The 57,671-nt window shown below is 63.8% G+C and carries 52 protein-coding genes, 2 pseudogenes, 6 riboswitches and 1 other annotated feature (1 of these 61 running past the window's edge); of the genes and pseudogenes, 45 read left to right on the top strand and 9 right to left on the bottom strand.

Annotation, left to right across the window (positions count from 1 at the left end; translation table 11 throughout):
• The 13 genes from PX554_RS20660 to PX554_RS20600 form a co-directional block, all read left to right on the top strand.
• Positions 1–964, top strand: the 3' portion of a protein-coding gene (locus PX554_RS20660) for a proton-conducting transporter transmembrane domain-containing protein (RefSeq protein ID WP_275504373.1). Its footprint begins 512 nt before the window's first position; only the last 964 of its 1,476 coding nucleotides appear in the window; its start codon lies beyond the left edge, outside the window; it ends in the stop codon at positions 962–964.
• Positions 961–2,478 carry a hydrogenase large subunit gene (locus tag PX554_RS20655; protein ID WP_275504372.1) on the top strand — a complete coding sequence of 506 codons (1,518 nt, stop codon included), beginning with the start codon at positions 961–963 and terminating at the stop codon, positions 2,476–2,478. Before PX554_RS20660 ends, PX554_RS20655 begins: the two co-directional genes overlap by 4 nt.
• A 9-nt stretch (positions 2,479–2,487) precedes the next feature.
• Entirely contained in the window at positions 2,488–3,273 is a 786-nt protein-coding gene (locus tag PX554_RS20650) for an NADH-quinone oxidoreductase subunit B family protein (protein ID WP_275504371.1), read from the top strand.
• Entirely contained in the window at positions 3,263–5,260 is a 1,998-nt protein-coding gene (locus tag PX554_RS20645) for a proton-conducting transporter transmembrane domain-containing protein (protein ID WP_275504370.1), read from the top strand. Before PX554_RS20650 ends, PX554_RS20645 begins: the two co-directional genes overlap by 11 nt.
• Before the next feature lie 155 nt (positions 5,261–5,415).
• Positions 5,416–5,475: riboswitch (Fluoride riboswitch) on the top strand.
• 156 nt (positions 5,476–5,631) lie between these two features.
• Entirely contained in the window at positions 5,632–5,934 is a 303-nt protein-coding gene (locus tag PX554_RS20640; protein WP_275504369.1) for a DUF211 domain-containing protein, read from the top strand.
• Positions 5,931–6,476, top strand: coding sequence for a hypothetical protein (locus tag PX554_RS20635; RefSeq protein WP_275504368.1), 546 nt, complete (start codon positions 5,931–5,933; stop codon positions 6,474–6,476). The genes PX554_RS20640 and PX554_RS20635 overlap by 4 nt, the downstream gene beginning before the upstream one ends.
• 26 nt (positions 6,477–6,502) lie before the next feature.
• Complete coding sequence (locus PX554_RS20630) at positions 6,503–6,943, top strand: universal stress protein (RefSeq protein ID WP_275504367.1); 441 nt, start codon at positions 6,503–6,505, stop codon at positions 6,941–6,943.
• On the top strand, positions 6,933–8,228 hold the full coding sequence (locus tag PX554_RS20625) for an SAM-dependent methyltransferase (protein WP_275504366.1): 1,296 nt from the start codon (positions 6,933–6,935) through the stop codon (positions 8,226–8,228). The genes PX554_RS20630 and PX554_RS20625 overlap by 11 nt, the downstream gene beginning before the upstream one ends.
• Complete coding sequence (crcB, locus tag PX554_RS20620) at positions 8,228–8,626, top strand: fluoride efflux transporter CrcB (RefSeq protein ID WP_275504365.1); 399 nt, start codon at positions 8,228–8,230, stop codon at positions 8,624–8,626. Before PX554_RS20625 ends, crcB begins: the two co-directional genes overlap by 1 nt.
• Before the next feature lie 4 nt (positions 8,627–8,630).
• Positions 8,631–9,440, top strand: coding sequence for a universal stress protein (locus tag PX554_RS20615; protein ID WP_275504364.1), 810 nt, complete (start codon positions 8,631–8,633; stop codon positions 9,438–9,440).
• Between the two features lie 3 nt (positions 9,441–9,443).
• Positions 9,444–10,088: a 2,3-bisphosphoglycerate-dependent phosphoglycerate mutase gene (locus PX554_RS20610; protein WP_275504363.1), complete on the top strand. Its 645-nt coding sequence runs from the start codon at positions 9,444–9,446 to the stop codon at positions 10,086–10,088.
• On the top strand, positions 10,085–11,392 hold the full coding sequence (gene eno / locus PX554_RS20605; protein ID WP_275504362.1) for a phosphopyruvate hydratase: 1,308 nt from the start codon (positions 10,085–10,087) through the stop codon (positions 11,390–11,392). Before PX554_RS20610 ends, eno begins: the two co-directional genes overlap by 4 nt.
• Positions 11,389–12,018 (top strand): histidine phosphatase family protein, encoded by a 630-nt coding sequence (locus tag PX554_RS20600; protein ID WP_275504361.1) that lies wholly within the window; start codon positions 11,389–11,391, stop codon positions 12,016–12,018. The genes eno and PX554_RS20600 overlap by 4 nt, the downstream gene beginning before the upstream one ends.
• 107 nt (positions 12,019–12,125) lie before the next feature.
• Here the strand turns inward: PX554_RS20600 and PX554_RS20595 are convergent, their stop codons facing one another.
• Both PX554_RS20595 and PX554_RS20590 read right to left on the bottom strand, forming a co-directional pair.
• Positions 12,126–13,502 (bottom strand): sensor histidine kinase, encoded by a 1,377-nt coding sequence (locus PX554_RS20595; protein ID WP_275504360.1) that lies wholly within the window; start codon positions 13,500–13,502, stop codon positions 12,126–12,128.
• Entirely contained in the window at positions 13,499–14,179 is a 681-nt protein-coding gene (locus PX554_RS20590; RefSeq protein WP_275504359.1) for a winged helix-turn-helix domain-containing protein, read from the bottom strand. Before PX554_RS20590 ends, PX554_RS20595 begins: the two co-directional genes overlap by 4 nt.
• A gap of 153 nt (positions 14,180–14,332) precedes the next feature.
• Here PX554_RS20590 and PX554_RS20585 point away from each other — a divergent pair, with 153 nt between their 5' ends.
• The 5 genes from PX554_RS20585 (at position 14,333) to PX554_RS20565 (ending at position 21,223) form a co-directional block, all read left to right on the top strand.
• Positions 14,333–14,647: a PepSY domain-containing protein gene (locus tag PX554_RS20585; RefSeq protein WP_275504358.1), complete on the top strand. Its 315-nt coding sequence runs from the start codon at positions 14,333–14,335 to the stop codon at positions 14,645–14,647.
• Between the two features lie 88 nt (positions 14,648–14,735).
• Complete coding sequence (locus tag PX554_RS20580) at positions 14,736–16,103, top strand: TolC family protein (RefSeq protein WP_275504357.1); 1,368 nt, start codon at positions 14,736–14,738, stop codon at positions 16,101–16,103.
• Positions 16,100–17,125 carry an efflux RND transporter periplasmic adaptor subunit gene (locus PX554_RS20575; RefSeq protein WP_275504356.1) on the top strand — a complete coding sequence of 342 codons (1,026 nt, stop codon included), beginning with the start codon at positions 16,100–16,102 and terminating at the stop codon, positions 17,123–17,125. Before PX554_RS20580 ends, PX554_RS20575 begins: the two co-directional genes overlap by 4 nt.
• The gene (locus PX554_RS20570; protein ID WP_275504355.1) at positions 17,125–20,190 is read left to right on the top strand and encodes an efflux RND transporter permease subunit; all 3,066 of its coding nucleotides are present in this window, start codon (positions 17,125–17,127) and stop codon (positions 20,188–20,190) included. The genes PX554_RS20575 and PX554_RS20570 overlap by 1 nt, the downstream gene beginning before the upstream one ends.
• 181 nt (positions 20,191–20,371) lie before the next feature.
• A riboswitch (Fluoride riboswitch) is annotated at positions 20,372–20,438 on the top strand.
• 365 nt (positions 20,439–20,803) lie between these two features.
• Positions 20,804–21,223, top strand: a complete 420-nt coding sequence (locus tag PX554_RS20565) for an inorganic diphosphatase (RefSeq protein ID WP_275504354.1) — start codon at positions 20,804–20,806, stop codon at positions 21,221–21,223.
• On the opposite strand, the gene PX554_RS20560 is transcribed toward PX554_RS20565, so the two are convergent.
• Positions 21,216–22,387, bottom strand: a protein-coding gene (locus PX554_RS20560) for an IS3 family transposase (RefSeq protein ID WP_275504353.1) whose coding sequence is annotated in 2 segments (ribosomal slippage) — positions 21,216–22,120 and positions 22,120–22,387 — 1,173 coding nt in all. Because the reading frame shifts where the segments join, the coding sequence is not laid out codon by codon here. The genes PX554_RS20565 and PX554_RS20560 overlap by 8 nt on opposite strands.
• Between PX554_RS20560 and PX554_RS26715 the strand changes: the two genes are divergently transcribed.
• The 3 genes from PX554_RS26715 to PX554_RS20550 all read left to right on the top strand — a co-directional run bounded on the left by PX554_RS26715 (position 22,268) and on the right by PX554_RS20550 (position 25,644).
• Entirely contained in the window at positions 22,268–22,630 is a 363-nt protein-coding gene (locus PX554_RS26715; protein WP_420833477.1) for an inorganic diphosphatase, read from the top strand. The two genes, PX554_RS20560 and PX554_RS26715, sit on opposite strands and share 120 nt — an antisense overlap.
• A gap of 277 nt (positions 22,631–22,907) precedes the next feature.
• Positions 22,908–24,139, top strand: a protein-coding gene (locus tag PX554_RS20555) for an IS3 family transposase (protein ID WP_420833474.1) whose coding sequence is annotated in 2 segments (ribosomal slippage) — positions 22,908–23,205 and positions 23,205–24,139 — 1,233 coding nt in all. Because the reading frame shifts where the segments join, the coding sequence is not laid out codon by codon here.
• Positions 23,192–23,308 (top strand) — a sequence feature (AL1L pseudoknot). It overlaps the preceding gene by 117 nt.
• An 806-nt stretch (positions 24,140–24,945) precedes the next feature.
• Positions 24,946–25,644, top strand: coding sequence for a phosphatase PAP2 family protein (locus tag PX554_RS20550; RefSeq protein ID WP_275504351.1), 699 nt, complete (start codon positions 24,946–24,948; stop codon positions 25,642–25,644).
• A 252-nt stretch (positions 25,645–25,896) separates the two neighbouring features.
• Here the strand turns inward: PX554_RS20550 and PX554_RS20545 are convergent, their stop codons facing one another.
• From PX554_RS20545 to PX554_RS20535, 3 genes are all read right to left on the bottom strand, one after another.
• Positions 25,897–26,223, bottom strand: a complete 327-nt coding sequence (locus PX554_RS20545) for a hypothetical protein (protein ID WP_275504350.1) — start codon at positions 26,221–26,223, stop codon at positions 25,897–25,899.
• A 5-nt stretch (positions 26,224–26,228) separates the two neighbouring features.
• Positions 26,229–26,999, bottom strand: coding sequence for a hypothetical protein (locus PX554_RS20540; protein ID WP_275504349.1), 771 nt, complete (start codon positions 26,997–26,999; stop codon positions 26,229–26,231).
• A 142-nt stretch (positions 27,000–27,141) separates the two neighbouring features.
• Positions 27,142–27,205: riboswitch (Fluoride riboswitch) on the bottom strand.
• 86 nt (positions 27,206–27,291) lie between these two features.
• Positions 27,292–27,356, top strand: a riboswitch (Fluoride riboswitch).
• A 91-nt stretch (positions 27,357–27,447) separates the two neighbouring features.
• Positions 27,448–27,657, bottom strand: a complete 210-nt coding sequence (locus PX554_RS20535) for a hypothetical protein (protein ID WP_275504348.1) — start codon at positions 27,655–27,657, stop codon at positions 27,448–27,450.
• Between the two features lie 21 nt (positions 27,658–27,678).
• Between PX554_RS20535 and PX554_RS20530 the strand changes: the two genes are divergently transcribed.
• Both PX554_RS20530 and PX554_RS20525 read left to right on the top strand, forming a co-directional pair.
• Positions 27,679–28,977, top strand: a complete 1,299-nt coding sequence (locus PX554_RS20530) for a MutS-related protein (protein WP_275504347.1) — start codon at positions 27,679–27,681, stop codon at positions 28,975–28,977.
• Positions 28,974–30,599 carry a MutS-related protein gene (locus PX554_RS20525; protein WP_275504346.1) on the top strand — a complete coding sequence of 542 codons (1,626 nt, stop codon included), beginning with the start codon at positions 28,974–28,976 and terminating at the stop codon, positions 30,597–30,599. The genes PX554_RS20530 and PX554_RS20525 overlap by 4 nt, the downstream gene beginning before the upstream one ends.
• Positions 30,600–30,749: 150 nt before the next feature.
• Here PX554_RS20525 and PX554_RS20520 read toward each other — a convergent pair whose 3' ends face one another.
• Both PX554_RS20520 and PX554_RS20515 read right to left on the bottom strand, forming a co-directional pair.
• Positions 30,750–32,456: a dynamin family protein gene (locus PX554_RS20520; RefSeq protein WP_275504345.1), complete on the bottom strand. Its 1,707-nt coding sequence runs from the start codon at positions 32,454–32,456 to the stop codon at positions 30,750–30,752.
• A 70-nt stretch (positions 32,457–32,526) separates the two neighbouring features.
• Positions 32,527–33,273: an ABC transporter ATP-binding protein gene (locus PX554_RS20515; RefSeq protein WP_275504344.1), complete on the bottom strand. Its 747-nt coding sequence runs from the start codon at positions 33,271–33,273 to the stop codon at positions 32,527–32,529.
• A gap of 150 nt (positions 33,274–33,423) precedes the next feature.
• Positions 33,424–33,497: riboswitch (Fluoride riboswitch) on the bottom strand.
• A 135-nt stretch (positions 33,498–33,632) separates the two neighbouring features.
• Positions 33,633–33,692: riboswitch (Fluoride riboswitch) on the top strand.
• Between the two features lie 223 nt (positions 33,693–33,915).
• Here PX554_RS20515 and PX554_RS20510 point away from each other — a divergent pair.
• The 21 genes and pseudogenes from PX554_RS20510 (at position 33,916) to PX554_RS20410 (ending at position 57,094) form a co-directional block, all read left to right on the top strand.
• On the top strand, positions 33,916–34,650 hold the full coding sequence (locus tag PX554_RS20510) for a hypothetical protein (protein ID WP_275504343.1): 735 nt from the start codon (positions 33,916–33,918) through the stop codon (positions 34,648–34,650).
• A gap of 176 nt (positions 34,651–34,826) precedes the next feature.
• The gene (locus PX554_RS20505; protein WP_275504342.1) at positions 34,827–35,000 is read left to right on the top strand and encodes a hypothetical protein; all 174 of its coding nucleotides are present in this window, start codon (positions 34,827–34,829) and stop codon (positions 34,998–35,000) included.
• Between the two features lie 22 nt (positions 35,001–35,022).
• Positions 35,023–37,374, top strand: coding sequence for a heavy metal translocating P-type ATPase (locus tag PX554_RS20500; protein ID WP_420833473.1), 2,352 nt, complete (start codon positions 35,023–35,025; stop codon positions 37,372–37,374).
• Positions 37,371–37,750, top strand: a pseudogene (locus tag PX554_RS20495) (MerR family transcriptional regulator). Before PX554_RS20500 ends, PX554_RS20495 begins: the two are co-directional and overlap by 4 nt.
• A gap of 72 nt (positions 37,751–37,822) precedes the next feature.
• Positions 37,823–38,191, top strand: a complete 369-nt coding sequence (locus PX554_RS20490; RefSeq protein WP_275504341.1) for a hypothetical protein — start codon at positions 37,823–37,825, stop codon at positions 38,189–38,191.
• A gap of 98 nt (positions 38,192–38,289) precedes the next feature.
• Positions 38,290–38,595 (top strand): hypothetical protein, encoded by a 306-nt coding sequence (locus PX554_RS20485; protein WP_275504340.1) that lies wholly within the window; start codon positions 38,290–38,292, stop codon positions 38,593–38,595.
• 135 nt (positions 38,596–38,730) lie between these two features.
• Entirely contained in the window at positions 38,731–39,960 is a 1,230-nt protein-coding gene (locus PX554_RS20480; RefSeq protein ID WP_275504339.1) for a TolC family protein, read from the top strand.
• Complete coding sequence (locus PX554_RS20475; RefSeq protein ID WP_275504338.1) at positions 39,957–41,459, top strand: efflux RND transporter periplasmic adaptor subunit; 1,503 nt, start codon at positions 39,957–39,959, stop codon at positions 41,457–41,459. Before PX554_RS20480 ends, PX554_RS20475 begins: the two co-directional genes overlap by 4 nt.
• On the top strand, positions 41,456–44,593 hold the full coding sequence (locus PX554_RS20470; RefSeq protein ID WP_275504337.1) for an efflux RND transporter permease subunit: 3,138 nt from the start codon (positions 41,456–41,458) through the stop codon (positions 44,591–44,593). Before PX554_RS20475 ends, PX554_RS20470 begins: the two co-directional genes overlap by 4 nt.
• 17 nt (positions 44,594–44,610) lie before the next feature.
• Positions 44,611–45,003 (top strand): copper-binding protein, encoded by a 393-nt coding sequence (locus PX554_RS20465; protein ID WP_275504336.1) that lies wholly within the window; start codon positions 44,611–44,613, stop codon positions 45,001–45,003.
• Between the two features lie 98 nt (positions 45,004–45,101).
• Positions 45,102–45,521, top strand: a complete 420-nt coding sequence (locus tag PX554_RS20460; protein ID WP_275504335.1) for a MerR family transcriptional regulator — start codon at positions 45,102–45,104, stop codon at positions 45,519–45,521.
• 163 nt (positions 45,522–45,684) lie between these two features.
• The gene (locus tag PX554_RS20455; RefSeq protein ID WP_420833472.1) at positions 45,685–47,595 is read left to right on the top strand and encodes an FTR1 family protein; all 1,911 of its coding nucleotides are present in this window, start codon (positions 45,685–45,687) and stop codon (positions 47,593–47,595) included.
• A gap of 86 nt (positions 47,596–47,681) precedes the next feature.
• The gene (locus PX554_RS20450; protein ID WP_420833476.1) at positions 47,682–48,347 is read left to right on the top strand and encodes a cation efflux transmembrane domain-containing protein; all 666 of its coding nucleotides are present in this window, start codon (positions 47,682–47,684) and stop codon (positions 48,345–48,347) included.
• A 93-nt stretch (positions 48,348–48,440) separates the two neighbouring features.
• A complete protein-coding gene (locus PX554_RS20445; RefSeq protein WP_275504334.1) occupies positions 48,441–48,701 on the top strand; it encodes a hypothetical protein in 261 nt (86 codons plus the stop codon).
• A 65-nt stretch (positions 48,702–48,766) separates the two neighbouring features.
• Positions 48,767–50,032 (top strand): TolC family protein, encoded by a 1,266-nt coding sequence (locus PX554_RS20440; protein ID WP_275504333.1) that lies wholly within the window; start codon positions 48,767–48,769, stop codon positions 50,030–50,032.
• A gap of 122 nt (positions 50,033–50,154) precedes the next feature.
• Positions 50,155–51,321 carry an efflux RND transporter periplasmic adaptor subunit gene (locus PX554_RS20435; protein WP_275504332.1) on the top strand — a complete coding sequence of 389 codons (1,167 nt, stop codon included), beginning with the start codon at positions 50,155–50,157 and terminating at the stop codon, positions 51,319–51,321.
• 3 nt (positions 51,322–51,324) lie between these two features.
• Positions 51,325–54,582 carry an efflux RND transporter permease subunit gene (locus PX554_RS20430; RefSeq protein ID WP_275504331.1) on the top strand — a complete coding sequence of 1,086 codons (3,258 nt, stop codon included), beginning with the start codon at positions 51,325–51,327 and terminating at the stop codon, positions 54,580–54,582.
• A gap of 14 nt (positions 54,583–54,596) precedes the next feature.
• On the top strand, positions 54,597–54,932 hold the full coding sequence (locus PX554_RS20425) for a DUF190 domain-containing protein (protein ID WP_275504330.1): 336 nt from the start codon (positions 54,597–54,599) through the stop codon (positions 54,930–54,932).
• A gap of 23 nt (positions 54,933–54,955) precedes the next feature.
• A complete protein-coding gene (locus PX554_RS20420; protein ID WP_275504329.1) occupies positions 54,956–55,927 on the top strand; it encodes a cation diffusion facilitator family transporter in 972 nt (323 codons plus the stop codon).
• Positions 55,928–56,000: 73 nt separating this feature from the next.
• The gene (locus PX554_RS20415; RefSeq protein WP_275504328.1) at positions 56,001–56,684 is read left to right on the top strand and encodes a ZIP family metal transporter; all 684 of its coding nucleotides are present in this window, start codon (positions 56,001–56,003) and stop codon (positions 56,682–56,684) included.
• Positions 56,685–56,878: 194 nt separating this feature from the next.
• A complete protein-coding gene (locus tag PX554_RS20410) occupies positions 56,879–57,094 on the top strand; it encodes a hypothetical protein (RefSeq protein ID WP_275504327.1) in 216 nt (71 codons plus the stop codon).
• Between the two features lie 3 nt (positions 57,095–57,097).
• Here PX554_RS20410 and PX554_RS26710 read toward each other — a convergent pair.
• Positions 57,098–57,280, bottom strand: a pseudogene (locus PX554_RS26710) (HIT family protein); the annotation flags it as partial.
• Here PX554_RS26710 and PX554_RS20405 point away from each other — a divergent pair.
• Positions 57,224–57,514, top strand: a complete 291-nt coding sequence (locus PX554_RS20405; RefSeq protein WP_275504326.1) for a hypothetical protein — start codon at positions 57,224–57,226, stop codon at positions 57,512–57,514. The pseudogene PX554_RS26710 and the gene PX554_RS20405 sit on opposite strands and share 57 nt — an antisense overlap.
• The last annotated feature ends 157 nt before the right edge of the window (positions 57,515–57,671 follow it).

Here is a 57,671-nt window from a genome sequence, read left to right as displayed (position 1 = left end):
CACAGTGTTGTTCTACTGGAGCGGCACCTTCGTCAATGGCCCGACCTATGAACTGACCTGGGCTTCGCTCACTGCTGTCGCCCCGCGCGCCAGCCAGTCCATCATCCTGTTGTCCTTCCTGCTCGTGCTCGTGGGCTATGGCACGAAGGTCGGCCTGGCGCCGATGCATAGCTGGCTGCCTGATGCGCACAGCGAGTCCCCGGCCCCGGTCTCCGCCATGCTCTCCGGAGCGCTGCTCAACACCGCCATGCTGGGCGTGGTTCGCTTCCTCGGCGTGGCCGACGCCGCCGGCATCGGCGGCACCTGCCGCGTGGTGACGGTCGCGCTCGGGCTGCTCTCGATCCTGGTCGGCGCGCTGTTCATCGTCCGTCAGCGCGGGATCAAGCGGCTGATGGCCTATTCGAGCGTCGAGCACATGGGCGTGATGGCGCTCGGCTTCGGGTTCGGCGGGATTCTCGGCACCGCCGGGGCGCTCTACCACATGCTCAACCACTCGTTGAACAAGTCGCTCATGTTCTTCGGCGCCGGCAACGCGATGCGCGCCTATCAGACCAAGGACATTCGCGGCATCCGGGATGTCTGGCTACGCTTCCCGGCGCAGGCTGCGCTCTGGCTGGCCGGTGCCGCCGCGATTACCGGCGCGCCACCCTTTGGCCTGTTCCAGAGCGAACTCACCATCCTGCGCGCCGGCATCGGCCTGCCCCATCTGTCCTGGGCGGTTTACGGCATGGCCCTGCTGCTGATCGTTATCTTCATCGCCTTCATGAACCATTTCCGGGTGATGTACCTGGAACCGCCGGCATCCGCGCCGGAAGAGCGGTCCGGCCGGACACTCAGCGCCTGGTGCGTCGCGCCGATGTGGCTGGCGCTCCTTCCGCTCTTGCTCTTCGGCCTTTGGTGGCCGGACGCGATGTGGCGCTATTTCCATGGCATTGCGGTCGCGCTGTCGGGGGCGGCATCATGATCGCGGCCGATCAGCCGCCGATAGCGCGGCGCGAGCCGGTCCGGGTCATCGACATCGGGACCGATGTGCTCGTCTCGAACGCCCAGGGCCTGCACAGCACCGGCAGCCGGCTCAAGATGGTTTATGCGCGCAGGATCGCCGAGGATCGCACCGAGCTTCGCTACGTCATCGAGGAACCCCCACTCCACGGCTTCACCGCCTGGCGCTGTGTGATCGGCAGGACGGCGCCCAGCCTCGCCGACGTCTGGCCGCTGCTCAGTTGGGACGAACGCGAGATCATGGAGCTGTATGGCGTAACCTTTCTCGGCCATCCCGATCCGCGGCCATTGGTCTTGCATCCCACCGTTGAAGCAGGGCCTGCGAGCAGGGTGATCGTGGAGGATGTCTCCGAGCCTGGCCTGCGCGCAGCCGGCGTCCTCCCCGAGATCGCCGGCGCCAAGCTCGACGTTCAGTTGCTGCCCTTTGGTCCCGTCCGCGCTGGCGTGGTCGAATCCGGGGCCTTCTTCTTCGGCTATGTCGGCGAGCATATCCTCGAATATGAGCCGCAGCTCTTTTTCAAGCATCGCGGCATGGAAACGCGGTTCGAGGGTTTGCCTCCCGAGGCAGGAACCGTGCTTGCGGAACGGGTTTCCGCGGTGGGCAGCGTGGCGCACGCCTTCGCCTATTGCCGGGCGGTTGAAGCCTGCGCGGAATGCACGCTGCCCGAGCGCGCGCAATGGGGCCGCGTGCTGCTCGCCGAGATGGAGCGGATCTACAATCATCTCCATTATCTGGGGCATCTCGCCGACACGACGACGCTCAAGGTCGGACAGGCCGAGGGGATGCTGCTCGAGGAGGAAGCAAAGCGGCTCAACGCGCGCCTGACCGGGAGCCGCTTTCTACGCAACATGCTGACGCCGGGCGGCCTCAGACGCGATATCGACCCTGGCGACTGGCTGGCCCCGTCGCTCGCGCAGCTCCGCTCCCGCACGGAGCGCTATACCAAGCTGCTGAAGCACAGCGACAGCTTCCTCGACCGTCTGCTGACGACGGGGCCGCTCCCCTCCGAGGTCGCGTTCGATCAGGGGGCAACCGGCCCGGTCGCGCGGGCATCGGGCCTCGATCGCGACCTGAGACGCGATCATCCATACGCCGCCTATGATCGGTTCCCCCCGGAGATCGCCACGCATGACGAGGCCGACGCCCATGCGCGTTTCCATGTCCGTGTCGACGAGATCATGGCGAGCTACGCGCTGCTCGATGCGCTGCTGTCGCGGCCGCCGCAGGGCGCCATCCGGGAACGCTGTGCGGGCGCTCCAAATTCCGAGGGGCTGGGCTGGGTCGAAGGGCCGCGCGGCGCGATGGTCTATGCGGTGCATCTCGACGAACGGGCCCGGCTTTCGCGCGTCAAGATCCGTTCGCCCTCCTTCTCCAACTGGCGCGCTTTTCCGTTCACCGTCCAGGACAGCAACATGATGGATTATGCGATCAACGAGGCGAGCTTCGGTCTCACCATCGCCGGATGCGACAGGTAGGAGGCGGGCATGGCGCTCTGGACCCTGTTCGGGCTTCGCCAAGGTTCAGCCACCACGCGCTGGCCGGCGCCCGGAGGCGATGATGGCCAGGCCGACGTGCTGGGCATGCCGCGCTATCATCCGGAGCGTTGCGGGGACGGCTGCAGCGCCTGCGCGGACGCCTGTCCGACGGGCGCAATCGTCGCCGACGCGGCGGGTGGCCTCGAGGTCGACTATAGTCGGTGCATCGCCTGTCAGCTTTGCGTCGAAGCCTGCCCGGACGGGGCGATGACAGCGTCGGGCGATTGGGCGTTCGGGGTGCGCAGGCGGGAGGATTTGCGCTGGGCGGAGAGCGGCGATCCGCCTGCCTCCCCCGCGCCCACCGCCGGCTACCGCCGCAGCCTCCACATTCGCCATGTCGACGCCGGATCCTGCAACGGATGCGAATCCGAGCTGCAGGCGCTGAACAACCCCATCTACAACCTGCACCGCCTCGGTATCTTCTTCACCCCGTCCCCGCGCTTCGCCGATCTGCTGCTGGTGACGGGCCCTGTCACCAATGCGATGATCGAGCCGTTGAAGGCGGCCTATGAGGCGATGCCCGAGCCGCGTTGGGTGATGGCGACGGGAACCTGCGCCGTTTCGGGTGCGCTCACCGGCGGCGGATATGCCGCGCAGCAGGGTCTTGGCGACATCCTGCCGGTCGATGTGTGGCTTCCGGGCTGTCCGCCCAATCCGGCCGCGATCATTGAGGCGCTGCTGATGTTCCTCGACCGGATGCCGCAGCGCGTCCGGGGAGGCCAATATGGGGAATGAGCTGATCGCGGCCGCCGCCTTGCTCTGGGTCGCCGGCGGCGTGCTGGCGCTCACCGGCTTGCGTCCCATCGCCCGCGCGGCGCTCGCGCTGGGCGCATTGGCCGGCATCGCGGCTGCGATTGTCGCCCTACCCGAGGGCACTGGCCTGGTTCCATTGCCCACGCGACTTGCCGGCGAGAGCCTCGATTTCCAGCTCACGCCGAGTGCGCTCTGGTTGATGGGATTTGGCCTGGCGCCGGCAGCGCTCGCCGTGGCGATCTCTACGCCGATGCGCGCGCATGAGGGAAGCTGGCTCTTCGGCGCGGCGATGAGCCTGCTCGGCGCGATCGGCGTGTTCGGGATACAAGATGGCGCCGGTCTCATCGTTGCCTGGGAGCTGATGAGTCTGGGCGGCGGCGTCATGTTGATGAGCGAGAGCCTCGGCCATCGCAGCGGCCGCTCGATCCTGTTCATGCTCGGCCTGCTCGAGATCGGCACGGTGGCGATGATGCTCGCCGTCATCCTGCTCGGGCACGCGAGCGGGCACCTGGGGTTTGCGGGTTTCGGCGCGGCCGCAGCGGCAATGGGACCAGCCATGCAGACCTTCGTCTGGCTGCTGCTGCTCGTGGCCTTCGGCGCCAAGCTTGGACTCCTCCCCTTCTACGAATGGTTTCCCCGCGCCTATGGAACCGGAAGCGGCGCGACCGGCGCGCTCATGTCGGGTGTCGTGCTCAACGCCGCCTATTTCGCGCTCGCCCGGGCGCTCACCGAATGGATGCCGGCTGGCGCGGGCGGCCTCGGTATCGTCGTCGTGCTGGTGGGTGTCGCAAGCGCGATCCTCGCCGCGCTCTATGCGTTCCAGGAGGACGACTGGCGGCGGCTGCTCAGCTTCTCGTCGGCCGAAAATGCGGCGCTCGCCGTCGTGACGCTCGGCGCATCCATCATGTTCACCGCCGATGGCAATGCGCACCTTGCCGGCCTCGCCTGGACCGTCTCGCTGCTGCATCTCGGCGGCCACGCGCTTGCCAAGGGATGTCTGTTCCTGACCGCCGATGGCGTGCGCGCCTGCACCGGCAACTACCATGTCCGGCAGAACGGGGTGCTGCGCTCGGCTGGCTGGCCCTTCGGGCTGGGCGCGCTGATCGCCGCGGCGAGCTTGAGCGCGATGCCGCCAACCGCCGGCTTCGTCAGCGAATGGTATCTCTTCCAAACCGTCTTCCAGGGGTTCCATCTCGCAACGCTCGGCGCGCGGTTGACGCTGGCGATCGCCGGCGCGGGGCTCGCCCTCACGGCGGCGGTTGCTCTTGCGACCTTCGTCAAGCTGTTCGGGATCGGTCTTCTCGGCGCGAGGCCCGCATCGATGTCGGGCAACCGCGTCGCCGGTCGAACCAGCGGAGCGGTGCTTGCGCTCGGTCTGGGCCTCCTCGTGCTGGCGATCGGCATGCCGTGGTGGATCATGGCGCTCGATGATGGCGTGGAGGCGCATTTCGCGCCCGGCGTGATCGGCAGCATGGTGGTCGGCTGGGTGCTGGTGCCCGCGACTGGGGGGCCGATCGGGCCGGATCACAGTTTCGCGTTCATCTCGCCGACGATGCTCGCCATCGCGATGCCGCTGCTCGCTATCTTACCACTGCTCCTCCTCTTCGTGACCAGCAGGTTCCGGGTTCGCCGGAGCGCCGTCTGGTATGGCGGCCTGGCGCCCGATCCGGCTCGGGCGGCGACGACCGCATTGAGCTTCTCGAACGCGATGCGAACCTTCTACAGCCTGATCTATCGGCCGCAGACGTCGACGCAGCGCGAGACCAATGGACAGCCCTATTTCGTGCGGCGGCTCACTTATCGGCATGCGGTCGCGCCGCTATTCGCAAAGCGACTGTTCGGTCCCCTGGTCATGGGCACGGTCGGTATCGCAAGCGCGGCGCGACGACTCCAGTCCGGGAGCCTCAACCTCTATCTCGCTTTCATCGGCGCGCTGCTGGTGATTATCCTCGCGCTCAGCCTCTTATAGAAGGACGTCGGGAACATGGAGGAATTGTCGAATGTTCATTAACCGATATCAGATATCAACGGATGGTCGACAGGAGGAAAGTGCTGGTCTAGGCTCGATCACAAGAGTTTTCGTATCGGGGCACGCTCCTTCGGAGCGATAGCTGCCCCATTCACATCGCTAATGGGGATGGAGTCCCCCATAACCGCCGAACGGCCGATGACCCCTACCGCGTTGAACGCGGTGGATGTGTGTCTCCGCTGCCCAGACCGATTCCGTCGGCCTGTTTCCCGACACACGCAAGGCGGCACCGCCGCGTGTTGGAGATGGCTGGGAATGCGTTCTCTCTGGTCCGCGCCGAACGAACGGCGACCGCAATCAGGCGGCCGAGCATGAGCGACGGTATCGGCCTCAACATCAGGCGGGTCGTGCTCGACGTCGATAAGGCATTGAAGGTGCCGACGCTGATCGAGATCGGCGCAGCCATTCACAACAGCGCAGGTGTCCGCGCCTTCAACATCACCGTGACGGAGGTGGACCAGGAGACGATGGGCACAAGCATCACGATCGAGGGCGAGCAGATCGACTATGATGCGCTCGTCCGCGCGATCGAAAGCAGCGGAGCCGTCGTCCACAGCCTCGATGAGCTGGTGGCCGGCGACCGGATCATCGACTATGTACCCCGTGCGCGATGACATGGCCGGTCCGGCTTCTCAGCCCCCGCAATCGGCTGGACGTCGTCGCCGGCCTGGTCGACGGCATTCTCAACGCTTTGACGCTCGCGGCGGGACGTCTGCTCAAGGACGGTGGCGCGGACCTGTCCCTGGTAGCGCGTGTCGGGGCGGCAACGGCGCTGACGACGGTCTTCGTGTTCTTCATGGCGCACTATGCCGAGGAACGGGCCGAGCTGACGCGCGCCGAGCGGGAACTCAATCTGACCTCGCATGGCAAGCTGGCAACGTCGCGGCTCGGCCGGCGCGCCGTCGCCGAGGCGCTCAGCGGCGCTTTGATCGCCGCAGTCTGCGGACTGGTCGGGGCGACCGTGTCGCTGCTGCTGTGCATCTGGCTGCCTGGCCCGCGCTGGGTTGGCCCGGTCGCGGACATCGCCTTGCTCGGCATTCTTGGCGCGCTGCTCGCCAAGAGCTTCCACGGTTCCGTCCTCTTCTGGACGCCCGCCGTCATGATCAGCGGGGCCGTGCTGACACTCATCGGCATCCAACTCGACATCGCGAGTTGAAAGGCGCTGGAAGGAAGAGGTCTGCCATGTTCCGCCGCATCGTCCACGCCAATGATGGTTCGGAGAATTCGCTGAGCGCGCTGCGCGCCGCGATCGATCTTGCCCGGCTGGCCGAGGCGACGCTCGACGTGATCCTGGTCGCCGAATCCTTCCCCAATCCGGGCTTGATCGCCGAAGCGGTCGAGCATGACGCGGCCGAGCGGCGGCGCATCCAGCGTCGCAAGACGATCGCCGAACGCGTCGCGCAGCGCAGGGGTGTGAAGATCGCAATCCATGTCTTTGCCGGCCACCCGGTGGAGCGCATTGTCCAGTTCGCCTTCGAGCAGGGCGCGGATCTCCTGGTCATCGGCGCGACCGAGCATGTCGACCTGTGGGAGCGGATCTTCGGGCGGAGATCGGACCGCATGACCCATCAGGCGAGCTGTTCCGTCTTGATCGTTCGGGAGGGAGGACACGATGCTTTCTGAGCTCGTCAGGAACATGATCCATATCGGGCGCCTGACCGTGCAGGTTGGCGACGATACGCCGTTCACGGTCGGGGCGGTGCCGGCGGAAACCCCGGAGCTGGATATCGCAATCCGTCTCAAGGGTCGCGGGACGGCGGCGCGCCTCGCGCTCGATCCGGAGTATCAGCTCGGGCAGACCTACATGGATGGCGAACTTGAAGTCGAGAGTGGCACGCTCGCAGGCTTCATGTCGCTGATCGGGCACAATCTCGGCCGAAAGCCGACACCGGGCGCGCTCGCATGGGCGCGTGACCTGATCGCGCGGATTTCGACGATGACCAATTCGCTGGCGCGAGCGCGCCGCAACGTCGAGCATCATTACGACCTGTCGGAGTCCTTCTACCGGCTCTTTCTCGACACCGATCTCCAATATAGCTGCGCCTATTTCGCGGAGCCGGGCATGAGCCTGCAGGCGGCCCAGGTTGCCAAGAAAGCCCATATCGCCGCCAAGCTCGATCTGCAGCCCGGCGCGAAAATTCTCGACATCGGATGCGGTTGGGGTGGGCTCGCTATATCGCTCGCCCGGCTGGCGGACGTCCAGGTGACTGGCATCACTCTTTCGAGCGAGCAATTGCGTGTAGCGCGCGCCAGAGCGGACGTCGAAGGCCTTGCGGATCGGGTGCACTTCGAGCTGGCGGACTATCGCATGTTAGAAGGGCGTTTCGATCGAATTGTCTCGGTTGGCATGTTCGAGCATGTCGGCAAGGATCATTTCGACGACTATTTTGGCGCGATCAATCGGTTGCTCGACGATACTGGCGTTGCGCTCGTCCATTCGATCGGACGCAAGGACCACGGGGCTGGCTTGGATCGATGGATGAACCGCTATATCTTTCCGGGCGGATACGTCCCGGCAGCGTCCGAAGCAATTGCCGCGCTGGAAAAGACCGGACTTTGGTTGGCTGACGTGGAGATACTGCGTCTCCACTATGCCGAGACACTCCGTCACTGGCGTCAACGGGTGGAAGCAAATCGCGCGCGCGTGGAAGCGCTTTATGACGAGCGCTTCTATCGTATGTGGATCTATTATCTTGCATCTTGTGAGATGGGGTTCCGATTCTATGGACTCATGGTGGTTCAGATGCAGATAACAAGACAAATCGACGAATTGCCAACAACACGCGGCTATATGGCCGAATGTGAGAAACGATATCTTGAAATACTGTGCCCCAGCGAGCCCGATCGATCCCAGGGCGCGCATCGAAGATCGCCAAACGTGAAGATCACTCCGGAGCTGCGCGACTGATGATGACTTATATCTGGATTGCCGCCGGCGGCCTGATCGGCACGCTCCTGCGCTATCAAATCAATCTCTTCTTCACGGCTCGGCTGGGCGAGGCAATGCCGTGGGGAACGATCATCATCAACATCACGGGTTCCTTCATCATCGGGCTGTTCGCGGCGTTGACTGAAACCGGGGGCCGGTGGGCGGTACCGCCGGAAATCCGTGCCTTCATCCTGGTTGGCCTGTGTGGCGGTTACACGACATTCTCTTCCTTCAGCCTCCAAACCCTGGCCCTGATCCAGTCGGGCGAGATCGCTCGCGCGCTAGGGAATGTCGTTACGTCGGTCGTTGCCGGCCTTCTTGCTGTGTGGATCGGTGCCACGGCCCCCTTGTGGCTAGCCCGTCTGTTCAGGAGTTAGCGAAGTGAGAATTCTTGCGGTGATCACGGCGGCCGACACGACCCATGCCTGTCTTGATGCGGCGCTTGTCGCGGCTGCAGCCGATCGGTCCGCAGCGATCGACGCGCTCCATGTTGTCGTGGATCCTGAACAGCTCGTCGTCTCGACCGAGGAAGTTCAGCTCCAGCGAATGCGCGAGGCCGGCGAAGGAAGCGCTCGAGACCGCGAGCGTGCCGCCCGGGCAGCATTCATCACCTGGAATGCCGGCCTTGACCCAGGTGACCCCCATGTCGCCTGGAAGCCCCTGACAGGTACCGAGGAAGGCGTGATTGCGCAGGAAGCGCGCAACGCCGATTTGATCGTGCTTGCCCGCGCCCATGACATCGACAGCAGCGACGCGCAGCACGCAGCGCTTCTCGCCACGGGAAAGCCGGTCTTGATCGTGCCGGGCGGCTGGCGCGCGAACCGCAGGCGCTTCGACCACATCGCCGTTGGCCTTGGCGATGATCCGGTGGCCGATGGGGCGATCCGTGCTGCGTTTCCCTGGCTGAAGAAAGCGGAACATGTCACGGCGATCCGGATCGGCGAGGAAGGCGACCTGGCCGCGAAACTCGCCGGCCGGCTTTTGGACATGGGCATAAAAGCGGAGGTTCGCATGGTCGCCGGGGAGGATGAGAATCTCGGGGCGCAGATCGTGCGTGCCGCCAATGCGCTTCGGGCGGACCTGCTGGTCGCCGGCGCCTATCGCCATGGCTCGCTGGTGGAATGGCTTCTCGGTGGGACCACGCGCCATCTCCTCGCCGCGGCCGAGCTGCCGCTCATGTTGTGTCACTGAGCTATGGAAGAGCCGACGGTAGGACTTATCCTCGCGCGCCATGGGCAAAGCACGGCAAACGCGGCCGGGATTTTCACGGGCCGAAGTGATCCGCCGCTGACCGCCACGGGGCGAGATGAGGCGCGGCGGATCGCCGATCAGTTGATCGAGGCAGGACTTTGTCCGGACCGAATATTCTGTGCCGCTCTCGATCGCTGCCGCGAAACGACGGCCATCATCGTCGAGACGATGGGGTTGGAGGATTGCCCGGTGACGAATGACCCTTGGCTCAACGAACGCGATTATGGCCTCCTTACCGGTCGCCGGAAGGATGAAATCGGAGAGCTGTGCGGCGCGGATCAGCTTCGCAGATGGCGCAGATCCTACACGGACACGCCCCCTATGGGCGAAAGCCTTCGCGACACGGCGGCGCGCGTGCTGCGCGCCTATGTGAGCGCGATCCTTCCGCAGGCGATGACGGGCGGTACCACGCTTATCATATCCTGCGGGAATGCATTGCGGGCCCTGGTGATGACACTGGACGATCTCGATGAACACCAGATCGAGAATTTCGATATCTCGACCGGCGCCCTCCTCTCCTACCAACTCGCATTGAATACGGCGGTGAGAAGCCGCTCGACCCTCTACAACAGGATAGGTCCCGAATGAGCACCAGCACCCTGATCATGGCGGTTCACGCCCAGGAGATCCTCGACTCTCGCGGAAATCCGACCCTGACCGTTACTGTTGAGCTCGGCGGAGGACTCCAGGCTTCTGCCTCCGTGCCTTCGGGCGCGTCCACCGGCGCCAACGAGGCCGTCGAACTGCGGGATGGCGATGCGTCCCGTTACGGCGGAAAGGGGGTCAGAAAGGCGGTCGTGTCGGTCGAGCAAGCGATCGCGGATGCCGTCCGCGGCCTCGATGCGCTGGATCAGGCAGCGCTTGATCATCGCCTGATCGATCTCGACGGCACGTCCAATAAGGCGCGGCTTGGCGCAAACGCCATGCTCGGCGTCTCGATGGCAGTGGCGCGCGCCGCCGCAGCGGCACAAGAGCTGCCGTTGTACGCCTATCTCGGTGGCCGAGGTGCAACCCTTTTGCCGATGCCGTCAATGAACGTGCTCAATGGCGGCAAGCATGCCGACAGCGGTCTCGACTTCCAGGAATTCATGATTGTGCCGGTGGGGGCGCCGTCTTTCGCCGAGGCAATGCGCTTCGGTGCCGAAACCTACGCCGCGCTGCGCAGGCTGCTGCGCAAGGACAGGCTCAGCACGGCCGTCGGCGACGAGGGCGGTTTTGCCCCTGCCCTCCCCAGCAACGAGGCAGCTTGCGACTATATCGTCGCTGCGATCGAGGAGGCTGGGTACAAGCCGGGCGTCGATGTCGCCATCGCGCTGGATCCTGCAGCATCGTCTTTCGGCAGCAACGGTTCCTATTATGTTGGACGGAACGGCGGACGCATCGATCGCGCCGGGCTGCTCGAGTTGTACGGCCGCTGGATCGAAACCTATCCAATCGTCTCGATCGAGGACGGTTTTGCCGAAGATGACTGGCAGGGCTTTGTCGACCAGAATGCCGCCCAGGGCGGTCAGATCCAGGTCATGGGCGACGACATCACCGTCACCAATCCGCGCTTCATTCAAGAAGCGATCGAACGAAAAGCGATGAATGCGGTGCTGATCAAGCTCAACCAGATCGGCACGGTGACGGAAACCGTCTCGGCCGTGAACCTGTGCCATCGGACAGGGTGGAAAGTCATGGTTTCGCACCGATCGGGCGAAACGATCGACAGCTTCATCGCCGATTTCGCGGTCGCTACCGCAGCAGGCCAGATCAAGAGCGGCGCGCCATGCCGCGGCGAACGCCTTGCGAAATACAACCGCCTCATGGTGATCGAGCGTGAGTTGGGCGACAAGGCCGTCTTCGCCAATCCGTTCGCGAACCAGCCAAGACTGCAGGAGCGCGTCCAATGAAGCTACTCCTCATTCGCCACGGCCATGTCGAGGGCGTGTACCCGCAACGCTTTCGCGGCCGAAAGGAAGTGCCTTTGACCGAACTCGGCATTCGACAGGCGAAAGCGACGGCGCGGCGGATCGCAGCCCAATGGCGCGTGGATGCCCTCTACACCAGTCCGATGGGCCGGACCATCGAGACCGGGAAGGCAATTGGCGAAGTCTGCGGTGTCGAAGGCGGTCTGCTGGAGGGGCTGATCGATTTTGATTATGGCGCATGGAGTTGGCGGCTTCTGAGCGAAGTTGAGGAGGAAGCGCCCGCGCTCTTTCAGCGCTGGTTCTCAGCGCCGCAACTGGTGCAAATCCCGTCCGGCGACACGCTACAAGAGCTGGCCGCGCGAAGCGCGGATGCGCTGCGAACCATGCTCTCCAGACATGCAGACGAAACCGTGGTCGCCGTCGCCCACGACAGCGTGAATCGGGCGCTGCTGTTGCAACTGCTCGATATGCCCTTCTCGGGCTATTGGCGGATTGCACAGGATCCTTGCTGCATCAACGAGATCGATATCGAGGACGGACAGGTACATGTCAGGCGCATCAACGAAACCGGACATCTGCTCGGCTTGGACGAAGATGTCTCGTCCTGATGGACCATCCATTCCCGCACCGACCCTGGAATGGAAAATCGCTGCACGCGATGCGCATGCTGCTGTCGCAGCAAATGACGATGTGCCCGCCGAGTGAATGCGCGCACTTACTCGCTCGCGGGCTCGCCGAACACCAGTCGAACCCGCAACCCAGGCTCATTGTCTTCGATCGACAGCGTGGCATGATGAAGAGCCGCGATCGCAGCGACCAGCGCAAGGCCTAACCCTGCACCGGGTGTATGTCGGCTGGCGTCAATGCGATAGAAGCGAGTCAATATCTTCTCACGCTGATCGGCAGCGACGCCCGGACCGTTGTCGGCGACGGTCACGACGGGACGATCGGCGTCCTGGTGGAGCGACACGGTGATCTCGGTGCCCTCGGGAGTGTGACGCAGGGCGTTTTCGATCAGGTTGGCAAAAAGTTGAGCGAGCAGTTCCGCATCGCCATTGGCCTGGATGCCGGGTTCGATGTTGGCGCGGAACAGCTTCCCTGCGTCCTCCACCGAGGGTCGATACGCTTCGGCGAGCCGGGCAACTAACTCGGAGAGGTCGATTTGGGCAAGGGGTTGCTCGCGCTCGCCGCTTTCGATCAAGCCGATCCGTAGCAACGCTCTGAAGATGACGTGGATTTCGTCGATCTGCGCGAGAGCTGCTTCAATGGCGGCGTCGTAAACAGTCACGGAAGCACTGCCCCGCATCGTCTCGAGATGCTGTTGAAGACGCGTAAGCGGAGTCATCAAATCGTGAGCGATGTCGGTTGAGACCTGACGCATGCCCTCCATCAACGCCGCTATACGATCGAGCATCTGATTCAGGTTGCGGGACAGATGATCAAACTCAGGGCTCATACCGATGGTGGGCAGGCGTTCGGAGAGGTTGCCGGACATGATTTGGACCACCGCCGCGTTAACGCGCTCAAGGCGGCGAAGAAAAATCAGGCCGACGAAATAGCCGCCAACAAGCGCGAACAAGGTTATCGCGACGCTCGATCCGATCGTGAAAGCGGCAAGGCGATGGCGCAATTGCTGGACGTCGAACGTGTCGGTCGCGACGACCAGAAGCGACCCGTCCGCCAAGCGACGTCCAAGGCTTTGCAGAATTTCGGGCTCTGCCTGCTTTCCCTGTCGTGGATGATCGTCGACGAACCTAACGCTGCCCCATCCCGCCCGCGCACTCTCCTTCGGCAAATCTCCGGCAAGACGCCGCCCGCTCGCGTCGAGCAGGAGGTAATGGAAGGGCTGCTCGTAAGTCGATCGCTCGCGGTGCTTTATTGTATCGATCACTTCGCCATAGCCGCCGTCCGGCCAATCTTCGGTCAGAACGGCCATCTCGGAGCGCAATCCCACGGCGCTCGCCTCAGCCGCATAGGTCCGGATCGAGTGCTCCACGACCGCCAGAAGCACAATCGACCCAAGCGCGAACATACCCGCGATCAGCAGCGCGAAGCGGAACGCACCACTGTTCAGCGAACTTGGCCACCTCATTGTGAAGGCGCTTCGATGCGGTAGCCTGATCCGCGGATAGTGTGGATGAGTTCGGAGGCGAACCCGCGGTCGATCTTGGCGCGCAAGCGGCTCATGTGACTCTCGATCAAGTTCGTCTGAGGGTCGAAGTGAAAGGACCAGACGTTTTCGAGCATCATGGTCCGGGTCACCACCTCGCCTTTGTGTCGCATGAGATATTCCAGGAGCTTCATTTCCTGGGCTTGCAGCTCGATACGGCGGCCGGCGCGGCTCACCGTTCGCTTCAAAAGATCCAGCTCAAGCTCGCCAACGCGGAGCGTGGTCATCGCATCAACCGTGGGAGGACGGCGAGACAGGGCTATGACTCTCGCCACCAACTCGGTCGCCGCGAACGGCTTGACCAGATAATCGTCGGCCCCTCCCTCCAAGCCCTCCACGCGATCGTTGATCCCGTCCCTCGCAGTGAGAAGAATCGCCGGCGTCGAAATACCTTGCGCGCGCAACTGCTTCAGTGCGGACAATCCATCGAGAATGGGCACCATGCGGTCCAAGATGAGCACGGCATAGTCATTCCGACTGGCGAGAAACACGGCATCCGGGCCGTTGGTGCAGGTGTCGACGACATGTCCCGCTGCGGTCAGCGTCGTCTCGACGTGAACCCGCGTGGCCTCATCATCCTCTAGCAGCAGCAGCTTCATCGACAGGGCCGCCTTCTATTTTCCAGGGGTACTTATGATCTGAACAACCATCGACGATGCAAGTTAGGAATTCCCAACGTCCAGGTGAGGTTGAGCGAATGTAAGGGCGCCTAATGAGGATCGTCGAGGCAGCTACGCCTCCGGAGAGTGATTATGCGTAATTATCTGATGGCGTTTGCGGCAATCGCCTTGGCCGCCGGCGGCGCTTCAGCCGCGCCAAAGCACGGCAAGATGGTCGGTTCGGAGTTGATGCCGACCGCGAAGGTTTCTCTGGCGACCGCTCGAGCCGCAGCGCTCAGGGCCCACCCGGGCCGGATCACCGACCAGGAACTGGAGAAGGAAGGCGGCGGGTCCGGCCTGCGCTACTCGTTCGACATCGTGAGTCGGGGCAAGACCTATGAGGTCGGCGTCGATGCGAGGACAGGCCGGGTGCTGGAGAACATGGCCGAAGGCAAGAACCCGGACTGATCCACGGCAACCCAACCGATTCACGAGTCGCGGCTGAGATAGAGCCCCGAGGTCCCAGTACCAGGCGCTGCGCTGCGCGGGAGTTCCGATGTCAACGATAGCCACTGGTCTAAAGGCTCTTGCCCGATGTACGCCGCTCGTCATCGCCTGCTCGGCGCTGGTGGGCTGCGCGCACTACGCCCCCCTTCCGCTGGACCGGGCGCCCCCCCTGGCGCCGGCGGCCGCGGCGCTCCCGGGCACCCTTCCGGGGGCGCCGCTAGGCGTCGAGCAAATTGTCGCGCTCGCGCTGGAGAACAATCCCGATCTTCGTGCGACGCGCGCTCGCCATGGTGTCGCGCAAGCGCAGCTAGTCCAATCGGGCATCCTGCCCAATCCCTCGCTCTCGGGGGCGCTCCTGCCGCTGATCTCGGGTGTCGGCAGCGTCACCGCGTGGAATGTCGGGCTCACCCAGGACATCAAATCGCTTATCACCTATCGTTCGCGCCGGCGCGCCGCGGGCTACGCGGCCCAGCAGGTCGATGCCGAAATTCTCTGGCAGGAATGGCAGATCGCGGGGCAGGCACGCCAGCTCGCGGTCGATCTGATCGCCGGAGAGCGCAGTCGTCCGTTGCTGGTCGAGTCCTTCACCCTTCTGTCACACCGCAATACGGTTCTTCAACAGGCCCTCGCGGCCGGCAACGCGACCTTGGTCACCGCGGCTCCGACGCTCGTTGCCCTGCAAGCGTCACGCACCAATCTTCAAACCCTGGATCAGCGCCAGCTCTCGCTTCGCCATCAACTCAACGCGCTGCTCGGCCTCGTTCCCGAAGCGGTCGTGCCGCTCACGCACGCGATCGACCTGCCGCCGTTTGATCCCGCCGCCATCCGGGCGGAACTGCCGACGCTGCCCGATCGGCGGCCGGACCTGCTAGCGCTGCGGCTCGGCTATGACGCGCAAGACGCCAACGTCCGCGTCGCGATCCTCTCGCAATTTCCCGATCTCATCCTGGGGGCAACTGGCAGTAGCGACAATAGCAGTGTCATCAACGGCGGCCCCCAAGCGACGATTGGCCTACCGATCTTTGATCGCAATCAAGGCAATGTCGCCATCGCCAACGCGACCCGCGCCCAACTTCATGCCGATTATTCGGCGCGATTGGCCGCGGCGATCGGCCAAGTCGGTGCCACCCTTGCCGAGATGGAACAGCTCTCGCAGCAACTCGCCAGCGTTCGCCGCGACCTGCCGGCAGCGCGTCTCGCTGCGCAACGGGCCGCTAACGCCTTTGGCGCGTCGAACCTCGACGAGCGAAGCTACGTCGATCTGATCACCAATCGCTACACCAAGGAACAGGAAATCGCGACGTTGGAACTGGCGTTGCTCGATCGGCAGGTGGCGTTGCAAACGCTCGTCGGCTCCGGGCTCCCAACCGTCGATACCCTCCCACCCCCAACCAACGCGAAAGCCTCAAAACGGTGAAAACACTCGCTCCTTTGTGTCTGATCCTTCTGGCGGGGTGCGGCAGCTCGGCGAAGACCGATCCGGCTCCCACCCCTCGGGTCCTGGTCAGCCTCCAGAAAATAGAACGCGGGCAAGCGCCGGAATGGCTAACGGCCTACGGCAGCGCCGCACCGGCGATCAGCGGCTCGCAAACGGTCAGCGTGCCCCAGCCGGGGCAAGTCTCCCGACTCGCGGTTACACCCGGCTCTATCGTGCGAGCTGGTCAACTTCTCGCGGTGTTCACTACCGATCCGTCCTCGGTCAGCACCTACCAGCAAGCCGTGACGGCGCTCTCGACGGCGCAAAAGCAGCGTACAACAACGGCGCAGCTCCTCACGCAGCAGCTCGCGACGCGCGACCAGCTCACGCAGGCCGACAAGGCGGTGTCGGATGCACAAGCTGCTATCGGCGCCCTGCAACGCTCGGGAGCGGGGCAGCCCACGCGCGCGCTCTCCGCTCCGTTCGCGGGCATTGTCACGACGGTTTCCGTCGCACAAGGCGACCGGACCCAGCCGGGCGCTCCGATAATGACGATCGCCCGAACGGGCAGCATCGTCGCGACGGTCGGCCTCGACCCCGTGCAGGCTTCGCGCGTTCGCGTGGGACAACAGGCGCGCATCGCACGGTTGAACGGTGGTCCCTCGATCCCAGGCCGCGTCATCCGGATCGACGGGGTTCTTAATCTGAAGACTCGGTTGATCGACATCGACCTTTCATTCCCCGCCGGCGCGCTCCTGCCGAATGAGGCCCTGCGCGGGGAAATCGCCGTCGGAGTCGTGAACGGCTGGGTGGTGCCGCACCGTGCAGTCGTTGCGGCCAATGGGCCACCACGCATTTTTCAGCAGGTAAACGGCAAGGCGCGCGCCGTGAAGGTTAATCTGTTGCTGCCTGGTGATCAGGTCGATGTGGTCGAGGGCGGAATCGATCCCAACCGCCGCTTGATTGTGGATGGCGCCTACCAGGTCGACGACGGCGCTCCCGTCCGCTCGAGCGCCCGCTGATGCTCGAAAAGCTCCTTGGTCGCCAGTCGCGGGCGTTCGTCGTGGTCGCGCTGGCGCTGGCGCTGGCAGGTCTTGTCGCCGCTATGTCGCTCCCGACTGGTCTTTTTCCGCAAGTCGCCTTCCCACGTGTGCTCATCGATCTCGATGCGGGGAGCCGTCCCGCCGACCAGATGGCGCTTCTGGTCACGCGCCCGGTCGAAGAGGCTGTTCGCAGCGTGCCCGGCGTCATCGACGTTCGTTCGGACACCACGCGCGGCTCGGCCCAAATCGCTGTGGATTTCGGATGGGGCCGCGACATGGTCGCGAGCACGCTTCTCGTCGACTCCGCAATCTCCCGCGCGCTCGCGTCGCTTCCCGCAGGCACAAATTACAATGTGCGGCGGATGGACCCCACGGTCTTCCCTGTCATTTCCTACGCGCTCGTCTCGAAGACCGCCTCGCCGGTCGAACTGCAGGATCTCGCGCGCTATCAGATAACCCCGCTGCTCTCGGCGATCCCAGGCCTGGCGCGCGTCGCCGTCCAAGGCGGGGATACCGCTGAGGTAGAAGTGCTGGCCGATCCCAATCGGCTCGCCAGCTACGGCCTTGCCATGAGCGACCTCGCCACCGCCATCCGGGGCGGCAACGTGCTCAGCGCCGTTGGTCAGGTCCAGGATCGCGGCCGATTGTCGCTCGTGCTCGCCGATCGGAGTCTAATCAGCGCCGCGGCGATCGGCGAGATCGTCGTTCGGGCCGATCCTGCCGGCGTCGTGCGGGTGCGCGATGTCGCCACCGTGCAAGATGGGGTCGTGCCGCAATGGATTCGCGTCATCGAGGACGGTCGCCCGGCAGTGCTGTTCAACATCTACCAGCAGCCCGACGGAAATTCGGTCAAGATCGCCAAGACGGTCGCGCAAAAGCTCGCCGGCTTCAAGCTGCCGCCGGGGGTCAAGCTGGTCAACTGGTACGATCAGAGCGAGCTCGTCACGCAATCGGTGTCCAGCGTGCGCGATGCGGTGCTGATCGGGCTGGTCCTGGCTGCGGCCGTTCTACTGTTCTTCCTGCGAAGCTGGCGAGTCACGCTGGTGGCGGTGATCGTCGTTCCCGCAACCTTGGCCTCAACCGTCCTCGTACTCAGCATGTTGGGGATGAGCTTCAACCTGATGACCCTGGGCGGCATCGCCGCCGCAGTCGGGCTACTCATCGACGACGTGATCGTGATGGTCGAGCATATTGCGCGGCGCGCCGGCGCAAGCGGGGAAGGCGAAGGCGGCGAAGCGGCCGTCCTGCCCGCCGCACGCGAGTTCATGGCGCCGCTCACCGGCTCGAGCATCGCCACGCTGATCGTCTTTCTGCCACTCTCGTTTCTGACGGGCGTGACGGGAGCCTTCTCGAAGGCGCTCTCGATCACGATGGCGGCAGCGCTCGCGATTTCGTGGGCGATGACGGCATTCGTCGTGCCCGTGCTCACCCGTCATATCGTCGATTTCAAGAAGTGGCATGACCCCGGCACGGCCGGCGAAGGCTGGCTCGCGCGCCACCACGATCGCGCGCTCGACGGGCTGGCTCGCCGCCCCTGGGTGCTTGCGGTCATCCTCGTGCCGCTCTTGGCTCTCGGCTATCTCAGCTACTCGAAGGTGCCGACCGGGTTCATGCCCAAGGTCGACCAGGGCGGCTTCAACATGGACTATTACACGGTCCCCGGCACCTCGCTCGACGAAACCAGCCGGCAGATCGCCCAAGTGGACGCGATCATCATGGCGCACCCACAGGTGCTCACCTTTTCGCGCCGCCTCGGCACCGATCTGAGCGGCAGCCTCGGCCAAAGCTATCACGGCGACTATTTCGTCCGGCTCAAGGCGGGGCACAGCGAGTCCACCGAGAATGTGATGAGCGACGTGCGTGCTCAAATCGACGCGAAGGTGCCGGGCGTTCAAGTCGAACTGTTCCAGCTCATGGAAGACCTGATTGGCGACCTGACGGCGGTGCCGCAGCCGATCGAGATCAAGCTCTATTCGGCCGATGTGGCGGCCCTTCGTCCGGAAGCCGAGAAGGTCGCAGCAGCGATCAGCAAGCTGAACGGCGTGGTCGAGGTCAAGAGCGGCGTGCAACTCGCGGGCGATGCGCTTAATGTGCGGGTCGATCCCATTCGGGCCGCCGTCGAGGGAATGGCTCCTGCTGACATCGAAGCGGCGCTCAACACCGCGCTCACCGGTTCGGTCGCGACCTCGATCCCGCAGCCCACCAAAGCGGTCGACGTTCGCGTCCGACTACCGAACATGATGACGATCAGCGAAGCCGGACTCGCGCAACTGCCGATCCGGGCCCCTGACGGTCATGTATTTCCGCTCAATCGGGTCGCCGACATCACCCGCGTCACCGGGCAACCGCAAATCACGCGCGAGAACCTGGAGCCGATGGTGGCGGTGACGGGCCGGATCGAGGGCCGCGGGCTCGGGGCTGCCGTTGGGGATGTGAAGGCGCTGCTCGATCAGCCGGGCACATTGGCGCCCGGCATCCGATATGAGCTCGGGGGTCTCTACGCGCAGCAGCAAATCGCGTTCGCCGGTCTCACCAAGGTCTTCCTCGCGGCGCTGATCGCAGAGTTCGTGTTGCTCCTGATCCTCTACCGCCAGTTCTGGCGACCGACGATCATCATCGTCTGCTCGCTCCTCTCCACGACCGCGGTGTTCACCGCCCTGTGGGTCACAGGGGTGGAGCTGAACATCACGGCGCTGATGGGCATGACGATGATCATCGGCATCGGCACCGAAATGGCGATCTTCTACATGTCAGAGCTTGAGGAGCTGTCCCACCACATGCCGATGCGCGACGCGGTGCGGGAGGCAAGCCGCAATCGACTGCGGCCGATCACCATGACGACCGCGGCCGCAATCCTGACGCTGCTTCCGCTCGCCCTGGCGATTGGTGAAGGGTCAGGCATCCAGCAGCCGCTGGCGATCGCGATCATCGCAGGCCTGCTACTGCAATATCCGTTGGTTCTGCTTGCGATGCCGGTCCTCGTAAGGCTGACGCTTCCGCGCGACAAGCCGACCGGGGCCGTTCTCGAACCGCAGGCGGGGTAGCGCCAATGATTGTCCAAATCACCGCCGCTGTCGGTCTGCTCCCGCGAAAGGGGGCTGGGCCACACCTTGGCTCAAGGCGCTTGCTTCGATGAAGCGATTAAACGATAAACAGGAGAGGCATTTGAGCTTGGAAAGCGCTTCGCGCCATCGCTCTCCGCCGACGATCGTATCGCGGCCTCACGGTTGCGACGGGAATGGAGTTCTCCCGGTAACCGCTCCCTTGTGGAGCTGATGACTCCTACCGTTCACGACGGTAGGAGTCTGTCCAGACTGCTCACCGTCCAGAGGAGGAGTGCAGTCGATACCCTATCTTTCGCTCGTGGTGGGAAGCGCACCAACTTGTGCCGACGCGGGCGGCCAGGCCTGTTCCATTCCGACTCTCATCTCAAAGGACATGCGTTCCTGCAATGCGGCTTCGCCGCCGGTCAGCTGCCCCAAGAAAGACGGGACGCGGCCGCGAGGAGCGCGTCATCATTCGGCGCCTAATAGGTGGCAGTTTAATAGCCTGCCGGGATTAAGCGGCTTGATAACCACCGGGGAACGCTTGTTTTTCGGCTTGTTCGTCTGCGACTTCCGGATTTCGCTGTCGGTATCCATCTGAGAAGGATTCATCGTGGACATTAGCAAACTCAGCTCCGGACCCAACCCACCCTCGGACGTTCATGTTCTGATCGAAATTCCCCAAGGATCGACGCAGCCGGTCGAATATGACTTCGATCAAACATCCGGCCTCATGATCGTCGAGCGGTTTCTTCACACCGCGATGTTCTGCCCAGCCAATTACGGCTTTATTCCGCACACCCTCTCCCAAGAGGGCGGCCCTCTCGACACTCTCGTCATCAGTTGGTCTGCTGTTGTGCCGGGCTCGGTCATTCGATCGCGACCGATCGGCGCGCTCGTGTTGTCCGACGAACATGGCAAATACGAGAAAATCATCGCCGTCCCGGTTGATGCACTACACCCGTTCTATCCTAAGGCGAATAGCTGCGCATGGACTGCCCGCGACGACTGGTCCGGTTGCGTAGTTAGTTGATGCGGGCCTCCGATGCCAGCCTGGGCGGGAGGCGGAGCGTAGCGGAGCCGAGCGGCCAGGCTGGCATCTTGATCGTTTCCGGCGCCGGCGGGCGATACCCAAGGCTGCTGTGCGGCCGCGCCCGATTGTAATGATCGCGCCACCAGCCGGTGACGACGCGGACCTCCTCAAGACTGTAGAAGATCTCGCCGTTGAGCAGTTCATCGCGCAGGCGGGCGTTGAAGCTTTCGATGTAGCCATTCTCCCACGGGCTCCCCGGCTCAATATAGAGGGTGGTGACGCCGAGCCCGCCCAGCCATTCGCGCACGGCGGTGCCAACGAACTCGGGACCATTGTCGGACCTGATATGCTCAGGTGGTCCATGTTCGATGAACAGGTCGGTCAGCACGTCGATCACGTCGTTCGACCGGAACCGCCGGAGCGGTACCATCGCCAGGCATTCCCGGCTGAACTCGTCGATGATGTTGAGCATCCGGAACTTGCGACCGTTGTGCGTCTGATCCTCGACGAAGTCGTAGGACCACACGTGCCCGCGATGCTGCGGGCGCAGCCGGATGCACGAGCCGTCGCCCAGCCATAGCCGACGACGCTTCGGTTGCCGCTTGGAAACCTTGAGACCCTCCCGCCGCCAGATCCGCTCGACTACCGACAAGCTGACCCGCCAGCCGGCATGGCAAAGCAGCGCATGGATGCGGCGGTAGCCGTAACGACCATAATCCGTTGCCAACGCGACGATATCGGCTGTCAGGCGCTGTTCCTCGCCATCATCCTTCGGTGGATGACGCTGGGTCGAGCGGTGTTGACCCAGAACACGGCAGGTCCGTCGCTCCGATACCGGTATCGAACGACGGACCTGCTCGATCGCCTCACGACGACGGGAGGGGCTCAAAAAGTCAGCTTCGACGCCTCTTGCAGGATCGCCTTGTCAAGCGCGAGATCGGCCACCAGTTTCTTCAGCCGCGCATTCTCGCGCTCCAGATCCTTCATCCGTCGAGCCTGATCGACCTTCAGGCCACCATATTCCTTGCGCCACCGATACAGCGTCTGTTCCGCTATCCCGATCTGCCGGCAGGCCTCGACTGCAGTCGAGCCCCGCCCGACCAGCACCTCCACCTCACGCAGCTTCGCAATGATCTGCTCCGGCGTAAATCGCTGACGTCCCATATAATTCTCCAATTCTCATGCCCGACGGGCTCTCTTCAGAATTGGACCAGTTTTTCCAAGGCAGACCACGCAGACCTGCCGGAAACGCTTCGGGACCAGATCGCTCACTTCTTTCAGCACTATAAGGACCTCGAGAAGGGGAAGTGGGCGACGGTGAGTGAATGGGTCGGCCCTGACGAGGCAGCTAGCATCATCATGGAGGCCATCCGGCGATCGGAACACGCGAGAGATGGAGGGAAGTAAGGGCGGCATGAGCGGCACGCGCTTTCGTCGCCTCGCTCGCGGGCGCGTTTCGGGTCGAAAGTTACCCGCAAGATGGTCCGAACACTGCTTGATAGCGATCCGGGGCTCGTGACTCCCGCCCACGTTGATGTCCCGCTGGTGACTGTCTGGACAATTTACGGCCCATTGCCGCAGATACTTTTCTTCCTGCCAGTCGCGTTCATTCTGCTCGTGATCATCGCGGGATTTGAACCGCGCCGGGTTTGTCGGAGGCCCCAACTCCTGAGAGTAAGGGGCTATGACAAGCAAGACGACGAACAAGTTTTCACCTGAGGTCCGCGCCCGGGCGGTGCGGATGGTGCTGGAACACGAGAAGGACCATCCGTCGCGCTGGGCGGCGGTAGTGTCGATCGCAGCGAAGATTGGCTGTGCAGCGCAGACGCTGCACGAGTGGGTGAAGAAGGCGGAGATCGACAGTGGCGCCCGCGCCGGTGTGCCGAGCGATGTCGCGGCGCAGCTGAAGGCTCTGGAGCGCGAGAACCGCGAGTTGCGCCAGGCGAACGAGATTCTGCGCAAGGCGTCGGCATATTTTGCTCAGGCGGAGCTCGACCGCCCGTTCAAGCGATGATCGCGTTCATCGACGATCAGCGTGCTGTTCATGGGGTCGAGCCGATCTGCAGGGTTCTGCCGATCGCCCCATCAACCTACCATGCCCATGTCGCGCAGCGACGGGATCCACTGCGCCTTTCGGCGCGGGCGCGACGCGATGCTGCGCTCAGGATCGAGGTGCGGCGCGTGTTCGAAGCTAACTTCCGGGTCTATGGTGTCCGCAAGGTTTGGCGGCAGTTGCGGCGCGAGGGGTTCGATGTCGCCCGCTGCACGGTCGCGCGGCTGATGCGTACGATGGGGCTGGCGGGCGTGATCCGCGGCAAGCCGGTGCGTACTACGATCGGCGATCGATCAGCACCTTGTCCGCTCGATCGCGTCAACCGGCAGTTCCGCGCGCCGGCGCCGAACATGCTCTGGGTCTCGGACTTCACCTATGTCGCGACCTGGGCCGGGTTCGTCTACGTCGCCTTCGTCATCGATACGTTCGCCAGGCGGATCGTCGGATGGCGAGCGAGCCGAACCGCCCATGCTGGCTTCGTTCTCGACGCCCTTGAGCAGGCCCTTCACGATCGCCGACCGACGCGCAGCGGCGGTCTCATCCATCACTCCGATCGCGGCAGCCAATACGTCTCGATCAAATACAGTGAGCGGCTTGCCGAAGCCGGGATCGAGCCGTCGGTCGGCAGTGTCGGCGACAGCTATGACAACGCTTTGGCCGAGACGATCAACGGACTCTACAAGGCTGAGGTGATCCACCGGCGTGGCCCGTGGCGCAGCTTCGAAGCCGTCGAATACGCCACGCTCGAGTGGGTCGATTGGTTCAACCATCGCCGCTTGCTTGAGCCCATCGGCAACATCCCGCCCGCCGAAGCCGAAGAACAATATTATGCTGCCGCGGACAACATCGATATGGCAGCGTGACTCACATCCAATGGCCTCCGGCGAACCCGGCGCGGTTCAATTGACGTTCGAGGAGGGTAAGCGAGGGCCGATCGCACAACGGCTTCCGGCTGCTTTCATATTGGCGGCCGCGAGCATCGTAGCTGCCGCGAGCACCGACTGGATCCTCACCGGAGGTCGTCCGACACTTCCTCCAGAGTTTCTCGGCAAGGCGATCGCACTCGCTTTTCTACTGCTGTACGCCAGGGTGTTTTGGCGACGCACGCCCACGCGCGGGGTTCTTTGGGCGCTCCTCCTCATTCTTCCCGTCGGAGCATGGGGAATCTGGCAGTTGGTCGGATGATCGAACACGCCATGTTTCGCGTTTCACCGACGCCGCGCTTGCCGCGGCTGACCGGCTGATCTGGGGTCAGGTTAGGAATTCCCAATGTTCGGCCCGGGCTGAGAGAATGTATGGAGATATCTTGCCGGAAATGGCTCTCGAGCGTTAGGCCAGGTGCATGGGATCCCGAGTTCGATGAATCTTGCACGCATACCATTTCTCTCGCATTCTTGGCTACTCCGGGCGCTACTGTCCGCTGCCTTCGCGACGCTCGCCGTCATCTTCGCCAAGGTTGGGGTCGCGCAAGTCGGCTCGGATCGCGCGACGCTTCATCGCACCAGCGTAATCGCAATCGACTCCCTGGGCGAGCCTCTATCCGTGCGGGGTTGGGCCGGGATCGCCCTTATCGCCCCGTGCCTGGCCCTTGGTTGAAGCGGTGCCGAACCCCATGCCTCCGGTTGTCGAGCACGCGGACGGCTCGTCTTCCCGAATGCCGCGAGACACAATGAGCGTGTCGCGGCTGGCTTTTGTGAAACGCGAAGCAACGCTCATCGTCGCATTCATCATTGTCGCCGCCGCGCTGCTTGTGGTCATCCGGCTAGGCTCCGAAATCCGCGAGGACGGAACCTCGGATTTCGACCGTTGGCTCCTCCTGTCCTTGCGTCAGCCGCGCAATCTCGCCGTGCCGATCGGCCCCGCCTGGCTACAGCCCGTTCTTGTCGACATCACCGCCTTGGGAGGCGCCACTGCGCTCACGCTGCTGACCGTCTCGGTCGTTGGCTATTTGCTGGCAGCGAAAAAGTGGACCACCGCAGCGCTGATCGCAGCCGCGACGATCAGCGGAAGCCTGATCGGGCAGCTGCTGAAAGTCAGCTTTGCGCGTGCGCGACCGACCATCGTCCCCCATTTCGTCGAGATACATTCGTTGAGCTACCCGAGTGGACATGCCACGAACTCGGCCGTGGTGTTCCTGACGCTCGGGGTTCTGCTCGCTCGGGCTCAAACGGCGCGTGCGACCCGGATCTACGTCCTGGTGGCGGCGATGTTGTTCACAGCCCTGATTGGATGCTCGCGGGTCTATAACGGCGTCCATTGGCCCACTGACGTAATCGCGGGGTGGGTGATCGGCGGGAGCTGGGCTTTGCTATGGTGGGCGATCGCTCTTCGCGCGCAGCGAAGCCGCGTTGCCAGTTCATTGGACTAGAAAGAGATCGCTCTTGAGTTTTATGAAAGTACTCGCTCGGACGCGGCCGATCCCAGCCGTGATAGGCGCCTTGCTCCTGCTCGGGTGAACGCGGCGAGCTATTCCCTGGCCGGATGTCACACTCGTCGAGGAGGTCGCAGGTCATGGAGATGGGTCATCCGTGGCAAATGGCCGCGGGCGATGGACGTAGGGAGCGCCAAACGGCGGCGTCCATCGCCCCCAAGGCGGACGACGGGCAAACCCCAAATATCTTTAGATTTCGCCTCGCGCCTTGAACCATTTAAGCGCGGCTTGCGAACTCCCACTCACGATCTTCGCCCAGCGCAAGTCCCGGAGCGGCTTGTCCTGGGCGCCTAGCCACCAATATTCCTTCACGATCAGCAGGGACCAATTGGGCGCTGCGTCATGTTCCACCAGGATCGTCTCCATCGAGAAGGAATGGCTGGCGCCGCTGAAGCTGTGCCGTTCGCGGTTCCAGACCGTACCGGCAATCTTCCAGCTTGTTCGCTTCGCACTGCCATTCGGGTTCGCCGACGCAACGAGCAGATCGAAGACCCGGAAGAATGAACGATCGGCCAAGCTCCTCATATTCGTCGGCTGTCCTCGATTTCATCGGCGTCAGCGCACTTCAGGATCTCGTCTATCTCTATCCGAAGGCGAAGGTCGGCGGTCCGGGCGATCTGCTGGAGCAGCTTGAGCGCATCATAGCGCGCGATCGGCGGTCCATGGACAAGCGCGATCCCGCACGCGGCGGCGGATACGCGTTCATCAGGATCGTTCATGAAAGGCACGACCACAGGCCAGCCGCCAGGTGGAAGGCCTAGCGCGAGGAGCATTGCCAGAATGGCATGGCGATGACGGACGTTGGTCTCAAAGTGCCTGCTCTGGTCGGCTGCGAGCCGTTCCAATCGATCAAGGAGGCATCTGGAGGCGGGCAAGCCTAAACGCCGAAGTCCTTCCTCAGCGGCGTGGCGGCTGCCGTCGTCGCCAAGTGCGGTGACCAGTTCGGGAATGGCCGCCGCGCGTCCGAAGGCGGCGAGCGCATGGACGGTGCCGATGAGATGCGGCCTGGCAGCGACGATTGCGCGAAGGGTTTCGAATGCCGCTTCGAAACGGTTTTGAGCGAGCACTTCCGCGGCGCCGTTCATCACTGCCTCCTCGCCCGCACGCTCGACGGCGTCGGACAGCAATCGGGGATTCTGAAGAAATTCGAGAAGGATGTCGTTAGCGTGGATCGCACCGAGCGCCCGGGCTGCGAGAATGCGAGGCTGATAGATGCCGCTCGGCTCACGTTCGGTTAGGAGTGTCTCAAGCGGCACGCGCGCCGCATCCCCAAGCGCGACCACATCGCTCAACGCTTCCTCGCCATCATGGAGGCGGCGTAGTCGCGAGACTGTCGCTTCCGCGGACGAGCCATCGCCTGGATCATGTCGGGCACGAGGGGTTTCGGGGACTGGGCCCGTCTCGAGGTTCATGACCGTGCTCCCGCCGATCGGCGTCTTGGCAGGAGTCATCAGCCACGGCGGCATTTACAAAGGGGAACCCCATCCCTTGTTCCCATGATATAGAACAGGAAAGTCCGAAGGCCAACTCTGCGTTGGGAATTGGAGGCCGTGGCGCCGGGAACTGCCTTCGCCCTCCAGGGATTGTGAAATGGGCGATGGAGTCCGCCTGAACCAACCGCCCATTGGGCTGATGACTCCTGCCGCAAGTCGTAAACGGTAGGAGCCCGTAATGGACCCGCGCGTCGCGCGCCTTTTTCAAGACGAGACGTCGGAACTGCCGTCGGCGGGATCGACGGATTCACCCTTTGGTTCGATCCTCTTTAGCGACCGGAAGCGACATGAGAACGATGTTCCTGAGCCGGCTCATTTTCGGGATCTCTATCTGGACCAGATCGTGGCGAGCGCCACCAAAGGGCGAGAGGAATACCACCTCGTCCCCTTTTATCGCGAGGCGCTCGGCAGCCTCGACGATATCCAATACCGCCAGGCAGTCGTAGGTGATCTGCAACGTGACACGCTTCGAGAACAGTTGAACGCGTTCGCGGGCGCCATGCGGCGGATGCGCGAAGGACTGGGACGGGCGGAGAAGCATCGCCACCCGCTTCAGAAGCAGGCGCGTGTGCTGGAAGCCGCACGCAGTTATTGCGAGGGCGTTTCGCGGCTCAAGGCCGATCTCGACGCCGGTCCGCCAAGATCAACCGGTTTGCGGCACTGGCAGCGATTTCTCAGCGACTATGTGCAGTCCGCGGGATTTCAGGCGCTGGCGGGCGAGGCAGAAGATGTCTCGGCTGAGCTTGTCGCCATCCGGTACACGATCCTCATTCGCGGACTGGATGTGCGGATCGATCCCTTCGAGGGGCAGCCAGACTATGGAGCCATAATCGTCGACAGCTATGCACGCTTCGCTCAGGGGGACGAGGAGAGGTTCGGGTTTCATATTCCCGAAGAGCAGGAGCTGAACTTCATCGAGGGCCGCATTCTCAGCGAGGTGGCGCGTGCTTTCCCTAGCCCTTTCTCCGCGCTCGGCGAGTTCGCGTCCAGATATGGCGCGGGCTTCGGCGACGAGATTGTCGTTCGCTTCGATCGCGAGATTCAATTCTACCTCACCTATCTCGATCATATCGCGCCGCTGAAGAGCAGCGGCCTCAGCTTCTGTTTGCCCGATGTCGTCGCGGCGAAGGACGTCCATGCTGACGAGGCGTTCGATCTTGCGCTCGCGCAGAAGCTGCTTGGCGGCGAGGATGCGATCGTCACCAACAGCTTTTCCCTGGCGGGACGAGAGCGGATCATCGTCGTGTCCGGCCCCAATCAGGGCGGCAAGACCACCTTTGCGCGCCTATTCGGTCAGCTTCACCATCTTGCCTGCCTGGGACTTCCGGTCCCCGGCCGCGCGGCGCGGCTGCACCTGTTCGATCGAATCCTGACGCATTTCGAGCATCCCGAGGTGGCGAACAGCGCCAACGGCAAGCTCCAGGACGAGCTTGTTCGCATGCAGGCGGTCCTGAGCAGCGCAAGCGGCGAGAGCATCATCATCATGAACGAACTCTTCGCCTCGACGACATTTCGCGATGCCAAGCTGCTCAGCGAGCGGATCACCGAACGTCTCGTCACACTCGACCTGCTATGCATATGGGTGAGCTTCATCGACGGTTTGAGCGAGATGAGTGATACCATGATCAGCATGGTCAGCGGGGTCGATCCGGACGATCCAGCGCGAAGAACCTATCGGCTGGACCGCCGGCCGGCCGATGGCCTTGCTTATGCCCGGGCGATCGCCGGCAAATATGGCCTGACCCGCGTGCAAATTGCGGAACGGCTCAGGAAATGAAGGCCTATCTTCTTTTTCCCGACCGGGAAAGCGACTGGCGCTGGGTGTCGCGCTCGATGGAGTTGCACGAACTGACGCGTAGCGGCCGCCGCGCCCATGGGCTGGAAGATTTTCGCCCCGATGCGGCGCTGCCGTGGAATGCCGACGCGCTGATCCAGGACCTGGGACTCAATTCCCTGTTCTCAATGATGGCAGACGGCGCTGACGACATCTTCGTGGCGGTACGCCGGGAACTGTTAACGGGCGTCGCGAACGACCTCGAGGTTGTCCGCTACCGGCAAGCCATGCTGGCGGATGTGCTTGCCAATCCTCGGACCGTTCGAGCCCTGCACAGCCTGGCGACCGAAGGCATCGATCTCCATAGACATCATTTCCTTGGGACCTTGTCGCGGGATTATCCCGACACGGTGCTGCGATGGGCGATCGACCTATTGCGCGACACGCTCGCCACGATCGCGAAACTACGCAGTCTGGCCGGGGACGCGACCGCCCAATTCCAAGCGCCCGGCTGGCTCCGCTTCTTCTCGATGATCGAGACCGATCTCAATCGAGACTATGTCGCGCAGCTGGCGCAACAGCTCGATGAGCTTCGCCTGCGTGACGGCTTGACGATGAGCGCATCGCTCAAAGGCGGCAATGTCCCCGGCGAGTATCGGCTTCATCAGTCGCCGGTCTGGCACCAGACCTGGTTGCAGCGGCTTCTGCGCCGCTGGTTCCCGTCCTTATTCCGCGAGGAGCTGGGCCCGTTCGGGTTCTCTCTCGCGCCGAGCGATGAATCGGGCAATCGAGCGCTTCGGGAGTTTGCCAACCGTGGCGTGGCGATCGCGGCGGAGGCGCTCGGCAACGCCGCAGGCAGCCTCAAGGACTTCTTCGAGATGCTGAGAGCCGAAACGGCCTTTTACGTCGGTTGCCTGACGCTCCACGAAGCGCTGAACGCGGCGGACCTTCCGACGTGCATGCCAGATATGGCGTTGCCGGCGCCATCGCTGGACTGCGATGGGCTTTATGAGCCGTTGCTCGGACTCCATCTCGACGGGAAAGTCGTCCCGAGCGATGTGCATGCTCGAGGCCGGTCGCTCGTCGTCATCACCGGTGCCAATCAGGGCGGAAAGTCTACGCTGCTCCGCTCGATCGGCGTTGCCCAACTCATGGCGCAATGCGGGATGTACGTTCCTGCGCGCCGCTTTGCCGCCAGCCTCTGTGGCGACGTGCTGACGCACTACAAGCGGGAGGAAGATGCCGGACTTGTCAGCGGAAAGTTCGACGAGGAGCTGGCGCGCGTGAGCGATATCGTCGACCATTTTCGTGCCGGTGCGCTGATGCTGCTGAACGAGTCGTTCGCCTCCACGACCGAGCGGGAGGGCTCGGATATCGCCGACGACATCGTGGAGTCATTGTGCGCGGGTGGCGCCCGGGTCGTCTTCGTCACCCACCTTTATGAATATGCCCATCGGGCGGCGGAGCGGCACGATGAAGCATCGCTCTTTCTGCGCGCCGACCGTGACGATCAGGGTCGGCGATCATTCCGCATCCTCGAAGGCGAGCCGCTCAGGACCAGTTTCGGTGAAGATCTGTATCGTAAGATCTTTGAAGGTTCGACGACAGCTATCGATACGGCATAGAACCACGTATGAAGAAACCGGTCGGCAAAGAGAGCGCCGGATTTCTTGTCGACTGGTTTTCGACCGGCTCGGTCGATCCTTGCGCGACATCGATGAACACGGCGATTGCGGCTCATGGACGCTTCTCACCCCCCAGGCGAAAATGCCGACTCATGCGATCGTCGCGGCCGTCCCCAACAGCGCAGCTCGCCGATCCCGCGCTGCGATCTGCTGCGCCGCCGCCTCCGCCGCGCCGCTCCGCACCTCCCGCGCCTGACGGGCCAATCCCATGATCGACCGTCCCGCATCCTCTAATTGACGGTCCAGTTCGCGGTCGAATCCACGCAAGATGTCCTCCGCCTGCTGGCGGAGTGTCCATCGCAGGTTTTCCGTATTCTGCGTCGTGATGCGCTCGACCTCCTGAAGAAGCCGCCGTCGGCGGCGCGCGTCGCGCCAAGCCGAGGGAAGAAGCCCATCGGTCAAGCCGGTAGGCAAAGGATTCATCGTTTCTGCTTGACGCTCGATCCAGGCGAGTTCGCGCGGCGCCTTCAGTTCGATCGTCACGGCGGGAACGACGAAGCGAACGTCGAGCGCGTCGATCGCGATCTGGCGCATCCGCTCGAGAGTCGGCAGAATCCGGTCGCGGGCACGCTCGGCCGCGGCGTCCAAGCGGATGCGGACGACTTGGGTCAGCTCGCGATAAGCGTCTTCGAAGAAACGGGTGCTCGCCGCCGCGATCACCGTGAATGCGCGTCGGTCGTGCGAACTGTCGATTGTGGGATCAAGAATCTGTCGGAGATGGTTCTGCGCACGCTGCCGGATCCCGGCCGCCTCTTCATCGATGAAGTTGCGGAGGCGCTGCCGTTCGCCGGCCATCAGATCGCCGGCCACACGCTGCTGCTCCATGATCTTGTCAACACCCTCACGGATAGCGGCGAGCTTCTCATCGAGAGCCTCGACGGGAAGTTTCATGGCCGCGCGGGCGATGTCGTTCTGGAACGCCAGCTCGGACAAATCCGCCTTGGTCTTGAGGATGGCGGCCTGGGCGAGAAGCCAGCTTCGCTCTTGCCACAGCGATTGGATGCGGCTCCTGAGTTCGACGATTCCGAAGACCGGCGTTCCGCGAGCTGCGACGGCCGACAGCGGCTCCTCGATTCCGCTCTTTGAAAGGATCGCCATGACATAGTCGCCGATTGTCTGGCGCTCCGCCGATGTCACGAGATCCGACTTGTTCAGGACCGGGATGATCCGTGCAGCATGTTGTTTGATCAGCGCGAGATATGCGATCTCCGCTTCGGTTATCGGGGGATCGGGTGACAGAACCATGATGGCGGCGTCACACTCCGGCAGAGCCGCCAATGCAGCATTGCTGTTGTGGCGTTCGGTCGAGCCAATTCCCGGTGTATCGATCACCACCAGGCCGTCGGAAAGCAAGGGAACAGGCAAGCTCAGCCGGACAGCGGCAACGTGCTGCCGGTTATGGGGATTGCCTGTTTCTGTTACGAATTCGGCGACCTTCTCGCGCAGCTCATCGATAGAGCCAGGGGCGTGACGTTCTGTGGGCCTATCGGTGAAATCGACCTCGAGCCTTGCTTGATCCCCATAAGCGATCGACGTCGGAATCGCCGTCAGCGGAACAACGCCGGTCGGAAGGGCGTCGACTCCAAGGATCGCGTTCAACAGCGTGGACTTTCCGCGCTTGAACTGGCCGACAATGGCGAGCTGGAAACGTCCTGCTTCGACGCGCTTCGAAAGTCTCTCGATCCGTGAAGCCACGGTCACCTCGGTATCGGCCAACTCGGGTTGGTCGACAGTTAACTGGTCGAGAAGGCGAAGCAATCGCGCCAAGGTGTCGGGGTGATGAGCGACCTCGATCATAACGGCCGGCCCTTTTGCCGGCTCCGGCAACTGCGCTTCGACGGTTTCAGAAAATGTTCAGACGGCCTGATCAGCTTCTCTGCTCCGCTTCAAGGATCGACATGGCTCCTGTCCTGGACCGCTTGCCCAGCAGATATTCCTGCACCCAGGGATGCTGACAGTGCTCAAGCTCGCGAACGGGCGCGACGGCGACAATATGTTTGTCAGCGAGCGCGGCGACACGGTCGCAGATCGCATAAAGGGTGTCGATGTCATGAGTGACCAGAACGACGGTCAGACCCAGGCCATGGGCCAAGTCATGGATCAGCCGGTCAATTTGCCCTGCCATGATCGGATCGAGACCCGAGGTCGGCTCGTCGAGTAACAGCAGTTCCGGATCAATCGCAATCGCGCGCGCCACGCCCGCCCGTTTTTGCATGCCGCCCGACAACTCGCTTGGATATTTGAACAGAGCATCGTCCGGAAGGCCGGCCTGGCGCACTTTGAGCGCGGCGATCTGATCCAGTAGCTCCTGCGGCAGGCGCGCATTTTCGCGGAGCGGCACCTGGACATTTTCGCAGACTGTAAGCGTCGAGAAGAGCGCGTTTGCTTGGAAAAGGACTCCCCAACGCCGTTTCACGTTCGCGACGGCCGTCTCGTCATCGGAATAAATGTCCGTTCCGAATACGTGGATCGTTCCTGCCGCAGGGCGCAGCAGTCCGATGATGGATTTGAGGAGCACCGATTTGCCCGATCCTGAGCCGCCGACCAACCCAAGGATCTCGCCGCGATTTACGGTGAGATCGAGCTGATCGTGAATGAGCTGATCTCCGATCACTGTTTGGAGACCCTCGATTACTAACGGCGACGGCCGCGACGCGGCATCGTCCTTTCCCGTCACAGTTTTGGGTGCGTGACCTGACCAGCGGATGGGTGAAATGCTTGTAGGCAGTCGTCCAGGCACAATTCCTCCTTGGTGCGTAATCGCAAAAAGGTAGGAATCATCAGCCTTGCAGGCGGTTCGGCTCTCGGGCCAGGCAGGAATCCATTGCCGCGCACCATCCTATGGCGAGCTTTTTGGCCGCGCAAGCAAGCATTGCCGGGCCCGTTTTACGACTGTTGACGCGACGCGAAGAACAAGTCACGACAGTAGCGTGGCTGGCCCAAATCTGCCATCCGGTGTGATGCAGGTCGCCGTGCCGGCAAGGGGATGGAGTCCCCCATACTCGCCGAAAGGCTGATGACTCCTACCGTGCCGAGCGCGGTGGGAGTGTGTCCTCGCCGCATCTCGACGTCCTCGACACACAAGGCGCCCGCCAATCTCGGGCGTGAGAGGATACAGTGATGTTGCGGAGGTTGCCAAGACGAGGGCACCATGGATCGCCGGTCGCGGGCGGTGCTCGAAGCAGGGCCATGATCAACGAGGCCGCGGGCATGCGCTTGAGGTTTCTGTGTGCCCGGCCGCCCGCAGGGAGGTTGGATGCCTAGCGGAGCGAGGGAAAGTCTCGGAACGAACGCGGACAAGCTGCGGGCGGCCCTTGAGCTAGGGTGCCGGCTTCAGTTTAACTTTTCGGGTTTTTTCCTGATCATCGGGGTCATGGTCCGGTCCGCCAGTGTCGCGGGCCTCGCGATCGTGGTCTATAATTGTGCATCGATCGAAGCTCTTCTTGCCGGCAGCCTTTTCCTGGGCCGTCCGACGAGGCGCAAATTGGCCTCCTTCTATTGCGCCGGACTGGGGTTACCGGTGGTGGTGGTCGTCTGGTGCCTCATCGAGCAGATGAGCCACCCCATCGTACCCAAATGGGATTGGATCGCCTCGTCCGCTGCCTGTGCGATGGGCGTGAATATCTACGAAGCGTGGTCGCTCGCAAGGTTCCGACGCGAAGGGTCGAGGCTTGTCGAGGCGATGGCGCCCGTGGTTAGGTCCACGCTACCCTATAGCGTCGCAGTGTTGGTTGCAGGCTTCGTCACGCTGGGCACGCACAGCGTCTGGGTGGACGTTGCGATCGGCGTGGCGATCATCGCCGGGCATATCGAGGCTGTTCCTCTGCTCCGGCGGCTGGGAGCGTTCGACGTCGCTGCAAGCGGACATGGCGGTTCGGCTGCCTATCAGCTGCTCCTCTCCTATCCCCGTCTGGGCGTGCTAACTTCATCGGCGTGGCAAGAAGCGGTCGAGAGCGTGCGGAGGCGAAGTTTCTTTCGTGCTCTGCGCTAGCGCCGAACGTGGCGTCCATGGTGCGGCGAGTGGCGGTTGTCCGCTTTTCCCCTCTTGAGGGCGCCACTCAGCTCTCATCGCGGTCGCTGGCGAATGTGTCGATCGGGGCTATGCCAGGTCTGCTTCGCCGCGCCCGAGTCCGCGACTACCGCGACCTTGTGGCGATCAGGAGCTTCATGACGGCCGACCTGCATCGTTTCGCCGATGTGACCGAGCGAGAGCTTATCCATATGATGAAGGGGAGGATCGCGCTTCGTCACCGCGGACAAGCGCCGAACAGCAAGCAACATGCCGACCGGCTGCTCGAATCAATTAGGGCCGACCCTGCCATGATGTCAAACCCCACATGAGGTCGCATCGGAGGACCGCCAGATGAACCATGCCGACCGCCATGCGCGTCCCGGAAGTGATTGCTGCGCCAGCCAGGCCAAGCCCGACGATGAGGCGAAGGACCCGGTCTGCGGCATAACCGTTGACCCCGAGACCACGCCGCATCATGCGGCGCATGACGGCCAAGACTATCATTTCTGCAGCGCGGACTGCCAAGCCAAGTTCGTCGCGAACCCGCAAGCCTATCCGGACGATCGCCGCCCGGAGCCCGCGGCCAGCCCGGGCGCGATCTGGACCTGCCCGATGCACCCGCAGATTCGCCGCGACGGTCCGGGGACCTGCCCGATCTGCGGCATGGCGCTCGAACCCGAGGAGCCCTCGCTCGACGACGCGCCCGATGCCGAGCTTGTCGATTTCACGCGGCGCCTATGGGTTTCGGGCGTGCTCACGCTGCCGCTGCTCGCCGTCTCCATGGGCGCCGAGATGATCGGCATCCACATCGTCGATCCGATGCTGTCGCCCTGGATCCAGCTCGTGCTGACCGCGCCGATCGTATTATGGGGCGGGCTGCCCTTTTTCGAACGGGGCTGGGCGTCGCTCAGGAGCCGCCACTACAATATGTTCACGCTGATCACGATCGGGGTCGGCGCAGCATTCCTCTACAGCCTGGTGGCGACGCTCGCTCCGGGCTTGTTCCCGCCAAGCTTCCGCGAGCACGGCGCGATGATGCCGATCTATTACGAGGCGGCCGGGGTCGTGGTGACGCTGGTGCTGCTGGGACAAGTGCTCGAGCTTCGCGCCCGCGCCGCGACCGGCCGGGCAATCCGAGCGCTGCTCGGCCTCGCGCCGAAGACCGCGCATCGGCTCGATGCCGACGGCATTGAACGCGAAGTCACGCTGGCCGATATCACCGTCGGCGACCGGCTGCGCGTGCGGCCGGGCGAAGCGATCCCGGTTGACGGGGTGGTGATCGAGGGCCGCTCGCCGGTCGACGAATCGATGCTCACCGGCGAGTCCGCGCCGGTGGTCAAGGAGGCGGAGGCTGCGGTTACCGGCGGCACGGTCAATGGCACCGGCAGCCTGGTGATCGAAGCCCGGGCGATCGGATCGGACACCGTGCTCGCGCGGATCGTCAAGATGGTCGGCCAGGCGCAGCGCAGCCGCGCGCCGATCCAGGCGGTGGCGGATCGTGTCTCGGGCTGGTTTGTGCCGCTGGTCGTTCTGATCGCGTTCGCGGCATTCGTGACTTGGAACCTGGTCGGCCCCGAACCGCGTTTCGGTCACGCGCTGTTGAATGCGATCGCGGTGCTAGTTATCGCCTGCCCGTGCGCGCTAGGACTCGCCACACCGATGTCGATCATGGTCGGTGCCGGACGCGGCGCGCGTGCCGGCGTACTGGTCAAGAACGCCGAAACGCTCCAGACGCTCGACAAGGTCGATACGCTGGTCATCGACAAGACCGGCACGCTGACAGAGGGTAAGCCCAAGCTCATCGCCGTCGAACGAGACGGCGGTTTCAGCAAGGATGCTCTGCTCGCTGCCGCAGCGGCTGTCGAAAGCCGTTCTGAGCACCCGCTGGCGTATGCCGTTGTGACAGCGGCCGAGGCGGCCGGCCTCAAGCTCTCGCCGGCGGAGGATTTCGAATCTCAGACCGGCCTCGGGATCAGCGGCCGGGTCGTGGGGCGCGCGGTCGTCGTCGGCAATGCTGCGCAGATGCGGCGGATCGGAGTCGACCCCAGCCCGCTCGATGCTCCTGCAGAGCGTCACCGCAGCGAAGGCGCCGGCGTCATGCTGGTGGCGATCGACGGGCGTCTGGCAGGGCTGCTCGCCGTCGCCGATCCGCTCAAACAATCGGCGCGCGACGCGATCGCGCAACTGCGCAAAGACGGGCTGCGCATCGTGATGCTGACGGGCGACAGCCTTGAGACGGCGGAAGCGATCAGGCGCCAGATCGGCGGGATCGACGAGGTGCATGCCGATCTCAAGCCCGAGGACAAAGCGCGGATCATCGGCGAGCTCAAGGCCAAGGGAGCGACCGTTGCGATGGCCGGCGACGGCATCAACGACGCGCCCGCACTCGCCGCCGCGGACGTCGGCGTGGCGATGGGAACGGGCGTCGATATCGCGATCGAAAGCGCGGGCATGACGCTGACCAAGGGCGACCTCGCGGCGATGGTGCGTGCGCGCCGGCTCGCGCGCGCGACGATGGGCAATATTCGCCAGAATTTGTTCTTCTCGTTCCTGTTCAACGGCATCGGCGTGCCGGTAGCGGCTGGCGTGCTCTATCCGGTCGCGGGCGTATTGATGTCGCCGATGTTCGCGGGCGCCGCGATGGCGCTGTCGAGCTTCACCGTCGTCTTGAACGCGCTCAGGCTCAATGACGTGAAGCTCTGAACATCGGCCAAGCGTCGGAAGCGAGCGGTGTCTCGCAGCGGATGATCCGCCACTTGAGAACATTGGCTTGATCCTGCACGACACCGCGGCGCGACGGCGGCCGTCGCGGCTATTCGGCCGCCGATCTCCACCGGCTGCGTTTCATCGCCAACGCGCGCGATCTGGGCTTTCCGATCGAGGAATCCGTATCCTGCTCGACCTGTGGAATGACCGGAGCCGAGCGAGCGCCGAAGTGAAGGCGCTGGCCGAGGAGCTCCAGTGCAAGGCCAAGGCCTTAGAAGCAATGCGACGCACGCTCGTAGATCTAGCCGAACGCTGCCATGGCGACGCGCGGTCCGACTACCCAATCATAGAAAGGCTGGCGCGAGATGGCTGATTCCTGCCTCAGTAGCCTTCTTGGCAACCGCAACGAATTGACTCCCGTAGAAGGGAGGAGCATTTTCACGCCGTGCTGAAGCTACTGCGCCATCTCTTATGTATTGGCATCCTGTTCGGCCTCGCCGGAAACGGGATGGCGGTCGCGGCGCCGTGCCTGCTGATGACGCAGGATCAGATCGCTTCCAATGCCTCCATGCCGGACTGCAAGATGGTGACAGGCTGCATGGACTGCGCTTCCAAAGCCGGTAAGACCGACAAGGGCTCCAAGCCCGGCTGCATGGCGATGGCCGCGTGCAGCGCTGTGCTCGGCGTCAAAGATTCGGCCGCGCCGTCAACGGCCCAACTGGCACCGATAGCCGGAGCGTTCTGGCCGACGTTGGTCACCCTCACCGGCCATGACACCGGACCTGAACCGGAACCACCCACCTTCCTTGGCTGACCTTCGCGCGCGGGCGCGTGTCTTCCGCGGCCGTTAACGGCTGCCGGAGTGCTGAATCGCCCGCGCTGAAAATATCTTTCAGCTCGAGGAATTGAATCATGAAGACGATCAACCTGTCGGCCGCGGCGATCGCGGTCGCGCTTTCCACCTTCGCAATCACAGCCCCTGCTTTCGCGCAGGACGCGCCGACGGCCAGTGCCCGGGGCCATTACGAATGGCGCCAGTCGCCAAACTATGGCCCACGTGCGCCATTTACGGCACCCCGCCGAGTCTGGGTGTCCGATGCCACGCAGGTGGCAAGCTGCGACTGCGACATGATGAAGATGAGCACCACCGGCGCTGCTGATTGCATGAAGCGGATGCACAGCATGGCACCGCCTTCGTCAGCCTCGTCGGTCGGCTAGGTACAGGTTCTGGCCGCTTCAGGTCGCATAGACGGCTAGGCCAGCAGTGGCGGCGGGATGCCCCCCATTCCGCCGCCACTGATGTGCCCGTCATAGTGCGCGATGCCGGCCTGATCTCGCGATCAGGAGATTTCCATGCGATTGTTTCTATGTCTGCCGCTGCTCGCGATGCTTCCCGGCATTGCGTCCGCCGGGCCGCTCACCTTCGAAGCTGCGCTCCAGCGTGCCCGGCAGGAAGCGCCTTCTCTCAAGGCCAAGGCGCTCGGCGCAGATGCAGCGCGTTCGGCACGCAGCGCCGCCGGCGCGCTGCCCGATCCGACGCTCGGCGTGAGCGTCGAAAGCTTCCCGATCTCGGGACCGCTCGCGTTCGAGCCGCAGCGTGACGATTTCACCATGGCGCGGGTCGGCGTCAGCCAAGACATTCCCAATCTCGCCAGGCGCCATGCCCAGCAGGCGCGTGCCGATAGCGACATCAAGGCGGCGGAAGCTGATACGGCGGTCGAGGCCCGCACCGTCGAGGTCGGCACTGCACTTGCCTGGATCAATCTGGCCTATGCCGAGCGCAGGCTTGCCGCGCTCGACGACGTACTGTCCCGGCTCGAGCGCGTGGTAGGGACCACGACCAGCGCGGTCGCTTCGGGCAATGCGCGGCCAGCGCAGACCCTCGCAGGGCGGCAGGCAGTCGCGGCACTGCAGGATCGCCGCAGCGAACTGGTTTCGAACGTCGCGCGTGCGCGTGCGACATTGACTCGCTGGACAGGCGATCCGGCGCCTGAGATTGCCGGGCCGATCCCCGATTTTGCGGTCGATGCAATCGCGCTGCGAGCGGGCCTGGATCGTCAACCCACGATCCGGATGATCGATGCCCAATCCGGCCAGGCGGATGCCGATGTCCGAATGGCCAATGCCGGCCGGCGCTCCGACTTCGGCGTCAACCTGGCCTACCAGCGCCGCGATCCCCGCTTCGGCGACTATGTCTCCGCAGGCGTGACCCTCAGCCTGCCCTTCTTCACCCGCAATCGTCAGAACGCCCAGATCGCCGAGGCTCAGGCCAATGCCGGGCGGGTGCTGGCCCAGCGCGAAGCCGCCCGGCGCGCGCTTGTCGCCGATCTCGATGCCGATCTCGCCGACCATGTCATGCATCATGAGCAATGGATGCGCGCGCGGGATACGCTGCAGCCGCTCGCTGATCAGCGCGTCAAATTGGAAACAGCCAGCTACGCCGCAGGACGCGCCAGCCTCGTCGATATCGCCGACGCTTATGCCGCCCTCGCCGATGCCACCCTCACTACCCTCGACCGCGAAGCCTTGGTCGCCGCCGATGGCGCAAGGCTGACCCTCACCTATCGGAGCGACGACCAATGACTGAAGCCGCCTCCACGATCCGCCCCCGCCTCGCGGCCACGGGTCTTGTCATTGCCCTGGTCGCCGGAGCTGGCGGCTACGGGATCGCGCGCTGGACAAGCCATCCGTCAGACGCACCATCAGCCGCCCAGGGTGCCGATGCCGGCCGCAAGCCGCTCTACTGGTACGATCCGATGGTGCCGCAAGAGCATTACAATAATCCGGATGCGCTTTCGTCGATGGGGATGAAGACCATCCCCAAATATGCCGATGAAGGCGGTGGCGATGCGCCGGGCGTCCGCATCGATCCTGCGACATCGCAGACGTTGGGACTCCGCACGGTGGCAGTCCGGCGCGGAGAACTGGCGAGCAGCCTGACCGCCACCGGCACGATCGATTTCAACCAGCGCGATGTCGCAATCGTCCAGGCTCGTGCAGGGGGATTTGTCCAGCGAGTCTATGCCCGGGCACCCGGCGACCTGATCGGCGCGGGCGCACCGCTCGCCGAATTACTCGTTCCCGAATGGGGTGGCGCGCAGACCGAGTTTCTGGCGGTTCGCCATGCCGGCAACGCGGCGCTGACCCAAGCGGCACGTCAGCGACTCATGCTGCTCGGCATGTCGCCCGGCACGATCGCTGCGGTCGAGCGAACGGGACGGCCGCATAACGTCGTCACGATCTCCACGCCGACCGGGGGCGTGATCAAGACGTTGGACGTGCGCGCCGGCATGACCATGACGGCGGGACAGACGCTCGCGGAGATCAACGGCCTCGGCACCGTCTGGCTCAATGCCGCCGTGCCCGAAGCGATCGCTGGCCCGCTCAAACCCGGACAAAGTGTGCAGGCTACGCTTGCCGCTTTCCCTGGCGAAACCTTGTCGGGCCGTGTCTCGGCGATCCTGCCCACGACTCAGGTCGACAGCCGGACGCTCACGGTCCGGATCGAGCTTCCCAATCGCGGCCGGGGTTTGCGGCCCGGCATGTTCGCGACCGTGTCGTTCGGCGGCAGTACGCAACCGGCATTGCTGGTGCCGTCCGAGGCGCTGATCCGCACCGGCAAGCGGACGTTGGTGATGCTCGCGCTCGACAAGGGCCGCTATCGCCCCGCCGAGGTACAAACCGGGCGCGAATCCGGTGACGATACCGAGATATTGGCGGGCCTCAGCCAAGGTGAAAAGATCGTCGCCTCGGGCCAGTTCCTGATCGACTCCGAGGCAAGTTTGTCCGGTGTCGAAGCGCGGCCGATCGGAGCTGCCACGCCAACCGCGGCCGCGAAGCCCGCAGCTACGGGCGCACTTTACGAGACCGTCGGCAAGATCGAACAGATCACCGCCACTTCGGTGACGCTCAGCCATGAACCGGTGCCCGCCATCGGCTGGCCCGCGATGACGATGACCTTCCAGCTTCCCGACCCGAAGATCGCGCGGGGCCTGAAGACGGGCGATCGCGTCCGCTTCGGCTTCGACCAGCCATCGGCCGGACCGACGATCCGGCGTATGGCGAAGGCAGCGGGCCAATGATCGCCCATCTCATCCGCTGGTCGGTCAGGAACCGCTTCTTCGTCCTGATCGGCGTACTGGCGCTCATCGGCGTGGGCGTATGGGCGGTGCGCTCGACCGCGATCGATGCGCTGCCCGATCTCTCCGACACCCAGGTCATCATCCGCACCAGCTACCCCGGCCAGGCGCCGCAGATCGTCGAGAACCAGGTCACTTATCCGCTCACCACCACCATGCTGTCGGTGCCCGGCGCCAAGACGGTGCGCGGCTATTCCTTCTTCGGCGACAGCTTCGTCTATGTGATCTTCGAGGACGGCACCGACCTCTACTGGGCGCGCAGCCGCGTGCTCGAGTATCTCAACCAGGTGCAAGGCCGCTTGCCAGCGAGCGCGCGTAGCGCGCTCGGTCCCGATGCGACGGGCGTCGGCTGGGTCTATGAATATGCCCTTGTCGATAAGACCGGCCGGCACGATCTTGCCCAGCTTCGCGGGTTTCAGGACTGGTTTCTACGCTACGAGTTGAAGACCGTCCCCGGCGTCGCCGAGGTCGCCAGCATCGGCGGCATGGTCAAGCAGTATCAGGTGCTGCTCGATCCGGTGAAGCTCGCGGCCTACGGCGTCACCCATGCGCAGGCGGTCGATGCCATCCAGAAAGCGAACCAGGAAGCCGGCGGCTCGGTGCTGGAGATGGCCGAGGCCGAATATATGGTCCGCGCCTCGGGCTATCTGAAGACGCTCGACGACTTCCGGGCGATCCCGCTGAAGACGGCGGCCGGTGGCGTGCCCGTGCGTCTGGGCGACGTCGCCACGATCCAGATCGGCCCCGAGATGCGGCGCGGCATCGCCGAGCTGAACGGCGAGGGCGAAGTCGCTGGTGGTGTTGTGATCCTGCGCTCGGGGAAGAATGCGCGGGAAACGATTGCGGCAGTCAAGGACAAGCTCGCCGATCTCAAGAAGAGCCTGCCGCCGGGCGTCGAGGTCGTCACGGTCTATGACCGTTCGCAACTCATCGATCGCGCGGTCGAGAATCTCACCCACAAGCTGATCGAGGAGTTCATCGTCGTAGCCTTAGTCTGCGGCCTGTTCCTCTGGCACGTCCGCTCGGCGCTGGTCGCGATCCTGACCTTACCCTTGGGCGTACTGGCGGCATTCGTCGTGATGCGGTTCCAGGGGGTCAATGCGAACATCATGTCGCTCGGCGGCATCGCCATCGCCATCGGTGCGATGGTCGATGCGGCGGTCGTCATGATCGAAAATGCCCACAAGAAGATCGAGCGCTGGGAGCAGGATCACCCGGACAAGCATCTCGAGGGCGAAATACGCTGGATCGTCATCACCGAAGCAGCCGCCGAGGTCGGCCCGGCCCTGTTCTTCAGCCTGCTGATCATCACGCTCTCCTTCATTCCGGTATTCACACTCGAAGGACAGGAGGGCCGGTTATTTGCACCGCTCGCCTTCACCAAGACCTATGCGATGGCGTCGGCGGCGATTCTGTCGGTGACCTTGGTGCCGGTACTGATGGGTTTGCTGATCCGGGGGAAAATCCCGCCCGAGCAGTCGAACCCGGTCAATCGCTGGCTGACCAATATCTATCGGCCCGCGCTCGACTGGACGATGCAGCGACCGAAGACGGTGCTGCTGATCGCCGCGCTCGCCTTTACCACCACGGCCTGGCCGCTTACACGCCTCGGCGGTGAGTTCATGCCCAATATGGATGAAGGCGATCTGCTCTATATGCCTTCGGCATTGCCGGGACTATCGGCGGCGAAAGCCTCTGAGCTGCTCCAGCAGACCGACCGGCTGATCAAGACCGTGCCCGAGGTCGAGAGCGTGTTCGGCAAGGCCGGCCGCGCCGAGACCGCCACCGATCCGGCACCGCTCGAGATGTTCGAGACGACGATCCAGTTCAAGCCACGCGATCAGTGGAGGCCGGGGATGACGCCGGAGAAGCTGGTCGACGAGCTTGACCGCACCGTGAAGCTGCCCGGCCTCGCCAACGTCTGGGTGCCTCCGATCAGGAACCGGATCGACATGCTGGCGACCGGCATCAAGAGCCCGATCGGGGTCAAGGTGTCGGGTTCCGATCTCGTCCAGCTCGATCGCATCGCCCATGACATCGAAACCGTGGCGAAGACCGTGCCCAGCGTGAGTTCGGCGCTCGCCGAACGGCTGACCGGCGGACGTTATGTCGATGTCGATATCGACCGCGCCTCGGCGGCGCGGTTCGGACTCAACATTGCCGACGTGCAATCGCTCGTCTCGGGCGCGATCGGCGGGGAAACGATCGGGGAGACGGTCGAAGGTCTTGCCCGCTATCCGATCAGTGTCCGCTATCCGCGCGAGTTGCGCGACAGCCTCGAAGGTTTGCGCACCTTGCCGGTCCTGACCCCGTCGGGCCAGCAGATCACGCTCGGTACGGTAGCGAAGGTTTCGATCGCCGAGGGGCCGCCGATGCTCAAGACCGAGAATGCCCGGCCTTCTACCTGGGTCTATGTCGATGTGCGTGGGCGCGATCTCGCCTCGGTGGTCGGCGACCTGCAACGCGCGGTGGCGAAGGAGGTGAAGCTCTCGCCGGGCGTCAGCATCGCCTATTCCGGCCAGTTCGAATATCTCGAACGCGCCGTCGCCAAGCTGAAGCTGGTCGTGCCGGCGACGCTGCTGATCATCTTCGTGCTGCTCTTCATGATCTTCGGCCGGTTCGACGAAGCCGCGCTCATCATGGGCACTTTGCCGTTCGCGCTTACCGGCGGGATCTGGACGCTCTACCTGCTCGGCTTCAATCAGTCAGTCGCCACGGGCGTCGGATTCATCGCGCTCGCCGGCGTGTCCGCCGAGTTCGGCGTGGTGATGCTGATCTATCTCAAGAACGCGCTTGAAGAGCGCGAGAGCCATCCGGATGCCGCCGAGGTCGAAGCGGCGGTGCGCGAAGGTGCGCTGCTACGCGTCCGGCCCAAGGCGATGACGGTCGCGGTGATCCTCGCAGGCCTGCTGCCGATCCTGCTCGGATCGGGCGCCGGCTCGGAGGTGATGAGCCGGATCGCCGCGCCGATGATCGGCGGCATGCTCACCGCGCCATTGCTTTCCATGTTCGTCCTGCCTGCCGCCTATCTGCTGCTGCGCAGACCGAAGACCAAGCCCACCCATCAACCCGTTTAACCTGCAAGGAGAAGACCATGCACTATATACGACTGACCATTGCCCTCGGCTTCGTCGCCCTGACTGCTGCGTGCGGCAAGAAGGCGGAGATGCCCGTTGCGGCCGAGACCAACCAGGCGGCACCCGCCGCAGCTATGAGCGGCGACATGGGAAATATGGCGATGGCGCCCTCCGCAACCTCGGCCATCAAGGCCAAGGGTCATGGCACGGTCACCGCGATCGACAAGACCGCTGGCACTATCACGCTCAATCATGGCCCGATCCCTGAAGCCAAGTGGCCAGCGATGACCATGGCATTCAAAGCGGCGCCTGCAATTACCGACGCAGCGAAGGTGGGCGATAAGGTCGATTTCGACGTCACGCTGACAGGCAGCGCCGGCGAGGTGACCGCTATCCACAAGCAACCCTGACAGGTTCGATGGCGCCGGTCTGGTCCGGCGCCACTGCCTGCTCGACTCCTTTTGCCACCGATCTATAAAAGCCTGAAGTCGCTACAGGGTCGTAATCGATGTCATCGGGGTCGCTCAGCATCGGCAAGCTCGCCGCCGCCACGGGAACGAAGGTGGAGACGATCCGCTATTACGAGAGCGTCGGGCTGCTCACCGCGCCAGAACGCACCAAGAGCAATTATCGCGTCTATTCGCCGCAGCATCTTGCGCGGCTCAGCTTCATCCGTCGCGCGCGGGCGCTGGGGTTTTCGCTCGATCAGGTCCAGGCGCTGCTAGGGTTGGCGGATCAGAAGGACATTTCCTGCTCCGCGGTGGATCTGATCGCGCGGGAACATCTTGCCGATATCGATCGCAAGCTCAGGGATCTGGAGACGCTTCGTTCCGAACTCAGCAGCCTCATCGTCCAATGCGGGCAAGGCACGATCTCCGAATGCCGCATCATCGAGACACTTGCACCGGAGGCCGAGCGCCTGGGATGACGATCGAGAGGCCGATGCGCTATTGCAACTAAGTCGCAAAACCGCTTGACCCTCTAGTGGCTAGAGGGTCTATCAGGCCTGCATGTCCCGCCCAGACCTCCGCGAATCTCTCGATTCCAGCCCTGCCTTCGCGCGCGCGCCGATGCCGTTGATCCGGCGTCTCATGGCCATCCTCGCAGCATTGCTCTGCATGGTCGGGATTAGCGGCATTGCCCACGCCAATACCACCGACGTGCAGACGGCGTGGCGATTGCTCGACTATATGGCAGTCGATTATGGCGGTGCCGTCAGTGGCGGTCGGGTCAAGAGTCCTTCCGAATATGCCGAGATGACCGAATTCGCGGCTTCGGTATCGACCCGTCTCGCCGCCCTGCCGCCCACGCCGGCGCGCGCCGCGCTCATTGCGGGCGCGAACCGGCTCCAGGGCGTGATCGCCGCGAAGGGAACACCCGAAGAGGTCGCCCGCATGGCGCATGGCCTCGCCGCCGATCTGCTCAAGGCCTATCCCGTGCCCCTCGCGCCGGCCAAGGCGCCCGACCTGGCCCGCGGCGCCACCCTGTTCACGCAGAATTGCGCGAGCTGCCATGGCATGACCGGAGATGGGCACGGCCCCGACGCTGCAAAGCTCGCGACACCGCCGATCGCTTTCAGAGAAATCGTGCGCGCGCGGCAGCGCAGCCCCTTCGCGCTCTATCAGGTCATCGAGCAGGGTATCGACGGTACGGCCATGCAGAGTTTCGCGAGCCTGCCGAGCGACGATCGCTGGGCGCTGGCCTTCTATGCCGGTCGCTTCGCCTTTTCCGACGCCCGGGCAGCCGAGGGTGAGCGGCTGTGGAAATCCGATGCCCGTCTCCGGCACGCCATTCCCGACCTGACAGCGCTCGCGGGACTGACGCCGGAAACGCTCGCCAAGACCGTGGGACCTGACAAGGCCGACGCGGTAATCGCCTATCTGCGCCGTCACCCGGAGGTGGTGATCCAGCCGGCCCCCGGATCGCTGGCCGTCGCGCGCGAAAAGCTGGCGCGGAGCCTTGCCGCCTATCGTGGTGGCGACCGCCACGCCGCCCAGGAACTCGCGCTCTCCGCCTATCTTGACGGGTTCGAACCGCTCGAGCCGATGCTGACCGCGCGCGACGCAACGCTCATGGGGCATATCGAAAGTGCCATGGGCGAGTTCCGGGCATCGCTCCAGCAAGGTCGCCCCGCTGACGAGATTGCCACTCGCGTCCAGGTGCTCGACGGCCTGTTCGATGACGCCGATGCGGCATTGTCCCCGGACGCGGCGAGCAGCGCATCGACCTTCCTGGGCGCCTTGACCATCCTGCTGCGCGAGGGGCTCGAAGCCCTGTTGATCGTCGTCGCGATGATCGCCTTCCTGCGCAAGGCCGAGCGCCCCGAAGTGCTGCCTTATGTCCATGCCGGCTGGATCGGGGCGCTGGCGGCGGGCGGCCTGACCTGGGCGATCGCTACCTATGCGATCGGAATCAGTGGAGCGAGCCGGGAGCTTACCGAAGGGTTCGGATCGCTGTTCGCCGCCGTCGTCCTGCTCTCCGTGGGAATCTGGATGCATGGCAAGGCCCAGGCGGATCAATGGCAGCGCTATATTCGAGAGAAGATGTCGCGCGCGCTGTCGCGGCAGTCGGCCTGGTTCCTGTTCGGCCTGGCCTTCATCGTCGTCTATCGCGAGGTGTTCGAGACGATCCTGTTCTATGCCGCGCTTTGGACCCAGGGCAATGGCGGCATGATGTTGGCGGGCGCGGGCACAGCTGTCCTGCTGCTCGGACTCATTGCCTGGGCGATGCTGCGCTACAGCCGCGACCTGCCGATCGCGAAGTTCTTCACCTATAGCGCGTGGCTGATGGCGGTTCTCACCGTCGTGCTCGCCGGCAAGGGCGTGGCCGCGCTGCAGGAAGCCGGCATCATCGACATCGCCCCGCTCGCCGGCGGAATCCGCGTCTCGATGCTGGGCATCTTCCCGACCTTGCAGTCGATGGCCGCCCAACTGCTCATGCTCCTCGCGGTGGTCGGCGGATTCGTCCTCAACCGGCGCCGCGCGACCGTGGCGACCGGCTGATGCAGTCTGCGCCCTTGAGCAATATTCGCCTTGACCCTCTAGTGACTAGAGGGTGCATAGGGCTCTCATGATATTTGCGCGAGTACATGACCATGGTCTGTAGCAGCTGCCAGTCTGACACACCGCAGACCCCCGATCCGCGCTGGCGCCGCATGCTGTGGATTGCGCTTGCGATCAATCTGGCAATGTTCGCCGGCGAGATCGTCATGGGTATCGCTTCGGGATCGCGGTCGCTGCAGGCGGATGCGCTCGATTTTCTGGGCGATTCCACCAATTATGCGATCAGCCTCGGGGTCGCGGGCATGGCGCTGGGATGGCGGTCGCGCGCCGCGCTGCTTAAGGGCGGCACAATCCTCGCCTTCGGACTCTATGTGTTGGTCACGACCGTCCTTGCCGCATTGGGTGGCCGCGTCCCACAGGCTGAGACAATGGGCATCGTCGGCGTGATCGCTCTGATCGCAAACGGCAGCGTCGCGTTCATGCTCTATCGCTACCGGAGCGGCGACGCGAACATGCGCTCGGTCTGGATTTGCTCACGCAACGACGCGATCGGCAATCTTGCCGTCCTGCTCGCGGCGGCCGGTGTCGTCGGCACGGGCACCGCCTGGCCGGATTTGGCGGTCGCTCTGATCATGGCGGCCCTGGGTATCTGGGGTGGTCTGCAGATCATTGCCCAAGCGCGCGCAGAACTGTGGCCGAAACCATCAAGTGAAGGTCCGGCACAACATTCGCTGGTCTCTCCGAGCCTGTAGTTGCTAAAGGGAGCGTAGATGCATCGATTGACGATCCTTTTTGCTTGTCTGGCCGTATTCCTGTCCCTGGGGATGGGATCGGTCTCGCACGCAATGGAGCCGATCGTCTGCATCGATGCCAATAGCGCCGCCGAGATCGGCCATACCGATGGCGACGGCGATCAGGTGCCTGCGGATAGCGACAAGGGCTATCCCCACCATCATGCCAGCTGCCACGGCCATCATGTCGCGGCACCAATGGCGAAGGTCGAGTCCTTTGGACAGGATTCGATTGGATCGATGACGCGACCGGCACAGGTGACAGCCCTGGCGGCCGCGGCGGCCGACCCGGCGCTACGACCTCCACAGGCCTGACGATTTCCTAGCTCCCATCGGCGTCGACCGGCGGGCTCTCAAGGTTCGTCAGGAGTTCTTTATCCATGTATCGTGTCATCGCGGCCCTATGGGTCGTAACGTCCTGCGCGTCGATCGCGCAGGCGCAGACGGCCACATCGCCGCCCTCTGCCAATCAACCTGTCTTCACACTCGAACGTGCTCGCACCCTCGCTGGGGGCAGATCTCCCAGTATCGATGCGGCAAGTGCCGACATACGCGCCGCCGGCGCCGCACGCACTATTGCCGGCCTCCGGCCCAACCCTGAAATTCAGGTGCAGTCGGAGAATGTCGCGGGGTCGGGCGACTATCGCGGCGTGCGCAGCGCCGAGACGACGGCGAGTCTTGCCCTGCCGATCGAGTTGGGCGGCAAGCGTTCGGCCCGGATCGCGGTCGCCGATTCCCGCAGCAATCGCGCCCGCATCGATGCGGCGATCGCGCTTGCGGATCTCAATCTGCGTATATCGCAGACCTATATCGAAGCCGCCGCCGCCGAGCGGCGCGTGGATATCGCCCGTCAGCAAGCAGAGATCGCAGGGAATGCCTTCAGGGCCGCGCGCGTCCGCGTGACCGCAGGGGCGGGAGCGCCGATCGACCAGCAGCGCGCCGACGTACTGCGTGTCAACGCCGAACTCGGGTTGGAACGGGCGACCCGTGAGGCGGAAGTAGCGCGCGGAAATCTCGCGCGCCTGATCGGTCAACCCATCGACGGCGCGCTGGATCTGGCCTGGTTCGATCGAATCGGCGGCTATGGGCCGGCAATGCCGGTCGCCCCGGATGGAACGCTGGCGCTCGCTGCCGCGCAGGCGGACGTGACCACCGCGAGCGCCCAGGTTCGCCTCGCACGGTCCCAGCGCGTGCCCGACATCACGATCAGCGCGGGCGCCCGTCGCCTTGCGCAAACCAATGATATGGCCGCCGTTATCGGGATCGCGATTCCCTTTCCGGTCTTCAACAACGGTTCCGCGGCCGTCAGCCAGGCTCGGGCCGAACAGGATCGTGCCGACGCCAATCGCAGGCTGGCGATCATCGAGGCCGAGCAAGCTATTGCTGGCGCACAGGCCCAGCTCGCCAATGCGGCGGCGACAGCCAGATCGACGGGCGGCCCCGGTCTTGCGGCCGCCTTGGAGACGGCCCGGATTGCCCGTGTCGGTTATGCCCAGGGCAAGTTCAGCCAGCTCGACCTGCTGGAGGCCGAAAGAACGCTTGCCGAGACGCGCGCCGCGTTCACCGATGCGCTTGCGGCCTATCACGATGCCGAAGCGCGGCTTGAGCGGCTGACCGCCCCCGCACCTGAAGTGGGGGAGCGCTGAGCGATGCAGCCGTTCTTCCCATTGGCGTGCTTCAACGCGCACTTTCCTATCATGACGGCGACATCTGCGCGGCCGATCGCCGAGCCGTCACGCCCAGGCCAGCCCCATTCCGGAGATATCCTATGATCCAAGACAAGCGCCTTTTGGGCGGCGTGGCGGGCGCCGTGTTGCTCGCCGCGGTCGGCGGTTTTACCGTCGCGCGCTGCACGAGCGACACGCCAGCGGCCACGGCCGAGACTGCTGCAAAGAGCGACGAGGCGAATGCCGACGCGCCCGCCGATACGATCACGATATCAGCGGCCGCGATCAAGGATGCTGGCGTCGTCACCGAGACGATCACCGCTGGCGGGCTTGGCGCGGAGATCATTTCCCAGGCCGTCATCACCCCTTCGCCGACCGGTGAAGCCATCGTGACCGCGAGGGCCGGGGGCGCCGTAACGCGTGTCCTGAAAAGGCTTGGCGATCCGGTTCGGGCCGGTGAGGCGCTGGCGGTGGTCGAAAGCCGCGACGCGGCGCAGATTGCAGCGGATCGCACCGCTGCCGGCGCCAAGGCGACGCTGGCGCAAAAGGCTCTCGCCCGCGAACGCTATCTCTATGACCAGAAGGTGTCCGCGCGAGTCGATCTCGAAACCGCGCAGGCGGATGCGGCCTCGGCCGCCGCGGAAGCCCGGCGAGCGGCGGTGGCAGCAGGCGCCGCCAATATCACGTCCGATGGTCGGGGCGTTGTTCTCGCCAGCCCGATCTCGGGTCGCGTGACCGCGATGAAGGTCAGTCTGGGAGCCTTTGTGCAACCGGAGACGGAACTGTTCCGGGTTGCCGATCCGCGTCAGATCCAGATCGAAGCCGCGGTCGGCGCTGCCGATGCCGCTCGCCTCGAAGCGGGCGACAGGGCGATCGTCGAACTGCCTGATGGCCGTACCGTGGATGCGCGGGTGCGGGCGGTGACCCCCACGCTGAGTGGTGAGACGCGCGCTGCCACTGCTGTTCTCGACGTGACCAGCAGCCTGCTTCAACCCGGCCTTGCCGTGCGCGTGCGGATGATTCCGAGCCGAGGCGCTACGTCCAGCGCGATCGTTGTTCCCGAAGAAGCGGTGCAATCCGTGGGCGGTCGCGACGTCGTGTTCGTCCGTACCGCCAAGGGCTTCAAGGCGACGCCAGTGACGACCGGCCAGCGCAGTGCCGGCCGGATCGAAATCGTATCGGGTTTCCCTGCCGGCCAAGCCGTCGCCACCCGGAACGCCTTCCTGCTCAAAGCCGAGCTCGGCAAGGGCGCAGGCGAGGAGGAATAGGCCATGATCGCGAACCTTATGGCGCTTTCCGTCCGTGCGCGCTGGGCGGTTGTTCTCCTCTTTCTCGTCATCGCTGGCTTCGGCGCGTGGCAGCTCACCAAGCTGCCGATCGACGCCGTGCCCGACATCACCAACAACCAGGTACAGATCAACACCGTCGAGCGTGGGCTGTCGCCGATCGAAATCGAAAAGCGCGTGACCTTCCCGATCGAGACGGCGCTTGCCGGCATTCCCGGCCTGGAAACCACCCGCTCACTCTCGCGCAACGGATTCAGTCAGGTCTCGGCGATTTTCACCGACAAGACCGACCTCTACTTCGCCCGCCAGCAGGTCAGCGAACGGCTGACCCAGGCGCGCGATACGCTTCCGCAAGGTGTGCAACCGCAAATCGGCCCTGTCACGACGGGCCTTGGTGAAGTGCTGATGTATTCAGTCGACTTCGCCAATCCAGGTGGGAAAGGCGCAACGATCCGCAACGGTCAGCCTGGCTGGCAATCGGACGGCAGCTTTCTGACCCCCGAAGGAGCGCGGTTGACCGATGAAGTGGGCCGCGCCGCCTATCTGCGCACGGTGCAGGACTGGATCATCCGGCCCCAGCTTCGCACGGTGCAGGGCGTCGCGGGGATCGACTCGATCGGCGGCTACGCCAAGCAATATATTGTCGAGCCCGATCCGGTGAAGCTGTCCTCCTACGGCATCTCCTATTCCGAGCTTGCCAAGGCGCTCGAGGCATCGAACCTCGCGGTGGGTGCCAACTATTTCAACCGGGGCGGCGAGGCGTTTCTGCTGCGCGCGGACGCGCGTATTCGCGATATCGACGAAATTGCCGACGCGATCGTCGCCACGCGTGGCGGGTTGCCGATCGCGGTCAAGGATGTCGCCAATGTGAAGGCCGGCGGCGAACTGCGCACCGGCGCGGCCAGCCAGAATGGCCATGAAGCCGTAGTCGGCACTGCGCTGATGTTGATTGGCGAAAACAGCCGCGTCGTCGCGCGCGCTGTCGGTGAACGGCTGGACGGTATCGGAAAGTCGCTGCCACCGGGCATCAAGGTGACGACGGTGCTCGACCGCTCGAAGCTCGTCAACGCCACGGTCGCGACGGTGCAGCGGAACCTGATCGAGGGCGCGATCCTTGTCGCGGCTGCCCTGTTCCTGCTGCTCGGCAATGTCCGTGCGGCGATCATCGCGGTGCTGATCATTCCCTTCTCGTTCCTGATGATGGCGATCGGCATGAATGCCTTCCGCATCCCAGGCAATCTCATGAGTCTGGGCGCGCTCGACTTCGGCCTGATCGTCGATGGCGCGGTGATCATCATCGAAAACTGCCTGGCGCGGCTTGCCCACCGCCAGGAGCATGAAGGGCGGCTGCTCAACCTGCGCGAGCGGCTTGAGGAGACGATGCGGGCCTCGCAGGAGATGATCAAGCCGACGGTCTTCGGACAAGGCATCATCCTGCTCGCCTTCGCGCCGTTGCTGATGTTCACCGGTGTCGAAGGCAAGACCTTCTCGCCGATGGCGATCACGATTATGCTGGCATTGGTCGCGGCCTTCATCCTCGCACTGACCTTCGTTCCGGCGATGGTTGCCCTTCTGATCCGTGGCAAAGTCTCGGAAAAGGAGGTCTGGATCATCGCCAAGACCAAAGCCCGCTACGCGCCCTTGCTCGACAAAGCCGTGGCGCGGCCCTGGCCGTTCATCGGTGCCGGCTTCGCCTTCTTTGCGGCCTCGGCCTTGGTGTTCGGTTTTCTCGGGCAGGAATTCATCCCCCAACTCGATGAAAAGAACGTCGCACTGGCGTCGAGCCGGGTGCCCTCGGTTTCCCTCGAAAAATCCCTGTCGATGCAGCGGGAGGTGGAACGCGCCGTGACCAGTCTGCCCGAGGTGGCGCTCATGTTCTCCAAGACCGGTACGGCGGAAGTCGCAACCGATCCGATGCCGCCGAACATCTCTGATGGCTTCGTGATCCTCAAACCGCAGAAAGAATGGCCGGAGGGCGTCAATACGAAGGCCGACGTGCTCCAGCGGATCGAGGATCGGGCGGGCACGAAGATCGGCAACGCCTTCGAGGTCAGCCAGCCTATCCAGCTCCGCTTCAACGAGCTGATCGCTGGCGTGCGCGGCGATGTCGCGATCAAGCTGTATGGCGATGATCTCGACAAGATGGGTGCCACGGCACAGGAAGTCGTTCGCTTGCTCCAGACGGTTCCTGGTGCTGCGGATGTGAAGGCGGAGCAGACCAGCGGTTCGCCGACGCTCGACGTGAAGTTCGATCGTGCGGCGATCGCCCGCTACGGTCTCACCATCGAGGAGGTTGCCGATACGGTCGCGGCCGCGATGGGCGGCCGGGAAGCGGGCCTGCTCTTCGAGGGCGATCGCCGGTTCGAAGTGACGGTCAGGGTTCCCGCCGCTACCCGGGAGAGCCTTGATTCCCTCGCCGCGCTCCCGGTCCTGCTTCCCCAGGAGGCCGGAGAGCACAGGGGTTCTGTTCCGCTCTCGCAGGTCGCGCAGTTCCGGTTCAGCGAAGGCCTGAACCAGATCAGCCGCGAAAACGGCAAGCGGCGTGTGGTCATCCAGGCCAATGTTCGCGGGCGGGACGTCGGTTCCTTCGTCGCGGAGGCGCAGGCCAAGGTCGACAAGCTGGCTTTGCCATCGGGTTCCTATCTGGAATGGGGTGGCCAGTTCCAGAACCTGCAAGCGGCCGCACAGAGGCTGTCGATCGTCGTGCCCCTGTGCTTCCTGGCAATCTTCGGGCTGCTCTACATGGCGCTGGGCGGACTTGCCCGGGCCGCGGCGGTGTTCTTCGCCGTCCCGTTGGGGCTTGCGGGTGGGGTCTTCACCCTCTGGCTGACAGGCATCTCCTTCTCCGTCTCGGCGGTTGTCGGGTTCATCTGTCTGGCGGGCGTCGCGGTGCTGAACGGCCTCGTCGTGATGTCCGCTATCCGGGAGAAGCTGGAAGCGGGCATTGAACTCAGTCGCGCCATCATCGAAGGCACATTCGAGAAGGTGCGTCCGGTCATCATGACCGGCTTCGTGCCTGCGATCGGGTTCGTGCCGATGGCGCTTGCCCATGGCACCGGCGCCGAGGTGCAGAAACCGCTGGCGACCGTCGTGATCGGTGGCCTGATCGCGGCCACGGTCCTGACGCTCTTGGTGCTTCCCGCCATTTCGAAGGTGGTGCTGGGCTTTGGCGAGCGGATCGGTCGTAGGCCGGCAAAACAGCGTGGCGAAGAGGCGCTGAATGCCTCGCCAGCAACATCGTGAGAGAGGATAAGAAGATGAGCGAACAAGCAAAATTGCTGCGCATCTACACCGACGAGGCTGCTTACTTCGGCGACCGCAAGGTGTTCGAGGTGGTCGCCACGCGGGCGCGTGACGCAAAACTGGCAGGGGCGACGGTCGTCCAGGCGCTGTTCGGCTTCGGCCGCAGCGCCCACTTACATCGGCCCCATCTTCTCGAGGATGATCAGTCGCTCGTGATCGAGATCGTGGACGCCGAGGCAAGCCTACGCGCCTTTGCGGCGAGCCTTGGCGACATCGAAGGCATCGGCCTTATCACCCTCGAAGCGGTCGAAGTGCTGGGCGGCGACAATATTGGGGGAGCTATCGCGTGACGCATGAGAAAGGATCGGCTGATATGTCGGAGCATAACGACCATGGTGATCCCGCGCATGGCCATGAGGGTCATGCTGCTCATGATCACGGGCATGGCGGACATGGGCACAGCCACGCGCCGGCTGACTTCGGTCGTGCCTTCGCTATTGGCATTGCCCTCAATATCGGCTTCGTGGTCGTCGAAGCGGCCTACGGCATCATCGCTGGTTCGATGGCGCTGCTCGCCGATGCCGGCCACAATCTCAGCGATGTGCTGGGTCTGTTGATCGCCTGGGGGGCCGCGACACTTGCCCGGCGCCGGCCGCAGGGACGATACACTTATGGTCTGCGCAGTTCATCGATCCTGGCGGCCCTGCTTAATGCGCTGCTCCTGCTGGTAGCCATTTCGGTCATCGCGATCGAAGCGATCCGGCGCTTCGCCGAGCCCGCGCCGGTCGCTGGCACCACGGTCATGATCGTCGCCGGCATCGGCATTGTCGTAAACACGGTGACGGCCTTGCTCTTCATGCGGGGACGAAAGGACGACCTCAACATCCGCGGCGCCTTCCTGCACATGGCGGCCGACGCGGCGGTGTCGGCCGGCGTAGTCCTCGCGGGGCTCGCGATCGTGCTGACTGGCCGCACCTGGATCGACCCCGTGACCAGCCTGGTGATCGTCGTCGTGGTCGCGATCGGAACCTGGGGCTTGTTGCGCGACTCGGTCAATATGAGTCTCCAGGCCGCCCCAGCCGGGATCGAGCCCGCGCGTATCGCCACCTTTCTGCGCAAGCAAAAGGGCGTGAAGGGCGTCCACGATCTCCATGTCTGGCCGATGAGCACGACGGAGACCGCGCTGACCGTGCATCTGCTCGTCCCGGACGGTTATCCCGGAGATGCATTCTCCGTGCAGATCGCCGAAACCCTCAAAGACAGGTTCGGCATCGATCACGCCACGATCCAGATCGAAACGGATGCCGGGACGCCGTGCGCCTTGGAACCTGATCACATCGTATGACGATGGCGTGGCCGACCAGCGACTCTGACACGGACGCTTTAGCCGGCGCGTCCGGCAAGCCGAGGACCGATGAATGACAGCACTCGCCTATACGATCATTCCCGTCCTTGCGGTGCTGATCGGCGCCATATTCGCCGTAGGGCGACGGCCAGGGCCGAAGCTCACCAGCGCGATCCAGCACCTCGCCGCCGGCGTCGTCTTCGCCGCCGCCGCCACCGAGATTCTGCCGGATGTGATGCATGGCCGAGCGCCATTGGCGACATTGGCGGGCGGCGCGGCCGGCGTCGTGGTCATGCTAGGGCTCAAGTCGCTGGAAAAGCGCGTCCGTGGCCCGCTCGCGCTGATCGGCGCCATCGGCACGGATCTGCTGATCGATGGCCTCGTGCTGGGTCTTGCGTTCATCGCCGGCGCGAAGGCGGGGCTGTTGCTGACGATCGCCCTGACGCTCGAAGTCCTGTTCCTTGGCGTCACGGTGACCGAGGAGTTGGGCGAAACCGTCACATCCAAGCTGCGCATCGTGACGATAACGACCGCGCTCGCGCTGCTGATGCCGCTGGGAACGCTGCTCGCGCTGCCGGTTGCTGGGTTTCCGCCGGTCGTCATTTCCGGCTTTCTGAGCTTCGGGCTTGTCGCGCTCCTCTACCTCGTCACTGAAGAATTGCTCGTCGAGGCGCATGAGAAGCCGGACAGCCCCCTTATCAGCGCGATGTTCTTCGTCGGCTTCCTCGCGCTGCTGCTGCTTGAGGAATTGATCTGATATCTCGACGACCAACGGATGTCGGAAAAAATCCCTCTAGATGGATAGGGCCGTGTGGCCAATGTGCATGTTCAAACCGCTTGCCGTCTAACATGCCGGCCCCACGGCTGGAGGATCGATATTGGTTATTTCAGATATCCTGAACACGCGAAAGCCCGACGCGTGGCCGGCGTCTCGGAAATGATCGGAAGCGGTTGGAATGCCGCTATCCGTCGCTGCGTCAGTCTCGGATACCGCCTGCGAAGGTCGGCAATCCATCCGGCGGCTTCGTCGAAATCGAGGTCGCCATCGTCAAGGATGCGTGCGCGGGCGACGGCACCGCGGACACCGCCCCTGGGGTCTCCTACATCGCGGTGCCGACGTGGAATCAGGTGAATATGACAATGAAGGATTGTCTGACCGGCATCTAAGCCCACGTTCGCGCCTAGGTTAAATCCTGTAACGGTAGCATCGTCCGCGAGGATCGCTTCGCGTAGGCGCCATAAGAGTTCGTGAGTAGCGTTCAGTTCGTCAGGCGACAGATCGAAAGAGGTCTCGGCGTGACGTATCGGGACCACGAGCGTGTGAAGGTGCGTGACGGGCGTCGTGTCGCGCAGCGCTACCGCCAGATCATTCCGCGCAACAATGATATCCTCATGAACGCCGCAAAACGGACAGTCGCAATGCTGAAGTGTGCACTCGGTCACCGCTTATTTGATCCCGATGGGTGCCCTACACGAGAGGGACACAACCCCACCGCCATCGTCCCGCTGCGCGGGGTGCCGGTCGGTGAGGCTGTTTGGCAGGTGCCTTCGCGTTGTCCATTCAAGCGCTATGCGACATCCGCCTGATCACTTTCCGAGAGCTCCATTGGCGTTGCTGGATGGTGGCTCACGCCCTTGGGTCCGACGCTCCAGTGCTCGATATGCTTGTAGGGGTCACTACACGAAAGTGTGTTTTACGTACGCTAAGGGAGAACTTTTAGCGAACGCTGTCGCCGTCATTAGG

It is taken from the genome of Sphingomonas pollutisoli (assembly GCF_029167165.1).
Classification (GTDB): Bacteria; Pseudomonadota; Alphaproteobacteria; order Sphingomonadales; family Sphingomonadaceae; genus Sphingomonas; species Sphingomonas pollutisoli.
The sequence above is the reverse complement of the archived record's forward strand: the minus strand, read 5'-3'. Positions and strand labels throughout refer to the sequence as shown.

Coding starts and splice junctions, on each gene's coding strand:
- eno (WP_275504362.1), top strand. CDS start 10,085: ATGAGCACCAGCACCCTGATCATGGCGGTTCACGCCCAGGAGATCCTC.
- PX554_RS20440 (WP_275504333.1), top strand. CDS start 48,767: ATGTATCGTGTCATCGCGGCCCTATGGGTCGTAACGTCCTGCGCGTCG.
- PX554_RS20435 (WP_275504332.1), top strand. CDS start 50,155: ATGATCCAAGACAAGCGCCTTTTGGGCGGCGTGGCGGGCGCCGTGTTG.
- PX554_RS20630 (WP_275504367.1), top strand. CDS start 6,503: ATGTTCCGCCGCATCGTCCACGCCAATGATGGTTCGGAGAATTCGCTG.
- PX554_RS20465 (WP_275504336.1), top strand. CDS start 44,611: ATGCACTATATACGACTGACCATTGCCCTCGGCTTCGTCGCCCTGACT.
- PX554_RS20460 (WP_275504335.1), top strand. CDS start 45,102: ATGTCATCGGGGTCGCTCAGCATCGGCAAGCTCGCCGCCGCCACGGGA.
- crcB (WP_275504365.1), top strand. CDS start 8,228: ATGATGACTTATATCTGGATTGCCGCCGGCGGCCTGATCGGCACGCTC.
- PX554_RS20510 (WP_275504343.1), top strand. CDS start 33,916: ATGCCTAGCGGAGCGAGGGAAAGTCTCGGAACGAACGCGGACAAGCTG.
- PX554_RS20420 (WP_275504329.1), top strand. CDS start 54,956: ATGTCGGAGCATAACGACCATGGTGATCCCGCGCATGGCCATGAGGGT.
- PX554_RS20470 (WP_275504337.1), top strand. CDS start 41,456: ATGATCGCCCATCTCATCCGCTGGTCGGTCAGGAACCGCTTCTTCGTC.
- PX554_RS20450 (WP_420833476.1), top strand. CDS start 47,682: ATGACCATGGTCTGTAGCAGCTGCCAGTCTGACACACCGCAGACCCCC.
- PX554_RS20525 (WP_275504346.1), top strand. CDS start 28,974: ATGAAGGCCTATCTTCTTTTTCCCGACCGGGAAAGCGACTGGCGCTGG.
- PX554_RS20505 (WP_275504342.1), top strand. CDS start 34,827: ATGACGGCCGACCTGCATCGTTTCGCCGATGTGACCGAGCGAGAGCTT.
- PX554_RS20480 (WP_275504339.1), top strand. CDS start 38,731: ATGCGATTGTTTCTATGTCTGCCGCTGCTCGCGATGCTTCCCGGCATT.
- PX554_RS20595 (WP_275504360.1), bottom strand. CDS start 13,502: ATGAGGTGGCCAAGTTCGCTGAACAGTGGTGCGTTCCGCTTCGCGCTG.
- PX554_RS20580 (WP_275504357.1), top strand. CDS start 14,736: ATGTCAACGATAGCCACTGGTCTAAAGGCTCTTGCCCGATGTACGCCG.
- PX554_RS20425 (WP_275504330.1), top strand. CDS start 54,597: ATGAGCGAACAAGCAAAATTGCTGCGCATCTACACCGACGAGGCTGCT.
- PX554_RS20655 (WP_275504372.1), top strand. CDS start 961: ATGATCGCGGCCGATCAGCCGCCGATAGCGCGGCGCGAGCCGGTCCGG.
- PX554_RS20415 (WP_275504328.1), top strand. CDS start 56,001: ATGACAGCACTCGCCTATACGATCATTCCCGTCCTTGCGGTGCTGATC.
- PX554_RS20500 (WP_420833473.1), top strand. CDS start 35,023: ATGAACCATGCCGACCGCCATGCGCGTCCCGGAAGTGATTGCTGCGCC.
- PX554_RS20625 (WP_275504366.1), top strand. CDS start 6,933: ATGCTTTCTGAGCTCGTCAGGAACATGATCCATATCGGGCGCCTGACC.
- PX554_RS20645 (WP_275504370.1), top strand. CDS start 3,263: ATGGGGAATGAGCTGATCGCGGCCGCCGCCTTGCTCTGGGTCGCCGGC.
- PX554_RS20520 (WP_275504345.1), bottom strand. CDS start 32,456: ATGATCGAGGTCGCTCATCACCCCGACACCTTGGCGCGATTGCTTCGC.
- PX554_RS20585 (WP_275504358.1), top strand. CDS start 14,333: ATGCGTAATTATCTGATGGCGTTTGCGGCAATCGCCTTGGCCGCCGGC.
- PX554_RS20475 (WP_275504338.1), top strand. CDS start 39,957: ATGACTGAAGCCGCCTCCACGATCCGCCCCCGCCTCGCGGCCACGGGT.
- PX554_RS20445 (WP_275504334.1), top strand. CDS start 48,441: ATGGAGCCGATCGTCTGCATCGATGCCAATAGCGCCGCCGAGATCGGC.
- PX554_RS20610 (WP_275504363.1), top strand. CDS start 9,444: ATGGAAGAGCCGACGGTAGGACTTATCCTCGCGCGCCATGGGCAAAGC.
- PX554_RS20430 (WP_275504331.1), top strand. CDS start 51,325: ATGATCGCGAACCTTATGGCGCTTTCCGTCCGTGCGCGCTGGGCGGTT.
- PX554_RS20600 (WP_275504361.1), top strand. CDS start 11,389: ATGAAGCTACTCCTCATTCGCCACGGCCATGTCGAGGGCGTGTACCCG.
- PX554_RS20485 (WP_275504340.1), top strand. CDS start 38,290: ATGAAGACGATCAACCTGTCGGCCGCGGCGATCGCGGTCGCGCTTTCC.
- PX554_RS20590 (WP_275504359.1), bottom strand. CDS start 14,179: ATGAAGCTGCTGCTGCTAGAGGATGATGAGGCCACGCGGGTTCACGTC.
- PX554_RS20570 (WP_275504355.1), top strand. CDS start 17,125: ATGCTCGAAAAGCTCCTTGGTCGCCAGTCGCGGGCGTTCGTCGTGGTC.
- PX554_RS20635 (WP_275504368.1), top strand. CDS start 5,931: ATGACATGGCCGGTCCGGCTTCTCAGCCCCCGCAATCGGCTGGACGTC.
- PX554_RS20640 (WP_275504369.1), top strand. CDS start 5,632: ATGAGCGACGGTATCGGCCTCAACATCAGGCGGGTCGTGCTCGACGTC.
- PX554_RS20455 (WP_420833472.1), top strand. CDS start 45,685: ATGGCCATCCTCGCAGCATTGCTCTGCATGGTCGGGATTAGCGGCATT.
- PX554_RS20650 (WP_275504371.1), top strand. CDS start 2,488: ATGGCGCTCTGGACCCTGTTCGGGCTTCGCCAAGGTTCAGCCACCACG.
- PX554_RS20550 (WP_275504351.1), top strand. CDS start 24,946: ATGAGCGTGTCGCGGCTGGCTTTTGTGAAACGCGAAGCAACGCTCATC.